The sequence below is a fragment of the Nocardioides korecus genome (assembly GCF_054778395.1).
The window spans coordinates 112054-168370 of record NZ_BAAGZO010000002.1; the positions used below are offsets into that span (position 1 = coordinate 112054).

The 56317-nt window shown below is 68.0% G+C and carries 53 protein-coding genes and 2 pseudogenes (2 of these 55 running past the window's edge); 24 read left to right on the forward strand and 31 right to left on the reverse strand.

Annotated elements, in window-relative coordinates:
- The 12 genes from ACYVDA_RS03815 to ACYVDA_RS03870 form a co-directional block, all read right to left on the reverse strand.
- Positions 1–58: the start of a LysM peptidoglycan-binding domain-containing protein gene (locus tag ACYVDA_RS03815; protein ID WP_166084017.1), read on the reverse strand. 3059 nt of this gene lie to the left of the window's left edge; 58 of the gene's 3117 nt are visible here — the first part of the coding sequence; it begins with the start codon at positions 56–58; its stop codon lies off the left edge, out of view.
- On the reverse strand, positions 55–495 hold the full coding sequence (locus ACYVDA_RS03820; protein ID WP_460815142.1) for a TadE/TadG family type IV pilus assembly protein: 441 nt from the start codon (positions 493–495) through the stop codon (positions 55–57). The genes ACYVDA_RS03815 and ACYVDA_RS03820 overlap by 4 nt, the downstream gene beginning before the upstream one ends.
- Positions 477–902, reverse strand: coding sequence for a TadE/TadG family type IV pilus assembly protein (locus tag ACYVDA_RS03825; RefSeq protein ID WP_166084018.1), 426 nt, complete (start codon positions 900–902; stop codon positions 477–479). Before ACYVDA_RS03825 ends, ACYVDA_RS03820 begins: the two co-directional genes overlap by 19 nt.
- Before the next feature lie 8 nt (positions 903–910).
- Complete coding sequence (locus tag ACYVDA_RS03830) at positions 911–1318, reverse strand: TadE/TadG family type IV pilus assembly protein (protein WP_166084019.1); 408 nt, start codon at positions 1316–1318, stop codon at positions 911–913.
- Positions 1287–1484, reverse strand: a complete 198-nt coding sequence (locus tag ACYVDA_RS03835; RefSeq protein WP_166084020.1) for a hypothetical protein — start codon at positions 1482–1484, stop codon at positions 1287–1289. The genes ACYVDA_RS03830 and ACYVDA_RS03835 overlap by 32 nt, the downstream gene beginning before the upstream one ends.
- Before the next feature lie 44 nt (positions 1485–1528).
- A complete protein-coding gene (locus tag ACYVDA_RS03840) occupies positions 1529–2434 on the reverse strand; it encodes a type II secretion system F family protein (RefSeq protein WP_166084021.1) in 906 nt (301 codons plus the stop codon).
- On the reverse strand, positions 2431–3294 hold the full coding sequence (locus ACYVDA_RS03845; RefSeq protein ID WP_166084022.1) for a type II secretion system F family protein: 864 nt from the start codon (positions 3292–3294) through the stop codon (positions 2431–2433). Before ACYVDA_RS03845 ends, ACYVDA_RS03840 begins: the two co-directional genes overlap by 4 nt.
- Entirely contained in the window at positions 3291–4778 is a 1488-nt protein-coding gene (locus ACYVDA_RS03850) for a CpaF family protein (RefSeq protein ID WP_166084023.1), read from the reverse strand. Before ACYVDA_RS03850 ends, ACYVDA_RS03845 begins: the two co-directional genes overlap by 4 nt.
- A complete protein-coding gene (locus tag ACYVDA_RS03855; RefSeq protein ID WP_166084024.1) occupies positions 4775–5542 on the reverse strand; it encodes a hypothetical protein in 768 nt (255 codons plus the stop codon). The genes ACYVDA_RS03850 and ACYVDA_RS03855 overlap by 4 nt, the downstream gene beginning before the upstream one ends.
- Complete coding sequence (locus ACYVDA_RS03860) at positions 5542–6114, reverse strand: SAF domain-containing protein (RefSeq protein ID WP_460815143.1); 573 nt, start codon at positions 6112–6114, stop codon at positions 5542–5544. Before ACYVDA_RS03860 ends, ACYVDA_RS03855 begins: the two co-directional genes overlap by 1 nt.
- Before the next feature lie 125 nt (positions 6115–6239).
- Positions 6240–7199: a hypothetical protein gene (locus ACYVDA_RS03865; protein ID WP_166084026.1), complete on the reverse strand. Its 960-nt coding sequence runs from the start codon at positions 7197–7199 to the stop codon at positions 6240–6242.
- A complete protein-coding gene (locus ACYVDA_RS03870; protein ID WP_166084027.1) occupies positions 7184–7807 on the reverse strand; it encodes a hypothetical protein in 624 nt (207 codons plus the stop codon). The genes ACYVDA_RS03865 and ACYVDA_RS03870 overlap by 16 nt, the downstream gene beginning before the upstream one ends.
- Before the next feature lie 345 nt (positions 7808–8152).
- On the opposite strand from ACYVDA_RS03870, the gene mobF reads away from it, so the two are divergent.
- A complete protein-coding gene (gene mobF / locus ACYVDA_RS03875) occupies positions 8153–11683 on the forward strand; it encodes a MobF family relaxase (RefSeq protein ID WP_206063362.1) in 3531 nt (1176 codons plus the stop codon).
- Between the two features lie 111 nt (positions 11684–11794).
- The gene (locus ACYVDA_RS03880) at positions 11795–12142 is read left to right on the forward strand and encodes a sulfate permease (protein ID WP_166084029.1); all 348 of its coding nucleotides are present in this window, start codon (positions 11795–11797) and stop codon (positions 12140–12142) included.
- Here ACYVDA_RS03880 and ACYVDA_RS03885 read toward each other — a convergent pair.
- Positions 12109–12315: a hypothetical protein gene (locus ACYVDA_RS03885; RefSeq protein WP_166084030.1), complete on the reverse strand. Its 207-nt coding sequence runs from the start codon at positions 12313–12315 to the stop codon at positions 12109–12111. The two genes, ACYVDA_RS03880 and ACYVDA_RS03885, sit on opposite strands and share 34 nt — an antisense overlap.
- Before the next feature lie 458 nt (positions 12316–12773).
- Here ACYVDA_RS03885 and ACYVDA_RS03890 point away from each other — a divergent pair, with 458 nt between their 5' ends.
- From ACYVDA_RS03890 to ACYVDA_RS03920, 7 genes are all read left to right on the forward strand, one after another.
- On the forward strand, positions 12774–13793 hold the full coding sequence (locus tag ACYVDA_RS03890) for a hypothetical protein (protein WP_166084031.1): 1020 nt from the start codon (positions 12774–12776) through the stop codon (positions 13791–13793).
- 348 nt (positions 13794–14141) lie between these two features.
- Positions 14142–14810, forward strand: coding sequence for a DUF433 domain-containing protein (locus ACYVDA_RS03895; RefSeq protein WP_166084032.1), 669 nt, complete (start codon positions 14142–14144; stop codon positions 14808–14810).
- A 2-nt stretch (positions 14811–14812) separates the two neighbouring features.
- On the forward strand, positions 14813–15316 hold the full coding sequence (locus ACYVDA_RS03900) for a hypothetical protein (RefSeq protein WP_166084033.1): 504 nt from the start codon (positions 14813–14815) through the stop codon (positions 15314–15316).
- Between the two features lie 1618 nt (positions 15317–16934).
- Positions 16935–17585, forward strand: coding sequence for a lysophospholipid acyltransferase family protein (locus tag ACYVDA_RS03905; protein WP_166084034.1), 651 nt, complete (start codon positions 16935–16937; stop codon positions 17583–17585).
- Positions 17582–18412: an SDR family oxidoreductase gene (locus ACYVDA_RS03910; protein ID WP_166084035.1), complete on the forward strand. Its 831-nt coding sequence runs from the start codon at positions 17582–17584 to the stop codon at positions 18410–18412. Before ACYVDA_RS03905 ends, ACYVDA_RS03910 begins: the two co-directional genes overlap by 4 nt.
- Positions 18409–19875, forward strand: coding sequence for a cytochrome P450 (locus ACYVDA_RS03915; RefSeq protein ID WP_166084036.1), 1467 nt, complete (start codon positions 18409–18411; stop codon positions 19873–19875). Before ACYVDA_RS03910 ends, ACYVDA_RS03915 begins: the two co-directional genes overlap by 4 nt.
- A complete protein-coding gene (locus tag ACYVDA_RS03920; RefSeq protein ID WP_240917105.1) occupies positions 19872–20609 on the forward strand; it encodes a transglutaminase-like domain-containing protein in 738 nt (245 codons plus the stop codon). Before ACYVDA_RS03915 ends, ACYVDA_RS03920 begins: the two co-directional genes overlap by 4 nt.
- Positions 20610–20765: 156 nt before the next feature.
- Here ACYVDA_RS03920 and ACYVDA_RS03925 read toward each other — a convergent pair whose 3' ends face one another.
- Positions 20766–21737 carry an AraC family transcriptional regulator gene (locus tag ACYVDA_RS03925; protein WP_240917106.1) on the reverse strand — a complete coding sequence of 324 codons (972 nt, stop codon included), beginning with the start codon at positions 21735–21737 and terminating at the stop codon, positions 20766–20768.
- A gap of 158 nt (positions 21738–21895) precedes the next feature.
- On the opposite strand from ACYVDA_RS03925, the gene ACYVDA_RS03930 reads away from it, so the two are divergent.
- The 5 genes and pseudogenes from ACYVDA_RS03930 (at position 21896) to ACYVDA_RS03950 (ending at position 27994) form a co-directional block, all read left to right on the forward strand.
- Entirely contained in the window at positions 21896–22216 is a 321-nt protein-coding gene (locus ACYVDA_RS03930; protein WP_166084037.1) for a 2Fe-2S iron-sulfur cluster-binding protein, read from the forward strand.
- A gap of 16 nt (positions 22217–22232) precedes the next feature.
- A pseudogene (locus ACYVDA_RS03935) lies at positions 22233–23606 on the forward strand (cytochrome P450); the annotation flags it as partial.
- Positions 23607–23635: 29 nt separating this feature from the next.
- A complete protein-coding gene (locus ACYVDA_RS03940) occupies positions 23636–24832 on the forward strand; it encodes an NAD(P)/FAD-dependent oxidoreductase (protein ID WP_240917107.1) in 1197 nt (398 codons plus the stop codon).
- The gene (locus tag ACYVDA_RS03945; protein ID WP_166084041.1) at positions 24829–26427 is read left to right on the forward strand and encodes a GMC family oxidoreductase; all 1599 of its coding nucleotides are present in this window, start codon (positions 24829–24831) and stop codon (positions 26425–26427) included. Before ACYVDA_RS03940 ends, ACYVDA_RS03945 begins: the two co-directional genes overlap by 4 nt.
- Position 26428: 1 nt before the next feature.
- Positions 26429–27994, forward strand: a complete 1566-nt coding sequence (locus ACYVDA_RS03950) for an aldehyde dehydrogenase family protein (protein ID WP_166084042.1) — start codon at positions 26429–26431, stop codon at positions 27992–27994.
- 416 nt (positions 27995–28410) lie between these two features.
- Here ACYVDA_RS03950 and ACYVDA_RS03955 read toward each other — a convergent pair whose 3' ends face one another.
- Positions 28411–29604 carry an acyl-CoA dehydrogenase family protein gene (locus ACYVDA_RS03955; RefSeq protein ID WP_460815144.1) on the reverse strand — a complete coding sequence of 398 codons (1194 nt, stop codon included), beginning with the start codon at positions 29602–29604 and terminating at the stop codon, positions 28411–28413.
- Between the two features lie 63 nt (positions 29605–29667).
- Here ACYVDA_RS03955 and ACYVDA_RS03960 point away from each other — a divergent pair, with 63 nt between their 5' ends.
- On the forward strand, positions 29668–30339 hold the full coding sequence (locus ACYVDA_RS03960; RefSeq protein WP_206063247.1) for a TetR/AcrR family transcriptional regulator: 672 nt from the start codon (positions 29668–29670) through the stop codon (positions 30337–30339).
- Between the two features lie 244 nt (positions 30340–30583).
- Here the strand turns inward: ACYVDA_RS03960 and ACYVDA_RS03965 are convergent, their stop codons facing one another.
- Genes ACYVDA_RS03965 through ACYVDA_RS03980 form a run of 4 tightly spaced genes read right to left on the reverse strand, consistent with a single transcriptional unit; the run spans position 30584 to position 33208 of the window.
- Positions 30584–31810: a cytochrome P450 gene (locus ACYVDA_RS03965; RefSeq protein ID WP_166084043.1), complete on the reverse strand. Its 1227-nt coding sequence runs from the start codon at positions 31808–31810 to the stop codon at positions 30584–30586.
- The gene (locus ACYVDA_RS03970) at positions 31807–31968 is read right to left on the reverse strand and encodes a hypothetical protein (RefSeq protein WP_445257323.1); all 162 of its coding nucleotides are present in this window, start codon (positions 31966–31968) and stop codon (positions 31807–31809) included. Before ACYVDA_RS03970 ends, ACYVDA_RS03965 begins: the two co-directional genes overlap by 4 nt.
- On the reverse strand, positions 31965–33026 hold the full coding sequence (locus tag ACYVDA_RS03975; protein WP_460815145.1) for a BtrH N-terminal domain-containing protein: 1062 nt from the start codon (positions 33024–33026) through the stop codon (positions 31965–31967). Before ACYVDA_RS03975 ends, ACYVDA_RS03970 begins: the two co-directional genes overlap by 4 nt.
- A gap of 35 nt (positions 33027–33061) precedes the next feature.
- A complete protein-coding gene (locus tag ACYVDA_RS03980; protein WP_166084044.1) occupies positions 33062–33208 on the reverse strand; it encodes a hypothetical protein in 147 nt (48 codons plus the stop codon).
- 122 nt (positions 33209–33330) lie between these two features.
- Between ACYVDA_RS03980 and ACYVDA_RS03985 the strand changes: the two genes are divergently transcribed.
- Positions 33331–33939 carry a TetR family transcriptional regulator gene (locus ACYVDA_RS03985; protein WP_206063248.1) on the forward strand — a complete coding sequence of 203 codons (609 nt, stop codon included), beginning with the start codon at positions 33331–33333 and terminating at the stop codon, positions 33937–33939.
- A gap of 48 nt (positions 33940–33987) precedes the next feature.
- On the opposite strand, the gene ACYVDA_RS03990 is transcribed toward ACYVDA_RS03985, so the two are convergent.
- Positions 33988–35199: a cytochrome P450 gene (locus ACYVDA_RS03990; RefSeq protein WP_166084045.1), complete on the reverse strand. Its 1212-nt coding sequence runs from the start codon at positions 35197–35199 to the stop codon at positions 33988–33990.
- A gap of 147 nt (positions 35200–35346) precedes the next feature.
- Between ACYVDA_RS03990 and ACYVDA_RS03995 the strand changes: the two genes are divergently transcribed.
- The 3 genes from ACYVDA_RS03995 (at position 35347) to ACYVDA_RS04005 (ending at position 38551) form a co-directional block, all read left to right on the forward strand.
- Positions 35347–35943: a TetR/AcrR family transcriptional regulator gene (locus ACYVDA_RS03995; protein WP_166084046.1), complete on the forward strand. Its 597-nt coding sequence runs from the start codon at positions 35347–35349 to the stop codon at positions 35941–35943.
- Between the two features lie 123 nt (positions 35944–36066).
- Positions 36067–37065, forward strand: coding sequence for an IS481 family transposase (locus tag ACYVDA_RS04000; protein ID WP_166084047.1), 999 nt, complete (start codon positions 36067–36069; stop codon positions 37063–37065).
- Between the two features lie 191 nt (positions 37066–37256).
- Positions 37257–38551 (forward strand): IS3 family transposase gene (locus tag ACYVDA_RS04005; protein ID WP_460815146.1). Its coding sequence is split into 2 segments (ribosomal slippage): positions 37257–37545 and positions 37545–38551, totalling 1296 coding nucleotides; the frame shifts between segments, so codons are not numbered across the junction.
- A 24-nt stretch (positions 38552–38575) separates the two neighbouring features.
- Here the strand turns inward: ACYVDA_RS04005 and ACYVDA_RS04010 are convergent.
- From ACYVDA_RS04010 to ACYVDA_RS04020, 3 genes and pseudogenes are all read right to left on the reverse strand, one after another.
- Positions 38576–39475: pseudogene (locus ACYVDA_RS04010) on the reverse strand (IS481 family transposase); the annotation flags it as partial.
- Between the two features lie 294 nt (positions 39476–39769).
- Positions 39770–40237 (reverse strand): PaaI family thioesterase, encoded by a 468-nt coding sequence (locus ACYVDA_RS04015; RefSeq protein WP_240917109.1) that lies wholly within the window; start codon positions 40235–40237, stop codon positions 39770–39772.
- Positions 40238–40247: 10 nt separating this feature from the next.
- A complete protein-coding gene (locus tag ACYVDA_RS04020; protein WP_445257318.1) occupies positions 40248–40874 on the reverse strand; it encodes a TetR/AcrR family transcriptional regulator in 627 nt (208 codons plus the stop codon).
- Positions 40875–41069: 195 nt separating this feature from the next.
- On the opposite strand from ACYVDA_RS04020, the gene ACYVDA_RS04025 reads away from it, so the two are divergent.
- From ACYVDA_RS04025 to ACYVDA_RS04035, 3 genes are all read left to right on the forward strand, one after another.
- Positions 41070–41408, forward strand: a complete 339-nt coding sequence (locus ACYVDA_RS04025) for a hypothetical protein (protein ID WP_166084051.1) — start codon at positions 41070–41072, stop codon at positions 41406–41408.
- 217 nt (positions 41409–41625) lie between these two features.
- Entirely contained in the window at positions 41626–42240 is a 615-nt protein-coding gene (locus ACYVDA_RS04030) for a TetR/AcrR family transcriptional regulator (protein WP_240917110.1), read from the forward strand.
- A gap of 51 nt (positions 42241–42291) precedes the next feature.
- Positions 42292–43851: an MFS transporter gene (locus ACYVDA_RS04035; protein WP_166089558.1), complete on the forward strand. Its 1560-nt coding sequence runs from the start codon at positions 42292–42294 to the stop codon at positions 43849–43851.
- 566 nt (positions 43852–44417) lie between these two features.
- Here ACYVDA_RS04035 and ACYVDA_RS04040 read toward each other — a convergent pair.
- Together ACYVDA_RS04040 and ACYVDA_RS04045 are read right to left on the reverse strand one after the other, a co-directional pair.
- Positions 44418–46778 (reverse strand): MMPL family transporter, encoded by a 2361-nt coding sequence (locus ACYVDA_RS04040; protein WP_166084053.1) that lies wholly within the window; start codon positions 46776–46778, stop codon positions 44418–44420.
- A gap of 40 nt (positions 46779–46818) precedes the next feature.
- Positions 46819–47400: a TetR/AcrR family transcriptional regulator gene (locus tag ACYVDA_RS04045; protein ID WP_460815147.1), complete on the reverse strand. Its 582-nt coding sequence runs from the start codon at positions 47398–47400 to the stop codon at positions 46819–46821.
- A 295-nt stretch (positions 47401–47695) separates the two neighbouring features.
- On the opposite strand from ACYVDA_RS04045, the gene ACYVDA_RS04050 reads away from it, so the two are divergent.
- Both ACYVDA_RS04050 and ACYVDA_RS04055 read left to right on the forward strand, forming a co-directional pair.
- Entirely contained in the window at positions 47696–48097 is a 402-nt protein-coding gene (locus ACYVDA_RS04050; RefSeq protein ID WP_166084055.1) for a MarR family winged helix-turn-helix transcriptional regulator, read from the forward strand.
- Between the two features lie 492 nt (positions 48098–48589).
- The gene (locus tag ACYVDA_RS04055) at positions 48590–49114 is read left to right on the forward strand and encodes a DUF1990 family protein (RefSeq protein ID WP_460815148.1); all 525 of its coding nucleotides are present in this window, start codon (positions 48590–48592) and stop codon (positions 49112–49114) included.
- 163 nt (positions 49115–49277) lie between these two features.
- On the opposite strand, the gene ACYVDA_RS04060 is transcribed toward ACYVDA_RS04055, so the two are convergent.
- From ACYVDA_RS04060 to ACYVDA_RS04085, 6 genes are all read right to left on the reverse strand, one after another.
- Positions 49278–50756 carry an HNH endonuclease signature motif containing protein gene (locus ACYVDA_RS04060; RefSeq protein ID WP_460815149.1) on the reverse strand — a complete coding sequence of 493 codons (1479 nt, stop codon included), beginning with the start codon at positions 50754–50756 and terminating at the stop codon, positions 49278–49280.
- 272 nt (positions 50757–51028) lie between these two features.
- Positions 51029–52669: an MFS transporter gene (locus tag ACYVDA_RS04065; protein ID WP_460815150.1), complete on the reverse strand. Its 1641-nt coding sequence runs from the start codon at positions 52667–52669 to the stop codon at positions 51029–51031.
- Positions 52670–52736: 67 nt separating this feature from the next.
- Positions 52737–53189: a MarR family winged helix-turn-helix transcriptional regulator gene (locus ACYVDA_RS04070; RefSeq protein WP_460815151.1), complete on the reverse strand. Its 453-nt coding sequence runs from the start codon at positions 53187–53189 to the stop codon at positions 52737–52739.
- Positions 53190–53227: 38 nt separating this feature from the next.
- Positions 53228–54094: an amidohydrolase family protein gene (locus tag ACYVDA_RS04075; RefSeq protein WP_460816093.1), complete on the reverse strand. Its 867-nt coding sequence runs from the start codon at positions 54092–54094 to the stop codon at positions 53228–53230.
- A gap of 23 nt (positions 54095–54117) precedes the next feature.
- Positions 54118–55641, reverse strand: coding sequence for an acyl-CoA synthetase (locus tag ACYVDA_RS04080; protein WP_460815153.1), 1524 nt, complete (start codon positions 55639–55641; stop codon positions 54118–54120).
- Positions 55638–56317 carry the 3' portion of a 3-hydroxyacyl-CoA dehydrogenase NAD-binding domain-containing protein gene (locus ACYVDA_RS04085; RefSeq protein WP_460815157.1) on the reverse strand. 268 nt of this gene lie beyond the right edge of the window, so the window shows 680 of its 948 coding nt (coding positions 269–948); its start codon lies beyond the right edge, outside the window; its stop codon occupies positions 55638–55640. The genes ACYVDA_RS04080 and ACYVDA_RS04085 overlap by 4 nt, the downstream gene beginning before the upstream one ends.

The window sequence follows — 56317 nt, forward strand, 5'->3', positions numbered from 1 at the left end:
GGATCACGAGTGTCGCCGCGAGACCTTGGAGGCGTTGTCGAAGCGTGGGCTGGGTCATTGCTCGCTACCTCCGAGGCTGCGGACCAGGCGTGCTGAGGCTTTGCCCGTGACGGCCAGGTCGCCGAGCCCGATGAAGCTCAAGAACTTGGGCGTGTAGGTGTCCGTGACGTTCACCGTGATCGTGTCTCCGTCGCTGATGGTCACGTTGCCGGTGACACCGGAGGCGGCGAGGTAGTCCTCCGCTGCGTGGCGAGCGGCCACCGCGTCGACGGCGACGTAGTCACCCTCGATTGCTGGAGCGGCCTGCACCTGCTCGCCGCCGGTTCTTGCGGCTTGGGCCGCGATGTTGTGAGCGCGTTGCTTGGCGTGGACCTGTCCGCCGAGGTCGACTGCGAGGCCGACGAGCATCATCATCACGAAGCTCGACGTGACGAGCCAAACGCTGATGGAGCCGCGTTCGTCGCGAGATCGGACCATCATCCGCGCTCCCTCCAAGTGTCGAGTGGGCTGCTGATGGTCGCCTCGATGAGGCGGCTGCCTGGGATGCCCGGCACGGACAGGTCGGCGAGATCAAGACGACACTCGACGGTTGCGGCGACCGAGCCCGGCTCGCCGACTGGCTTGCCGAAGGCTGAGAGGTCGAGGAGGACGTTCACGCTCAGGCAGTGGATGTCTTGGTTGGACAGGCTCGCCTGCGCGGCCGCCTTAGCGTCGGTTCTTGCCTCCGAGATGGTCCGTGCGATCGAGGCGGACCGGGCGGCGTCGGCGGCCGCGGACTCGACCGCCGAATGGGTCATGGCGGTCCGTCCCCCGAAGATGATGAGACCGACGAAGAGCACGAAGGCAGGCAGTCCGACAGCGGCTTCAATCGCGGCCGAGCCTCGCTCGTCTCGCACGAGCATCCGAGAACTCACGGGGCCGTCACCCTCTCCACCGGCAGTGAAGCCGACTGCACGATCTCCGGGTGCCAGCCCGGGATAACGCTGAGACTGCGTCCGGTCACAGTGACGGTGACCCTGGTCGCGGTGCGGTTGGCGGTCGCGCTCGTGCCGGTGAGTACGTCGTCTCCGCCGGCATCGGCGATGAACGAGGAGGCGGCACTGACGCCGTCAGCTGCCTGGCCGTTCTCCCCACCGGCCGCCCTGGCGCCTTCCTGAGCAGCAGCGATGGCCACGGTGCGAGCGTGGTAGAACAGCGCGGCTTGCATCCCGAGGAACATCACCGCGAACAGGGCAGGCAGCAAGATGACCAGCTCGATGGAGACCGAGCCGCGTTCGTCCCGCCGGCTACTTGATGTTGCCGGCCTGCGAGGTGACATAGGCCTTGAGGACTGCAACGACGATGCCGACGATGGCGATGACCGCCACTGCCCAGAGAACATGCTCCGTGGTCACGGAGCCGCGCTCATCTCGCTCAGACGGCGCACGCCAGCGCGTATCGACTCCGAGGTAGAGCGGCAGCAGGAGTTCGAGCAGTCGATTCATCTTGGCTTTCCCTTCCTTTGATGGGTCCCTTCGTGGGCTGGTTGTCAGGTGTTGCTGAACATCCGCAGGAGAGACGGGGCAACGAGCAGCGCCATGAAGATGACGCCCAGCAGGGAGCCGGGGATGGTCATGCGTTCGCCGACCGCGTTGGCTTCGGCGATCTCGTCGTTGAGCATCGCGGTGCGCATTGCGGTCGAGCGGGCTCGTAGGTTCGTGTAGACCGACGCACCTTCCTCGCCGGAGAGCCGCATGATGTCGGCGAAGTCGTCGAGCTCAGGCAGCCCCAGCTCGTCGGCCAGGGCGTGCAGGGCATCCCAGGGTGGCTGTCCGGACCAGCGGGATCGGGTCAGCTCCTCCGACAGGCGGGTGAAGACCCAAGAGTCGCCGACCTCGGCCGCGGACTCCATCGCCTGCCGCACCCCCGAGCCGTTGTTGCGCTCCAGGGCCACGAGGTCGATGTACGACCCGAGTGCCCGGGCGAACTCGAGCCTGGCCTTCCGGGCGTCGTCAACGGCGTTGTAGTTGGGCAGGAAGAACATCACCACCGCCAGCGCGAGCGAGGCGAATGCCGGAATCCCGACGGGGAACCCAAGGCCGATCTGCTCGAAGAAGAAGGCGAGCAGTGCCGGGATCACCAAGCCCATGACAGCCATCACGATCTTGTCGCCGTAGAACCGCGCCAGCGGGATACGCAGCAGGGCCAGCTCACGGGTCGGGGTCCTGATCCAGACTGCGGGCGGGAGGGCCTTGATCGCCCACACGCCGATCCGCTCCTTCCCCTTCGCAGTGGTCACCGGGCCGAGCGCGTTCGCTCGCCCTCGGGTGGGTGTGAGCCGACTGAGCGCCTCGGCGAGATCCGGCTCGGCCGGCATCAGACGGGCGATGAGAAGCACGACACCGAGCCCGAGGAAGGCTCCGCCGAGGAGAGCGAACTGGAGTCCGGTGGTCATCCGACACCGCCCTGCCTCGATGAGGCGGTGACGGGTGACAGGAACCGGGGCATCGCCTGTCCAATGGCCATCCGCTTCATCCAGACGAGCGTGGCGACGTACGCCGCCAGCAGCGCCACAAGGACGACTTGGCCGAGCGGGCTCTGGTACGGCTCCACGTACGAGCCCGACAGGGCAAGGATTACCAGCACGCCGACGCTGATCAGGGTGACCCAACGGGCTGTTGCTCGTGGCTTTGCCCGGTCTGCTTCGACCTGGCGTCGAGCGCGTACGTCGGCCGCCACCGACTCGGCGAGGCCTTCGAGGACGCTCGCCAGCCCTGCGCCCCTCCTGCGCGCTCCGAGGATGAGGTTGGCCGCCACGAGGTCACCGGTGGCGTCGTCCAGCTCGTCGGCGAAGGCCCGCAATGCATCCTCGGTGACCCACCGGGCGCGGAGCCGAGCGACAAGCCTGGTGACCTCGGGCGCGATGGCAGCAGGAGTCGAGCGGAGAGTGGCAACGAGTGCCTGCTCCAGACCGACGCCGACGGTCAGGACGCCCGCGAGGGAACGAGTCCATTCCTCCATCGCTTCCAAACGCTTGATCCGCGCGGTCGCCGAGGACGAGGACAACAGCGCCGGCAGCCCGACAAACGCCACCGGCACGGCGATCAGGGCGAGCATCCAGCCGGTCACGAGGAACGCGACGACTCCGGCAGCGGCGCCAGAGAGCAGGAGGATGCGGGTCTGCAGCGACAGCTCAATGGTCCGTCGGGCTCGGGAGGGGCGATCGATGACCGGGGCGGGGCGCAGCCCTACGAAGAGGGCGATCAGGCCACCGACGAGCAGTGCTCCGGCGAGGGCGGGGACGAGGACGATCACGAACGCCCCTCCTGCTGGGCCAGAAAGCCGGCGAGGTCGAAGCCGTACGTCGCGAGCGAGCGGTACTCGTCAGGCAACACCGAGGGGACGGCGGTGCCGTCGACATCGGGGGCGAAGACATGCGTGGTGGCGTACCCGGTCTCGCGTTCGCCGGGGGCGAGGGCGATGATCTCAGCCACTCGGCGTCGACGCGTCGAGCGACCGCTCTCGGTCACCGTCCGGAGATCGAGGTGGACGATCACGTCGATGGTCGAGGCCAGCTTGCTGGTCGCGAGCGCTTGCGTGACGTGCGGTCCGGCTTCCATCGCGCAGGTGACAAGCTTGCGGATCGCCGCGACCGCGTCGGAGGCGTGTGTGGTGGAGATGGACCCGGTGCCGGACTCCATCGCCTTGATCATCGCCCAGATCTCTTTGCCTCGGACCTCGCCGACGATCTGGCGTGAGAGGTTGAACCGGAATGAGTCCACCAATGCTTCGTCAAGGGTGAATTCACCGGCCGATCGCCCGTCAGGGCCGCGTTCGCCGGAGCCGGGCCGGGCCTCCCAAGGGTGGACGATCCGATGGCGGTCGCGCAGCTCATGCAGGTGCAGCTCGTATTCAGTCTCGAACGTGCCAATCGCCTCCAGCGGGTCGATCTCGGCACACAGAGCCCGGACCAGCGTCGTCTTGCCCGCCCCCTGCGATCCGGAGACGACGATGCTCCTGCGTGCTCTCACCGCCGCCCTCAGGAACGACGCAGCGACGGGAGTGAGCATCTGCCGGGCGACGAGGTCTTTGAGGGTGACCTCCATGAGCCGGTGACGCCGAATGACCACGGATGGGCGAGGTGTCACCCAGGCGGCAGCGGCGAGACGGGAGCCGCCATCGAGGCGCAGATGCAGGCGGGGTTGCGCTTCGGAGAAGCCGCGGGCATTGACCTCACTACGCGAGGCCAGAAAGACCAGGAAGTCGATCAGTTCCTCGTCCGAATCCGCCACGGGTGGGCCATCGACGAGCGACCCGTCGATGAGGTCGAGCAGCACGTTGTCGTAGCCGGTGATGATGATGTTCTCCACGCGATCGTCGTCGACGAGCGGCTGGAGCCGGCCGAGCCGGAATAGTGAGTCGAAGACCGCCCGCGCCAGGGCGTCCTGCTCGCTGACCGGCAGCGTCGTCGACCCGGCGTTCACGCGGTCGGAAACGGTCGACTCGATCAGGTCGAGCACGATCGTCCGCCCCAGTTCCTCCTGTGCGATCTTGTCGAGACGACTGCGGTCGGCGGCAACCGCCTGGCTGAGCTGCTCGGAGGCTTGAGCGCGCAGGGCAGAGACCAACGACCAGTCGACGTTCCGCCCGATGGGCGCGCTGCTCACAGTGGGCAGGTGTGCCACCGCTCCCGTCGGACGGCCGGCGCCCACCCGCTCGGTCAAGGGTGGGAGCTGCTGGGCGAACAGCGGCAGCCCGTGCAGGGATGTCTGAGCATCCTCCGAGTGTTCCGTCGTCATGACCGTGCTCCTTCGAGCAGTTGGGTGCGACGGTGGGTGATCGTAGAGTGGACCGTGGCGATCGCTGCATGAAGCGCTCGGGCCAGCGGCCCGGTCTCGAAGCGTTTGGGTGGTGGGGCACCGCGGGAGAACACCGCTGCTGCGTCGGGATCATCGGGAAGTGACGCCAGCACCGGCAGGTTGACCACCGACGCGACCTCTCGGGCGCCGTACGGTTGGCCCTCGGCGACGAGGAACACTCCGGATTGGTGCCAGTCGAGAGATGGGCGCCGGAGCGCGTCGGCCCAGGACCGTAGAGCCGACAGTGCGGGCAGTGTGGTCCGGCTGACGAGCAGTGCCAGATCGGCGGCATCCAGCAGCGGCTCGGGAGATCCGTTGAGACCGAGTCGGCCGGCGTCGACGACGACGTCCTGTCCCGTGGCTTCCAAGTCGCCGAGTGTCTCGGCCAACGGGGCCCATAGGTCTCGTAGCGCACTGGCCTGTGTATGCGAGCGAGTCCCGGCCACGAACGAGACGTGGGTCCCCTCGATGGGACGGGCGACATCGGCCAGAGCATCACTGAGGTTGCTCGCGGTCAGCGCCAGCTCGATGAGCCCCGAGTCGTACTCTCGCGTGCCGCGGAAGTAGCCGGCTAGTAGACCTGAACCGCCGGTCGGATCGGCCTCGACGAGCATGACCGGGCGCGGCCACAGTAACGCCAACCCCAGAGCCGTGGTGGTGACTCCGGGCGACCCGGAAGCGGAGACGAGCGCGACGATCGCCATCAGCGCTCCCGCGAGTCCAGGACGAGAGCGATGCGGCCGGTCGCGATGCGCGTCGCCAGCACGCCGGCATCCGCCTCGGGGACGAGCAGGTCGACCACGGTCTGCCCGGTCTCGTCGGAGACGTGGACACCGACCACGGTGGCGTCGTTGACGAGTGGTGCGCCAGCGGGCAGCTCTTCGTCCTGAGCCGGAGTCACGACGACCCGGACTGTGTCGCCGTATCGGAGGTCGAGGCCAGGTGCTTGTGCCGGGGTCAGAGCCACCCCGACCACCGAGTGTCCGTCGCCGGGAACGACCTCGTTGGTGAACGAGGCAGGCGTGAGCATCCCGCCCTCGGCGATGTCCAGCGCCGCTCGCTGCCCGACGATCTGGTCGAGCTCGGACGCGGACACAGGGTTGAGTGCAGGGTCCGTGCTGAGCCGCACACGGGCGAGATCGTCGGCCTCGATAACGGCGCCACGCTCGATGTTCTGCCGGGCGACGAGGACCTCTTGGGTATTCGTTGTCGCTGTCCAGGCCCAGGCGGCGAGGAGCGCACCGAGGCAGATCGCCCCGATCGCCGCAGCGACCAACGCGGGTCGTCGTCGCAGCTTCGGTGGCGGCACAAGCTGCCTAGCGGCGGGACCCGTCTCGCGGTCGACGGTCCTGTCGTCTCGGGTGGCTGTTCTGCTCATCCTCATCGCCTCTCCGTTGCCCGCTACTGCACGAGCACCTGCGCTTCGCCGACAGCGATCGCGACCGATCGAGTCAGGCCGTTCAGCCGGATGGTCCCGGTCTGCCCAGCCCCGTCCCAGGTGATGACCCAGTCCGAGCTCGCGGTCACCGTGTACTTCCCGCCCGACTTGGTGGAGCTGGACTTCGCATAGACGTGCCCGCAGTCGGGTGACTGCTGCTTGCCGTAGGACGCCTTGTAGGGCGTGCCGGTCGTCGTGCAGATGATCTGGGTGCCGTCTCCCATGTCCCAAGTGATCCTGTGAACCCGCGCCGTCGCCGTGACCGTGACGCCACCCGCGGACGCCGACTCGGTAATCGGTCCGACCGTGTGACTGTCGGGGTTGGCAGCCCACATCCACACCGGCATGCCGACGATCCCGATGCTGTCCTCTCCAGGCTCAGGTGCGATGCCGATGTCGATCGCACGGAGTGCCATCTGCTCGATGGCGATCTGCGCGACCTCGCGCGGCGTCGGCCCTGCCCCGGAGTTCGGTGGCGGGTCGGCGGACCAGATCCAGATGAGGAGGTCAGTCTGTGGCTGATAGCAGGTGTAGACCGCGCCGTCACCCGGCTCGTGACCCTGCCAGTTGGGGTCGCCCGCCGGCGGCTGCGGATCGAGCAGCGAGATGTAGCAGTTGTAGCCGTTGGACCAGTAGCCGTTCTCGCTGGAACAGGGGACCGGTCCGGGCGGGGGCTTGGTGATGCCCTGATCGGTCCCATCCCAAGCGCACGCCGCGCCGGTGCCGGTGTCCGTTGGCCCGTCGTCGCCAGGATCGCCCGGATTACCGGGAGTGCCCGGCACCTCGACGTAGATCAGGCAGACACCAGTCTCGGGGTCCGTGACCTGGCAGACCGGGTCTGCGTAGGACGGGCCGGGGGCAAGAGTGAGTAGACCCGCGGCTGCGAGCGAGGTGGCGACGACACGAGCTACGAGGCTTCGCATGGCGTGCGCTCGATGTCCTTGCTGGAGGCGACTCGCCATCCCGCGTCGGGATCGGTCTCCCACTCGTAGTTCGACACAAGGAACTGAATCCACCCGGTGTCGGGTCGATCGAGGCTGATGACCGACTTCTCGTCGGCGTCGACGACATCGACCTTGCTGACGTCGAAGCAGAGGTCGATCTGGACCGTGGGGACCTTCCCGGCCTTGGGGTCGGAGTTGTCGAGGTTCACCGACTGGACCTCAAGCTCGGCAACCTTCGTTGCGCCGACTTGGTGGAGCCCCTGCTTCCGTTCCTTCTTGAACAGGTTCTTCTGCGCGGCGAGCTCGGTACTGATCGCGACCTGGTCGAGGAGACTCAGCGGCCTGCTTGGGTTCTGACGAAGTTGGTTGCGGACGTCGTAGTACTTCCGCAACGTGGCAGACGCCGCCTCGGACGCCAGTTCGGTGTCAGACGGCGGCGTGGCGGTCGCTGTGGGGGTCGGGGTCGACGAACTCGGGGTGGGACTCGCGTTCGCCGCGGGATCTTGCCCGTCGTTGGCACAGGACGTCATGGCGACCAGTAGCAGCGCCGCGGCCGCGATTGCCCTTGCTCCTCGTGATGTCGTCATACCCGAGCTCCTGACTTCCCTCGCGAGGACGACTCGAGAAGGAAGAAGCCACCGTCCTGCCGCCCGTTCGGCAGTGCGCAGCCACGCCCTATTGAGTCACTCCTTGGCCCTCGAATGCAACCGTCCTGCACCTGTCGCTCCTGTCCTTGCCGCCGTGTGCGCGTCCCTGCTGCACAGGTGCTCCTGTCGCTCCGGCGCTGCCACCTCCCCGAGCGCACCCACCTCCTTCGACATACACGTCATGCAGAACGAGGAGGGCTCTGTGACCCGGGAACTGTGGACAACTCGGCCCGCCGCGGGCTGTGGAATCCGTTGTGCACCTTCACGCCAAGGAGGTGCGTGGCGATGACGGTTTCGATGCGCCGCATCAATGCTGGCCGGGGCTACGACTACCTGCTCAAGAGCGTGATCCGAGGGGACCGCAACATTTCCGACCCAAACCCGGTCACGAGGTACTACACAGAGGAGGGGACCCCTCCGGGGCGCTGGATGGGATCTGCGCTCCACGCATTCGGCGACGGTGAGATCGAGCGCGGCGACACCGTGACCGCCCAGCAGCTCTCGCTGCTGATCGGGATGGGGCGTGACCCGGTCACCGGCGATCAGCTGGGGCGGGCGTTCCCGCACTTCCCCAACCTCGCTGCGCGGGTGGCTGCCCGCGTCGCGGTGCTGAGCCCGGACCTGACCGGAGAGCAGCGAACGGAAGCTGTTGCTCAGATCGAGGTAGAGGAGTCGGCGAACGGCAGACAGGGTGTAGCCGGGTTCGACTACACCTTCAGCGTTCCCAAGTCCGTCTCCGCTGTGTGGGGCGTGTCCGATGCCGGCACACAAGCCCTGCTCGTGGAGGCCCACCACCACGCCGTCGCCGACGTGCTCGACTTCATGGAGCGGGAGGTTTGCGTCACGAGGAGGGGCGTTGCTGCTGGTGACGGCGCGGTGATGCAGGCGGACATCGTCGGTGTTGCCGCGACGGCATACGACCACTGGGACTCGCGGCTCGGTGACCCGCAGTTGCACACACACGTCGTCCTCTCCAACAAGGTCAAGACCGTGGCGGACGGACGCTGGCGCAGCCTGGACGGGCTACCGATGTTCGAGGCCAACGTGGCGATCTCGGAGCACTACAACGCCGTGCTCGCCGACCGGATCACCCGGCTGTTCGGCATCGAGTGGGAGCGACGCGACCGAGGTCAGGAGCGCAACGCCGCGTGGGAGCTTGCCCTCGTCCCTGAGGCCCTGATCCGTGAATTCTCTGGCCGGTCCAGCCACATCGACAAGGAGAAGGACCGGCTGATTGAGGAGTACGTCGGCCGCACGGGGCACCGTCCCTCCCCGACGAAGGTCATCCAGTTGCGGGCCAAGGCGACGCTCGCGACCCGCCCCGAGAAGAAGATCCGGTCGCTTTTCGATCTGACCGAGGAGTGGCGGGGGAGGGCGCAGAGGATTCTCGGGAGGGGTGCTGTGGAATGGGCGCGCACGGTCACCGCCCCTCCGATCGCCCCTCCAGCGCTCCGAGCCGACGACATCCAGCTCGGCGTGGTCGGCGCGGTCGGCGTCTCCGTCGTCGGAGCCGTCAGCCAGAAGCGCTCGACCTGGCGGCACTGGAACCTGTGGGCCGAGGCGTCCCGGCAGACGATGGGGTGGCGTTTCGCCACGGCTGAGGACCGTGAAGCCGTGGTCGGCATGGTTGTCGACGCCGCCAAGCAGGAGTCGCTCGCGGTGACGCCTCCCGAGCTGGCGACCAGCCCCGAGATCTTCCGCCGTGAGGATGGCACCACCGTCTTTCGGCCCCGTCACTCGGTTGTCTTCACCTCCGAGGCGCTGCTCGCCGCAGAGGACCGGCTGTTGGTGCGCTCGGCAGACCTCACCGCCCCGGGGGTCCGCCTCGATGTCGTCGAGCGGGTGACCGGCAAGGAACATCTGTTGAGCAGTGAGCAAGCCGAGACACTGGCTCGCATCGCCGTGTCCGGGAGGCAGGTCGACCTACTTGTCGGCCCGGCTGGTGCGGGCAAGACCACCGCGATGCACGCCCTGAAGACCGCCTGGACGAAGGCACACGGAAAGGGCAGCGTCGTCGGCCTCGCCCCGAGCGCGGTCGCCGCGCAGGTGCTGGCCGAGGACCTGGGGATCGGGTGTGAGAACACCGCCAAGTGGCTCCACGAGTTCGACCGTGGACGAGCGCGTTTCCGGAAGGGGCAGCTCATCATCATCGACGAGGCCACCCTGGCCGGCACGCTCACCCTTGACCGGCTCACGGGGCTGGCGGCCGACGCCGGTGCGAAGGTGCTGCTGGTCGGCGACTGGGCGCAGCTCCAGTCGGTCGACGCAGGAGGGGCATTCACGCTCCTCGCCTCCATTCGTCCCGACACCCCCGAGCTGACCGAGGTGCGACGGTTCACCTACGAGTGGGAGAAGACCGCGTCGCTCGCCCTCCGCTTCGGACACCCCGAGGTCATCGGCACCTACCTCCACCACGACCGGGTCCGCGAGGGCACGACCGAGGAGATGATGGATGCCGCCTTTCTGGCCTGGGCGGCCGACGTCCGTGCCGGGCGGTCGGCGATCCTCGTCGCCGAGGCGGCGGAAACCGTGAAGGTCCTCAACCGGCGTGCCAGGGCCGATCGCATCGTCGGAGGCGGCCCGGCGGGCAGCATCGAGGTGAACCTCGCGGACGGCACGCAGGTGTCCGAGGGCGACCTTGTCATCACGCGCAAGAACGACCGTAGACTCCGAACCCTGCGCGGCGGCTGGGTGCGCAACGGCGACCGCTGGCGAGCCGCCCATGTCGCGAAGGACGGCTCGATGCAGGTCCAGCGCGTCGGCGTCGCACTCGGGGGGTCGGTGACCCTGCCCGCGGCGTACGTCGCCGAGCACGTCGACCTCGGCTATGCGGTCACGGCTCACCGTGCCCAAGGCATCACGGTCGACACATCCCACGTCGTGGTGTCCGGCACCACCACGCGGGAGAACCTCTACGTGTCGATGACGCGCGGCCGGGAGTCGAACACCGCGTATGTCGCGCTCGACAAGCCCGACGAGAGGCACTCTCCACCGGAGCCTGACGAGGTAAGCGCCCGCACCGTGCTCTACGGCGTGCTCCAGCACTCTGGCGCGGAGTGCTCGGCGCACCAGATGATCGTCGACGAGCAGGAGCGCTGGTCGTCCATCGCCCAGTTCGCTGCCGAGTACGAGACCATCGCGGCAGCCGCCCAGCGCGACCGGTGGATCAGGTTGTTGGAGCGCAGCGGGCTCACTGACGCCCAGGTCGAGGCGGTGCTGACCTCCGCGTCGTTCGGCCCACTGACCGCCGAGCTGCGGCGTGCCGAATCGAACCATCACGACGTCGACCGGCTGCTGCCGGCCCTCGTGCGTCGTCGGTCGTTCGACGACGCCGAGGACATCGGCGCGGTGCTGATCAGCCGACTCCAGGAGGCAGCGCGGCCGAGGCAGGGCAGGCGCCGTCCTGACCCCAAGCTGGTCGTCGGGTTGATTCCTGTCGCCGACGGACCGATGAGCCTCGACATGGAGAAGGCCCTCACCGAGCGGCACGACCTGATGGAGTCCCGGGCGCTCACGCTGGCCGACCAGGCGGTCGAGTCGAAAGCGCGGTGGCTCAAGCGGCTCGGCACGCCACCCAGATCCGATGCCGCCCGCCGGCGCTGGCTTCACGAGGTCCGGACCGTGGCCGCCTACCGCGACCGCTACGGGGCTGAGGAGCGCAGCGCCCTCGGCGAGCCCCGCAGCGAGGCCCAGAAGCTCGACGCCGCCCGCGCCGAGCAGGCGATCACGCGTGCACGAGCAATCCGCGAGGAGGCTGCTGCCGCGGAGGAGGGGCGTAGCCGGGCGGTCGAGCAGGGTGGGCGGGCGATCGGTTAGGGCTCCACAGGGTGAAGCGCTGGCCACTTCCCCACAGGAGGGCGCGGCTGCGCCCCTCCTGTCGGCGGTCGGACGTATGGGTGGGAGTGAGCCGACCCGAAGGAGCCCATCATGCTCAGCGCGTGCTTCCGCCTCGCCGCCGCGATCCACGGCCACCTGGCCTTCCACATGCCCAGCAACCGAGCAGTCGACTGGCTGCGTACCCCGTGCGGCCTCAAATGGGCTGTCCCCGTCGCGCTCGTTGCCACGCCGACTTACCTGTTCGCGATGAGTGTCTGCACAGTCGTCATCCAGCGCGGCGGCCCGGGCTATCTCAACGTGCTGGTGATGCTGTTCGCCTGGAATGCACTTAAGTTCGTTGTGATCGGCATGCTGAGCCCGGCCATGCAGTTGCGAAGCTTCGTTCAGGGGCGGGCCGACTCCGATCACCAGGGAATGATGCGATCCACGGTCAGGTAGATCTCGCGCAGCAGCTCGCAATCGTCCGCGAGGCCCGCAACAGCTGTGCGCTGGATGTTCAGGACCTGGTCCGCGTTGACCGATTCGGACGGCGTCAGGTGCAGTTCCGACGTCACCCTGTCTGCCCAATAGGCCTTCCAGTCGCCGTTGTGGGCGCCGCTGCCCGGATCCACCGCCTTGGCAATGGCTTCCTCGGGCGTCTTGCCTGGCAGGTAGCCGAGATGTTGGTGTGCCCAGTTGATGCAGGCATGCAGGTTCTCCGGGTCTCGGCCGCCGCCCGAATCGGAATGGAGGTGTGGCGGGGTCTTGTGGAATTCCTCCGACCAGAGCTCGACGCGTTGCCGTAGCGCCCGTTCGTGATGGGCAAGTCGTCCGACCGGCGCCCCTGGCGGCGTCTGGGTCTATTCCTGATGAATCCGGGATTCACGAACCGTGATTCAACGCGACGACCGCGTGCGCACGCGAACCCACCTCTCCCTCGGCTTCGTAACTCATCGCAGTTTGTCGCAGGGTAGTCGCACTATGGCCTTGCAGGGTTATGTACGAAACCAGAACCCACGACGTGCTACGAGGCGAGGCCACCATCCTGTGGCGACGCACTCACCCCGGGGTCCGGCGTACCGTGTTAGCCATGAGTACGAAGTCGAGCCGGACGCGCAAGTCGTCCTCCGTCGCCGTTGCGGGCGCCGCAGTGACGACCGTGTCCCGGCACAGCGTCGACCCCACGAAGGTCGCGACGCCCGACTCGGCGCGAGAAGACATGGTGCGCTTCACCGGCGCCGAGTACACCGTCGTCCGCCACGTCTTCGTCCAGAAGCACAGCGGCAGCGACCGCTCGTCGACCCTCGCAGCGATCTGCAAGAACAAGAAGAAGCGGGCACTCATCCTCTACCTGATGCTGCTCACGCTGTGGAAGCCCGACCGTGATCCGCTCCGATCCGAGGTCTGGCTCCGTCTCGTGACCGTGACCGGCGGTTCCCTGACGTGGTCGCATTCCAGCCTCTCGGAGGCGTGGAGCAACCTCGTCGACATGGGCCTCGTCGACCGCACGAGGGTCCGGCGCATGGCACACGTCGTACCGCGGCGCGAGGACACCAAGTCGGACTACAAACGTCCGAACGGCCAGAAGAGGATCGATCGCTACTTCCAACTGCCCGGAGCGTTCTGGACCGAGAAGTGGTTTGACGCCCTGTCTCTCCCGGGGCTGTGCATGCTGCTGCTGCTCCTGAAGGAGACCAACGACAACGACGCCAAGTTCCACGTCACCCACAAGCAGGTCGAGGAGTGGTACGGAATCTCCGCCTCGTCGGCGGCCAAAGGCTTCACCGAACTGGAGGACCTCGGACTCGTCTCCGTCCGCCGCGATCAGATCAAGGCCGGATTGGCTCTCAAGGGCTACACCTATCACCTCTACTACAGCCTCAACGGTGACTTCAGCACGGCTTCCCGTTCGGCGGCGCGAACCGCCGCGAAGAAGGGGGCCCAGGACCGCGCCGCGGTGACGCCGAAGTCGAAGTCGAAGTCGACCAGCTCGGGCGCGAAGAAGGGGCCGGGCAACCGCTCCGCCACCAAGCCAGCCAAGAAGGGGTCGACGGGGAAGCGGTCCTCGACCCGCGCACCCAAAAGCGGCTTGAAGAAGCCGAAGGGGTGACGTGATGTTGCAGATCGTCAGGGCGAGTCCCGCCTGCTGGAAAACGATCCGGGTCGCCATCGAGGGCGGATGGGGCACGACCCTGCGCTTGATCGCCATCTTCACAGTCTTTGCCGCCTGCGTAATCGCAGTCCTGTATGCCGCACCGCTGTAACCGTCGCGAAGGCCCACGGGGTGCGGTGAGACGACAGCGAAGCGCAAGTGGACCCGCTGAACGCCGGCCCACTGCTTGGCCGGCGCGGGTGGGTCATACCGCCGCCTCTCGAGGCCCGGACCTGCTTGTCGGTGCGTAGCGGGCTCTGGGCGATCCTCGTAGACCGGCCAGCGCGTGGCATGGATGATGGCTATGTGACTCCGACCAGCGTGTTCAACGGGTGCTACGACGCGAACCGCGCCGCCGCGCTCTCTGGCGTACCCAAGTCGACCATCTACTGGTGGGCCCGCCAAGGAATCGTGGTCCCGAGTGTTTCGCCGGTCCAGGAGAAGCTGTGGTCCTTCGGCGACCTGATGACCCTGCGTATCGTCCACTGGCTGCGTCACGAGAAGGCCGGGGCCGACATCAAAGCCAGCCCGATGCCGATGGTTCGCCAAGCTCTAGCCTTGCTCGACGAGTACGACCTCGACCTTTGGGACGCCGCTGAAGGCCGCAGCCCCATCCTGGTCGACCCCCGCGGCCGAATCTTCGTCCGCCTCCACGAGGACGTGGTCGACCTTCATGGCGCCCACGCACTTCCCAAACTCCAGACTTGGGGTCTGACGGAGGCGTTCACCATCGACGGCGAAGTCAAGGGCCCGGACCTGCTCGCGCCACGCGCGAACCTGCGCATCATCCCGGGAAAGGTTTCCGGCGAGCCGCATGTGGTCGACACCCGCATTACCTCGCTCGCTTTGGCCTCACTGTCGCGGGACGGGTTCTCGACGGGGCAGATCGCCGCCATGTACGACTTGTCCGAGCACGTCGTCGATGACGCTGTCAGCCTCGAGAAACAGCTAGGCACCCTTGAGTTCGCCGCCTGACCATGCGGCTCGCCCTCGACCAGAACTTCCCGCTGCCACTGGTCCACGCCTTCCAGCAGTTCGTTCCGCCGGGCCTCACCCTGGAACACCTCACCAAGATTGACCCAGCCCTCTCACGGATGGCTGACAGCGAACTCGTCCGCGAACTCAGCCGCCGCAACTATGACGGCCTGGTGACTACCGACTACCACATGCTCGACGACCCCCCGACGGTCGCAGCGATGGTCGACACCAAGCTCACAGTGCTGGTCATCGAGGCAGCCGGCCACGATCCGTTGAAGGCGACGGCCGCCTTGCTCCAGGAGTTGCCGGGTCTCGAACACCGGCTGCTGCCAAACCAGGCCAACGTCATCCGTCACCGCCCGAGAGCGACGACGCCAAGGCCGGCGTGGGAGTACCTGAAGAAGATCGCCGACAAGCAGGGCGCTGACGTTGACGACCTGTGGAAGCGACACAAGGCGCCAGTGTCTGAAGAACCACGCTCACCCTCTTCGCCGGACGAGTAGCCGGACCGACCCGAGTGCGCATGGGCGGCTACCGCTGCGCCTCGTGACCGCGAACCAACGTCTAGCCGGATTCGATCGGGTCCATTTTGTGTCCAGATTGGGTCAGTCCGACTCGGTACTAGACGGGTAGCCTGAGACTGGAAGCGAGGGCGAATCCCTCACCACACCGAGCGAATCGGTAGTTTCCGGCCCGAGATCGTAGTAGCCGCGATGCCCCTGATGGCGTCCAGAGGCCTTCGGTTCAAATCCCGAGTGGTGGCGCCTGCTCCAGGTTAGGTCGAAGGCCTTGAGCCCCGCGAACCAACGGTGGGTGGCCCGGTCTAGTTTCCGGAGCTCGAAAACTCTTGGGGGCGGCAGGCACCAGTGGAGTCTGGGAGGAGCTCGGCCACTCCGGCATCGCGGTGAGACTCCACGCCCGCAGCAAACCCAGCCTCGCGGGTCGACGCTCGCTGGCATGCACTGCAGGCAGCCGCTCGACCTAGACGGTGAGACGGACTTAGACTGCTAGTACAAACAGCAGTTCTACAAGTCCTCGTGAGGGATGAGGTGAGTTGTGCCTGCTCGGAGCGCGGCAACGGCCGTTCTGGCCCTCGTAGTTCTCGCCAGCGGCTGCGTGGAATCTGTGGACGAAACTGAACCGCGGACGGGTCGAGTTGATGTGTCTCGCGTGATCAGGGGGGTGGATCCGGGAGTCCATCGACCCGTCGACAACCGCCCAACGGGTGTCGTGCTACCGCCATCCCTGGGTGGGTACCCAGCGATGTCAACGGCCGGGACGAGGCTGAGCGAGGCTGGTTTGCGGGCCGCGCAACGCGATCCAACTTGTGCGGCTCGCGGCCAAGGTCCGGCGCCCTCCAATGGGTTTGGTGGAACGAGGACTGAAGGCGGGGTGTATGCGGCGGGCATGCGTCCTGTGTTGTGGGTGGCGGTGCTTCGCGGCGTGCGGGACGAGAGTACCTCCGGGAGCGACGGCCGCGGGATCCGAGGGGGCCGTTGCCGCGACGTCGAGTACGTGGTCCGTGCAGGGGGTCTGGAGATCGCGGCGAGCTGGCTATGGATCCGGGATGTAGGTGGAGCACGGCTTCTGCGCACCCGCGTTCCGGGTGACCTCACCCTGGTCATCGCCTGTACATCCCCCATCCAGGATTCAACCTGCGGCGCGGCGATGGCGGAGCTGGTCCACTTTCTCGGTGTGTGACGCCGCCCGCGGCGTGGTCGTCTGCCGCTGCCAACGACGCGGGACTCGTGCTCGTGCGGCTTGCCCTGGACCTCCCCATCAAAGTCGGCGTTCGCAGGACTGGGGCGTTTACACATCGAGCAATCTAGTAAGTTTCGTTATCACTTGCTAGATTTCTGTAAACGGAAGGATGGAGAGTTCGATGAGCGTTCCCGCTCTGCGGCGTCCTCGCCGCGATCGCCTCGTCCTCGGTCCTCGCTCCAGCACTACACCGCTGACGGGGACGCCGTTGTGATGGTGCCAGCGCTCGCCTGGGGGGAGATGAGGGCCGCGCTCCGCACGCCGCTCGCTCTGGGAGGCGGAGGCCTGGCAACGATGGTCATTGCGACCGGACTCCTGGCATGTCCCGCACGGTGGCGGTCTCGCGGTTTCTCGAACCGGATGCTCTATCTGTGGAGTCGCTGCTGGCTGCTGTGCGTTGGTGCCCGGCTCAGGGTCCATGGTCGAGAGCACCTGGGCAATGGCGGCGCCTGCGTCGTGGTGTCCAACCACCAGTCGAACCTTGACCCCATTGTCTATCTGGCGCTGTCCCGCGGCTCGCTCCGCATCATGACCAAGCGGGAGCTGTTCGACGTGCCGCTTCTCGGGGCAGCTCTCCGGGCGCTGGGAATGGTGAAGGTCGACCGGCTCACCCCGGACCGGACGACGATCCAGGACGAATCGGCCCGAAACCTGGCGGAAGGCGTGCCACTGCTCGTCTTCCCGGAGGGAACGACCTCCCGTCGCGGGGAGCTCCTCCCGTTCCGTGCCGGCGCGTTCGAGGTCGCAGTGGCAAGCCAAGTGTCGATCGTTCCGGCGTGCGTACTGGACACCAGAGACGTCTGGCCCGCCAAGCGACTGCTCATCCGCCCCGGGACCGTCCACGTGATCATCAGCGAACCCCTGACCACCACGGGGCTCTCCCGCGACGACGTTCCAGCGCTCCGTGCGCGGGTGGTCGACCGGATCAGAACCACCTGCTGCCCACGTCAGGACACCAACCGGCCAGCCCACGCGGGTTGGGCCGACACACGAAAGGTCAACGGCACATGACTGCTCCAGCACTGGAAGGCAAGGTCGCGGTCATCACTGGCGGCGCCCGCGGGATCGGCTACGCGACCGCCAGGACGCTGAAGAGCCTGGGAATGAAGGTGGCCGTCGGCGATGTCGACGAAACCCGTCTGCTCGAGACTGACAGAGAACTTGATCTCGACGCGGTGGGCCGACTCGACGTGACCGACCCGGAGTCGTTCCAGGCGTTCTACCACATGGTCACCGACCGACTCGGAGTTCCTCACGCGTTGGTCAACAACGCCGGTGTGATGCCCGTCGGGCCCACGGTGGACGAGGGGCAGGAGGTTGCTCGTCGCATGGTCGACATCAACGTCCATGGAGTGATCACCGGCACCAAGCTGGCCCTGGACTCGATGCTGCCGCGCCGCAGTGGCCACATCATCAACATCGCCTCGATGGCGGGGGAGGCGTACGTCCCTGGCCTTGCGACCTACTGCGGGACGAAGGCGGCCGTGATCGCGTTCACCGATGCCGTCAGGCTTGAGCACCGCACCAGCGGAGTGGACGTCTCGCTCGTGCTGCCAACGTTCACCAACACCGAGCTCGTCGCCGGCACGCAGGGCCCCAAGGGCTTCCGGAACGCCGAGCCCGAGCAGATCGCCGAGGCCATCGCTGACCTGCTGGCCCACCCGCGGCCACGGGTCTATGTCACCCGACCCATGGGCGCGCTGCTCAAGGCACAACGGCTCATGCCTGCGGCATGGTCCGAAGGCCTCGCGCGACGACTCGGTAGCGACCGCATGTTCCTGGGTGGTGTCGACCAACAGGCGCGAAGCGCCTATGAGGAAAGGGCCCGGAAGTCATGATCACTCTGCTGTCACCGGGCAGGAGACTCCGCGATCGGTACTCCTCCCTCCTTCTGTTTCCGACGCCACGACCAGTCGACGACGCGCTCTTCGATCTCACACGGCGCTGGCCGAACCGGGTCCTGGCCGACCCCCCGGCCGGTAGCGGGCTGAAGGCGGTCATGGGAGACAGCGGGTTGCCGTTCCTCGGTCACACTGTCGACTACATCCGGTTCGGCTCCAGGCTCGGTCGCGAGAGGTGGCAGCGCTTGGGCCCCGTGTCCTGGATGGGGGCGTTCGGCAAGAAGGTGGTCGTCATCGCGGGTCCCTCCGCGACGCAGACCGCCTTGGCCAACACCGACAAGGCGTTCTCCCAGGACGGGTGGACCTTCCTCATCGACAAGTTCTTCCACCGCGGCCTGATGCTGATGAGCTTCGATGAGCACCTGATGCACCGGCGCATCATGCAAGAGGCATTCACCCGTGAGCGGCTCGCCGGGTACGTGGGCCAGGTGCTCCCCCAGGCACGCCAGGGCGTGGAGGCGTGGACGACAGGCGAGACGATCACGCTCTACCCGCTGTTGAAGGAGCTGACCCTGGACATCGCCACCGAGGTGTTCATGGGGGGTCGGGGCGGGGAGGACACTCGCGCCATCAACAAAGCCTTCGTGGACACCGTGCGCGCCTCCAGCTCGATCGTGCGGTTACCGCTTCCCGGCACCCGCTACCGCGCCGGAATCAAAGGTCGCAGGGTGTTGGAGGACTACTTCTACCGCCACCTGCCGGAGACGCGGGCCAGCGGGGGCAACGACCTGTTCGCCGGTCTCTGCCACGCCGGTACGACCGACGGCGAGAGCTTCTCGGACGAGGATGTCGTCAACCACATGATCTTCCTCATGATGGCCGCTCACGACACCTCGACGATCGCCACCGCCGCCGCCACCTACTTCCTGGCCAAGCATCCCCAGTGGCAGGAGCGGGCGCGACGCGAGTCGGTCGCATTGGCCGAGTCGGGTGGCGACATCGACATCGAGGCCCTGGAGGGCCTCACCGCGCTCGACCTGATCGTCAAGGAGTCACTGCGACTGGTAGCGCCGGTCCCCTTGGTGATGCGCAGAGCGGTCAAGGACACCGCGGTCGAGGGGCACTTCATCCCCACGGGTTCGCTCGTCGCGGTGGCGCCGGCGGTGAACCACTTCGACCCGGCATGCTGGTCGAACCCCGACGACTTCGACCCCGACCGATTCGGGCCGGCCCGTCGAGAGGACAGGTCCCACCGCAACGCCTGGATCCCCTTCGGTGGGGGCGTGCACAAGTGCATCGGTCTGCACTTCGGGACGTTGGAGGTGAAGGCGATATTGCACCAGATGCTGCTCACCCACTCCTGGACGGTGCCACATGACTACGAGGTGAGGTGGGACAACACCTCGCTTCCCATTCCTGTGGACGGACTTCCGGTGCGGTTCACGAGAGTCGACCGGTGATCAGCAGGGACGCATCGGACGACGAGACGCCAGCGGGGGAATCCGTAGCATCTGCGTCTAGCACGTTCCTCGAGTCCACCTTCTTCCTCGACTGGGAGAGCGAATCAGTTCAGCTGTTCACCGCATCCGCGGTCGGGGACGCCACCGAGCCGCTCGATGTCGCCGCGCGCATCTTCGCGGCGGTGCGCGACCGTGTCTGGTACGACCCGTACTCGGTCTCCGACGACCCCGTCCACTACCGCGCCTCGTACGTCGCGACTGCGAGGGCGGCGTACTGCGTACCGAAGGCGGTGCTGCTGACGGCGGTGGCCCGGGCCGCGGGCATTCCCTCCCGGCTCGGGTTCTGCGATGTCCGCAACCACCTGCAGACATACGCGCTGCGTCAGCGGATGGGCGGTACCGATCTGTTCGTCTACCACGGCTACAGCGAGCTCCTGCTCGACGGTCGCTGGGTCAAGGCGACCCCGGCGTTCAACCGAGAGCTCTGCGCACGCTTCGGCGTCGAACCGATCGACTTCGACGGCCGCAGCGACGCGCTGCTCCACCAGCACAGTGCGGACGGCGCCCAGCACATGGATTACGTCCGCGACCGTGGCTGGTTCGCCGACCTCCCGCTCCCCGAGATCCTCGCTGCCCTCCGCAGTCACTACGGCGACCTTGTCGGAGCCAAAGCCCCGACGGACGAGTTCCAGGCCCCGGGATCCCCGCAGCCGAGCGGGAGCCGGCGGCCCTGACCGCGGGGAAGCCAGGGCAGCCGGCGTCCCAGGTCACAGGTGGTTGCCTCGTCCCTCCTGATTGGGCGACACGTGAGCCTGAGCGTCGACGATCTCCCGCGACTCGGTACAACTAGGTCCTGTCGGCGCCGCATGAACCCGCATGAACCCGTGTGCTCACGGCTGCTGGTGCACCCGTCGGAAGTGACTCGGTGAGCTGCCGGTCCATCTCTTGAAGGCGTGCGAGAAGTTCGTGAGATCGCTGTAGCCGAGCTCGGTGGCGACCTCGCTGACTGACCTGGCGGGGTCGAGGAGCCGCATCGAGGCGCGGCCGAGCAGTGACTCCTGGAGCAGCTCGCGGAAACTGGTCCCCTCAGCGGCGAGGCGGCGCTTCAGGGTGCTCGCGGACATCGAGAACTCGTCCGCGACCGACTGGATCGTCCTGGCCCCGCACCCTTCGTCCAACAGGGCCTGCACCTTGCGGGTGAACTCCGGCGTGCCGGCTCGGCGTGCGAGCGCCTCCTGGAGCTGGGTGACGGCAAGTCCGTAGGTGATCGGGTCGGGGAAGCGGCAGGCGGCGGCAAGCGTCGTCGCAGGCATGTGCAGGTAGGACAACGGGGCGTCGAAGACGAGCCGGGACGCGCCCTTGGCCTCTCGGGGTAGCAAGCTCGGCTCAGGCCAGCGGCTGTGCATGGTCGCCTCCGACGCCTCGCCGACCAGCAGGTCGATCAACCGCATGAGCGCCAGTCCGCAGTAGGTGACGACCAGACAGTCGAGATCGGCGTCTCCTGCGTTCCCCGACAACCGGATCGTCAGGTCGTCCTTCTGTGGATGGAACTCCGTGGTGACCGCTTTGGTGATCAAGGGCAGATAGGTGAGCAGCTGCACGACCTCGGCGACGGTGCACGCGCTGACCAACGGGACGCTCAACGGTCCGAATGACGTGAGCTGGGCCTGTTCTGCGCAAGCGATCCCGAGCCGGGTGGCCTGCTCGGTGTCGAGGTCGGGATAGACCTCGCGGAACCACCGCAGCGGCGCCTCGTCCTGGGTCTGGATGAGAGCCAGCTCACCGGTTCCCTCGCGCGCCATGATGACGCGGAAACGCTCCACGGCGTCCTCGTCGATCGCCGGACTGCTCAGCAGCTGCACGAAGGCCAGCGACGGGACACCTGGCTCCTCAGTCCACACAGCAACCCCCAAGCGTGATCCGAATTCACAACATCCTGACACGGTACGACATGGCCCTAAGGGTGGTCGACGACCACCATCAGGGGAGACGTCAATTGCGGCGATAAGGAGAGTTGCAGATGGCAGTGGTCACCTTCATGTCATACGACGGGGAACAGCACGAGGCACCTCTCGAGGAGGGCAGCTCGCTGATGCAGGTGGCGACGAACAACGCCATTCCAGGCATCGATGCTGACTGCGGGGGAGAGGCCGCCTGCGGCACCTGCCACGTCGTCGTCGATCCCTCCTGGGCCGACAAGGTCGGCACGTCCGGCCCTGAGGAGGAAGAGATGCTGTCGATGAACCCCGACCGACAGCCGACCTCCCGACTGTCGTGCCAAGTCAAGGTCTCCCAGTCGTGGGACGGCTTGACCGTGCAATTGCCCGAGTCCCAGTGGTAGCAGGAGGTTCGACGAGATGAAGATCCCCGAAACAGTGAAGACGAAGGTCGAGGCGGCCATCCCGCTGGATCGACAGGTCCAGGGCGCGCACCTGTACGACAAGGGTCGACGGTGGCTCACCGGCACGAACGGGAAGAAGATGTTCGTCGAACGCCCGATCCCGCCCGTCGAGGACGTCGCGCTGGCTGATATCGACCTCAGCAACCCCTTCCTCTACCGGCAGGGGCGCTGGGCCTCCTACTTCGAGCGGCTGCGCAACGAAGCCCCGGTGCATTACCAGCCCAACAGTCCCTTCGGGCCGTTCTGGTCGGTGACGCGGCACGCCGACATCATCGCGGTGGACAAGAACCACGAGGTCTTCTCGGCAGAACCATTCATCATCATCGGGGAACCGCCGCGATTCATGGACATCGCGATGTTCATCGCCATGGACCCGCCCAAGCACGACGTCCGGAGGCGCGCCGTTCAAGGTGTCGTCGCTCCGAAGAACCTCCGCGAGATGGAGGGGCTCATCCGCGAGCGCGTCAGGGACGTCCTCGACAGCCTGCCGGTCAACGAACCTTTCGACTGGGTGAGCACGGTGTCGATCGAGCTGACCGCGCGCATGCTGGCCACGCTGCTCGACTTCCCCTTCGAAGAGCGCCACAAGCTCGTCGAGTGGTCGGACCTGGCGACCTCGATGGAGCAAGCCAACGGCGGGCCATCCGACAACGACGAGCTGTTCCGCGGCATGGTGGGCATGGCGCGGGGCCTCAGTGCGCTGTGGCACGACAAGGCCGCCCGGCTCGCCGCCGGCGAAGAGCCCGGGTTCGACCTGATCACGATGCTGCAAAGCGACGAGAGCACCAAGGACCTGATCAAGCGTCCCATGGAGTTCGCAGGCAACCTGATCCTGCTCATCGTCGGGGGCAACGACACCACACGCAACTCGATGAGTGGGGGCGTTCTCGCGCTGAACCAGTTCCCCGACCAGTTCGAGAAGCTCAAGGCCAACCCCGAGCTGATCCCAACGATGGTCTCGGAGATCATCCGCTGGCAGACGCCGCTCGCCTACATGCGGCGGGTCGCGAAGACCGACACAGTGCTGAACGGCCAGTTCATCCGCAAGGGTGACAAGGTAGTCATGTGGTACGCCTCCGGCAACCGTGACGAGACCGTGTTCGAGCGACCGGACGAGTTGATCATCGACCGCCGCAACGCCCGCAACCACATCGCTTTCGGGTTCGGCGTGCACCGGTGCATGGGCAACCGATTGGCCGAGCTGCAGCTGCGGATCCTCTGGGAAGAGCTGCTCCCGCGTTTCGAACGGATCGACGTCGTCGGAGAGCCGGAATACGTGCAGTCCAACTTCGTCCGCGGCATCAGCAAGCTGATGGTCGAGCTCACCCCCAAGCGCGCCGAATGAGCTCAGGGCGGGCGGTGGTCGTCGGGGCCAGCCACGCCGGCGCGCAGCTGGTCACCAGCCTTCGCCAGGGAGGCTGGTCAGGCGAGATCCTGCTCGTCGGCGACGAACCGGTGCTCCCGTACCAGCGACCTCCGTTGTCCAAGGCGTACCTCGCCGGCAAGCTCGGCCTGACGGAGTTGGCCATCCGCTCGGAGGACTTCTACCTCAAGCAGGACATCAAGCGCGTGGCCGCCACCGTGGAGGAGATCGACAGGTCGGCGGGCGAACTCGTGCTCGGCACCGGTGAGCGGTTGGCGTACGACGCTCTTGCTCTGTGCACAGGAGCGCGCCCCCGACGTCTCGCCGCGAAGGGCGCCGATCTCGACGGCGTGCACTACCTGCGTCGGTCATCAGACGTTGAGGGGATTCGCGAGGACGCGATACCGGGGCGGAACGCCGTCATCGTCGGGGGTGGGTACATCGGTCTGGAGACCGCGGCGTCGCTGCGCGCGTTGGGCCTCCACGTCACGGTCCTCGAGGCCGCAGACCGAGTCCTCGAGCGGGTCACCGCTCCGGAGGTTTCGGCGTTCTTCACGCGGGTTCACCAAAGTGAGGGTGTCGACGTGAGGACGAACGCCTTGGTCGAGGCCCTGGTCGGCGACAGCCGTGTGCGGGAGGTCGTGCTCGCCAGTGGGGATTCCGTCGTGGCCGACCTCGTGATCGTCGGGATCGGGATCGAGCCGACCACCGAGCTGGCCGAGAAAGCCGGCCTGGTCGTGGACGACGGAATCCTGATCGACGCCCACGCCCGCACCAGCGATCCCACCATCGTGGCGGCAGGGGACTGCACCTCGCAGGACATGCCCCGCTACGGCCGCCGGATCCGTCTGGAGTCGGTTCCAAGTGCGGTGGAGCAGGCCAAGGTGGCGGCGGCAACCATCTGTGGCAAGGACAAGGAGATCGCGGCACTCCCGTGGTTCTGGTCCGATCAGTACGACCTCAAGCTCAAGATCGCGGGACTCAACACCGGCTACGACGACATCGTCTTGAACGGCGACCCGACCCGTGACCGCGACTTCACCTGCTACTACCTGCGCGGCGGTGAGTTGCTAGCCGCTGATTGCGTCAACCGCCCACGGGATTTCGTGACCAGCAAGCGCATGCTCGCGCAGGGAGACCGGGTCGACCCCGGTGCGCTCGAGCAGGCGGTCGAGTCAAGGGGGACGTCGTGACGGACCGAGAAGTCTTCACCCACGTGGTGGTCGGGGCTGGCAGTGCCGGCGCGGTGGTCGCGGCCCGATTGACTGAGGACCCGTCGGTCTCGGTCCTGCTGCTCGAGGCCGGAGGCCCCGCCGACGCCGACGAGGTGAGCATCCCCGCGGCATTCGCCAACCTCTTCAAGACCCGGTGGGACTGGAACTACCAGACAGCCGAGCAGAAGCAGCTGCAGAGCCGCCGCGCCTACTGGCCGCGGATGAAGGGGCTCGGCGGCTGTTCGTCGATGAACGCGATGATCTACATCCGCGGCAACCGTGCGGACTACGACACCTGGCGCGACGCCTACGGTGCCACGGGGTGGGGGTTCGAGGACGTGTTGCCTGCGTTCGTCCGGTCCGAGGGCAATACCCGGTTAGGCGGGCCGTTTCACGGCCAGGACGGGCCGCTGCACGTCGAGGACCGTCGCTACACCCATCCGCTCACGACCGCCTGGGTCGAGTCGGCCGTGACCGCCGGGTTCAAGCCGACCGACGACTTCAACGGCGCCGAGCAGGAGGGTGCCGGGCTGTACCAGGTGACCTGCCGCAAGGGGCGGCGCTGGTCGACCGCGAAGGCCTACCTCGAGCCGGCGGACGGGCGACCGAACCTCACGGTCCGGACCGGCGCGCTCGTCGAGCGGGTCGTCGTCGAGGGCGGCCGGGCCGTGGGCGTCGCCTACCAGCACGGGCGCGGGACCCGCACGGCGTACGTCGACGGGGAGGTGGTGCTCGCGGGAGGCGCGATCAACTCTCCGCAGCTGCTGATGCTCTCCGGCATCGGGCCCGGTGCGCACCTGCGCGAGGTGGGCGTCGAGGTGGTCGTCGACCTGCCGGGCGTCGGGCAGAACCTCCACGACCACCCGGCCGTGCCGCTGGTGTTCCGCACCCGCGGGACGACCGACCTGATGGATCACAACAACCTGGTGCAGTTCGCCCGGGCCAAGGCGACCGGCACAGGCCCGTTGGTCTCGAACGTCGCCGAGGGCGGCGGCTTTTGGCGCAGCCGGGACGACCTCCCGGCGCCCGACCTGCAGGTGCACGTGGCTCCGACTGGCTTCTGGGACAACGGTTTGCACGAGGCCACCGCACGGAAGGTGACCGTCGCGCCGACCCTCGTATCGGTGGCCAGCCGCGGAACGCTGCGGCTGCGCTCCACCGACCCGCGCTGGCACCCCGAAATCGATCCCGGCTACTACGACGACCCGGCTGACCTCGACGCGATGACCGCCGGCGTGCGCCGGATGCTCGAGACGGCCTCGACGGGTCCGCTTGCCGGGCACGTCGCCGGGCCGGGGTTGCCGACGATGGAGGCCTGGGGCGAGGACCCGACCGATGCGCAGATCGTCGATCACATCCGCGCTTACACCCAGACGCTCTACCACCCCGTCGGCACCTGCGCGATGGGTGGCGACGAGCGCGCGGTGGTCGATCCGCAGTTGCGGGTCCGCGGCGTCGAGGGCCTTCGGGTCGCGGACGCCAGCGTGATGCCGATGGTGACCCGCGGCAACACCAACGCACCCACGATCATGATCGGCGAGCGTGCCGCCGACCTTCTGCGCGGAAAGGCCTGACATGACGACGACCACCTCCACCACGCCCAAGGACAGCGCATCGGGGCGGGCCACGCTCGAGTCGGTCAACCCCGCGACCGGTGACGTCGTGGGTGTCCACCCCGTCCACGGTGAGGCCGACGTGCGGGCGGCCGTCGCCCGGGCGCGTGCCTCTGCGGACTGGTGGGCCGGGCTCGGCTTCGACGGCCGCAAGCAGGTGCTGACCCAGTGGCGCGGCGTCATCACCCGCCGGCTCGCGCAGCTGTGCGAGCTCGTCCACCAGGAGACCGGCAAGCCGCACGGCGACGCCCAGCTCGAGTGCGCCCTGGCGATCGACCACCTCGCCTGGGCCGGCTCACACGCCGAGAAGGTGCTCGGCCGCCGGCGAGTTTCGTCAGGCCTGCTACTGGCCAACCAGGCCGCATCAGTGGAGTACCTCCCGATGGGCGTCGTCGGTGTCATCGGCCCCTGGAACTATCCGGTCTTCACGCCGATTGGCTCGATCGCCTACGCCCTGGCCGCCGGGAACACCGTCGTCTACAAGCCGAGCGAGCTGACGCCCGGTGTCGGCACCTGGCTCGCCGACAGCTTGCGCGAGGTCGTGCCCGATCACGCACTGCTGCAGGTCGTGACCGGTTACGGCGAGACCGGTGCGGCGCTGTGCCGGGCCGGCGTGGACAAGATCGCCTTCACCGGCTCGACCGCCACCGGCAAACGGGTGATGGCCGCCTGCGCCGAGACACTGACCCCGGTTGTCATCGAAGCCGGCGGCAAGGACGCGCTTCTCGTCGACGAGGACGCCGACCTCGAGGCCGCGGCAGACGCGGCCGCGTGGGGGGCGTTCAGCAACGCCGGCCAGACGTGCGCCGGTGTCGAGCGGGTCTACGTCCACGAGCAGGTCCACGACCGGTTCGTCGAACTGCTCGCCGAGCGCGCACGCGCCGTGCACGCCGGCACCGACGTCGACGCGAAGATCGGCCCGATGACCATGCCCGGCCAGCTCGACGTCGTACGCCGTCATGTTGCCGACGCGCTCGCGCACGGCGGACGGGCAGTCGTGGGCGGCGCCGAAGCGGTGGGGGACCGGTTCGTGCAGCCGACCGTGCTCGTCGACGTGCCCGAGGACAGTGAGGCGGTTGCGGAGGAGACGTTCGGGCCGACGGTGACCGTCCGCAAGGTGCGCGACATGGACGAGGCAGTCGAGCTGACCAACGGCGGCAAGTACGGCCTGGGGTCGGCGATCTACACCGCCAAGCGCGGTGACGATCTCGCGCGCCGGCTGCGCACCGGAATGACCTCGATCAACTCGGTGATCTCGTTCGCGGGGGTCCCGTCGCTTCCCTTCGGCGGGGTGGGTGACTCGGGCTTCGGGCGGATCCATGGGCCCGAGGGGCTGCGGGAGTTCGCCTACGCAAAGGCCGTCACCCGGACCCGGTTCAGAGCGCCGCTGAACCTCACCACCTTCGACCGCACCCCGGCCCAGGACTCGACATTGGCCACCATCCTCCTCGCTCTGCACGGGCGCGCCTCCCAGCTGCCGAAGCTCCCGCGAAGGCCGCTCGAGACGATCCGCGGACGCGCAGACTGATCACTCGAGGGCTCGTGGTGGCAAGCGCACGTAGCCGACTGGGATCTCTCGGGCACGTGTGCGTTCCCACATTGCTTTGACCCGGGGAACTGCCGCGGTTCATGGACATCGCTGGCTGCCACGTGACGGCCGGGTCGGCGGTGAGCACACATCTGGTCGTCACCACCTCTCCAGTGAGTCGGTGACGACGGCAGGGGCCAGCGAGTGGGCCGTCTCTGCCGCCGGTCTCGGGGCGGGCGGCGGAGCCTTCTCTGCGCACTTTGGCTACTGCACCCGTGAGCCGGAACGGGCGGTCTGTGGGCACCCGCCCGTTCTCAACGTCCCCACCTCCTTGATGCACGAGTGGCGGGCAGTGGTCCTGCCCGCGTCGCGATTCTCTCAGCCACGTACCGCTGCTCCTCGCGAGCGCTGCCAGATCAACTCGGCTTCGGCAGTGACCGCGCGATGATCTCCTTCATGATCTCAGTGGTGCCGGCGTAGATCTGACTGATCCGTAGGTCGGTCCAAGCTCGCGCGATGGGATATTCCTCCATGTATCCGTAGCCGCCGTGGAGCTGCAGACAGGTGTCGGCGACCTGCTGGGCGCGTTCCGACGACCAGTACTTCGCCATCGCGGCGGTCGGGATGTCGAGCTCACCCTTGACGTGGAGTTCGATGCACTCGTCGACGAAGGCGCGGGTCACGCGGGCCTCGGTGGCGACCTCGGCAAGCTTGAACTTGGTGTTCTGGAATCCGAAGATCGGCTTGCCGAACGCCTCACGAGACAGCGTGTACTCGTGGGTGATGTCAAGCATCAGGTCCATCGACGCGGCACAGCTGATAGCGACGATGAGTCGCTCCTGAGGGAGTTGCATCATCAGCTGGATGAAGCCTTGACCTTCTTCGGTGCCGAGCAGGTTGCCGGCAGGGACGCGCACGTCGTCGAAGAAGAGTTCGCAGGTGTCCTGCCCCTTGAGGCCGATCTTGTCCAGGACCCGGCCACGCCGGAAGCCCTCTGAGCTGGTCGGGACCAGGATGAGCGAGACGCCGGCCGCGGCTTCCTCGGGGTTGGTCTTGCAGGCCACCAGCACCATGTCGGCGTGGTAGCCGTTGGTGATGAAGGTCTTCGCGCCGTTGATGACGTAGTCGTCACCTTCTCGGATCGCCTTGGTCTTGATGCCCTGCAGGTCCGATCCGGTTCCGGGCTCGGTCATCGCAATGGCGGTGACGGCCTCTCCGGACGCCATCTTGGGGAGCCACTCCTGCTTCTGCTCCTCGGTGCCGTAGTGCAACAAGTAGTGGGCCACGATGCCGCTGTGCAGCGAGGCGCCCCAGCTGCCGTCGCCGACTCGGGCCTGCTCTTCGATGAGAACCGCCTCATGGAAGAAGTCGCCGCCACCTCCGCCGTACTCCTCGGGGATCGAGGCGCAGAGCAGACCCACCTCGCCGGCGCGGGTCCAGAGCTCGCGGTCGACTCGCTTGTTCTCGATGAAACGCTCGATGTTGGGCTTGATCTCCTTCTCGCAGAAGGTGCGGGCGAGATCGCGGAAGTCGTCGAGGTCCTGGTTCATCCAGGGCGAACGGCGGCCAGGCATAAATCCTCCATAGGGCTGGTCGTGCTCCGGGTACAAGCTGTACCAAGCGTACGGGTGCAACGTGGACCGGCGCCAGACCCATGAGCTAGATTGCCCGCCGTGGATCTCGCGAAGTGGGTGGACACGGCAGTCGTCCGCCGGTCGACCGCGCACGAGTCTCACCGAGCGCCACGACGCGAGCAGATCGTTGTCGCTGCGGCTGCCGCGATCGAGGAGTACGGCGCAGGGGTTGGCACGGCTCAGATCGCTGAGCGGGCCGGCGTTGCGCGACCCCACGTCTACCGGCACTTCGACAGCAAAGACGACCTCGAGGGCGAGGTGCTGCGATTCGCCGCCACCCAGCTCATCGAGGCAGTGCGTCCCGCGATGCGGCGGAGCGGGACCGCGCCGGTGATTATCGAGGGTGTGATCGCGGCCGCCGTAGGTTGGGCTGAGGAGCACCCGAACCTCTACCGCTTCATGGCGGCCCGTCAGCAGACCAAGGCAACCCATCGAGCCCGGTTGGGGCGCACGCGATTCCTGGGGGAGGTCGTAGCCGCCGCATCGGCCTATCTGCGCACCCCCGACGTGGAGGTCGACCTCCCTGATGGCGTCATGGCGGGCCTGATGGGCATGGTCGACGCCGGCATCATCTGGTGGCTTGACCACCACGACGAGTCCCAACCTGAGGTCGTGACCCGGGTCGCCCACCAAGTCTGGTTGGTTCTGCGTGACGTTGCCCAAAACGTGGGGCTGGCGATCGACGACGAAAGCCTGCTCACCGTCCCATGACTCGGTGTCGTGGAGCGTCGTCGACTGTGACACACCTCGACACGGCGAAGGGCGACGGCGACCTCCGCGCTGGCACTCGTTACTGCGCCGCCCAAGAGCTTCCTCGCCTTGTCGGAGCCGGTAGCAGATGGTGTTCGGACTCAACGAGCCCACGGGGCGCTCCGAGCCAGGTCACGACCGAGCCCCTCCAGTTGACGGGGGGTTGGTGGAACCGGTGCCCTATGACTCGGTCCGGGTTTCGGCGTCATCGCAGGCGAACTGGCAGCGAGGTGAGCCCTCGAAAGGTGAGTCCTGACCGCCACTGCGGCTGGCCGGCAAGCTCGATGCGTGGGAACCGGGTCAGCAGCCGGGGGAAGACCTCGACGCCCTCGGCCCGTGCGAGGGCCGCACCCAGGCAGAAGTGAATGCCGGCGCCGAATGACAGGGGGGAGGGGGAGGGCCGGGTCACGTCCAGCGTCTCTGGGTCCGCGAAGCGGGCAGGGTCGCGATTGGCCGCCCCCAGGAGCGTCAGGACGATCTCGCCTTCGGCAATGTCAACCCCAGCGATGCTGGTCGGGGCCAGGGCTGTACGGCCGTCGGTCTGCACCGGGGTGTCGTAGCGCAGCAGCTCCTCGACGGCATTGGGGGCGAGGTCAGGGTCGGTGCGTAGCCGATGAAGCTGAGCGGGATGGGTCAACAGCGCCGTCAGCCCGTTGCCGATGAGGTTGCTTGTCGTCTCGAACCCGGCGGCGAAGAGCAGGATGGCGGTGCCGACGGCTTCCTCGTCGTCGAGCGTGTCGTCACCCTGGGCTTGAGAGATCCGGCTGAGCAGGTCGTCCTGAGGGTCGCTGCGCTTGGATGCGAGCAGATGGCTGAAGTACTCGGCCAGCTGGTTCTCGGCGTCAGCTGCGCGCCGCACGGCCTCGGCGTCCGCGGTTGGTTCGAGGGGCGCCACCAGAGCCCGTACCAGGGGGGCTGCCTGTTCCCGGTCCGCCACGGGCACCCCCACGAGGTCGCTGATGACGTGGACGGGGAGCGGCAGCGCCAGCGAGGCGATGGCATCGATCTCACCTTGTGAGGAGGCGGCATCGAGGAGGGTGTCGGTCCACCGGATGACGGAGTCACGCAGCCCCTCGACGTGGCGGTGGGTGAACACGTCGGTGACCAGCCGCCGCAGCCGAGCATGGTCGGGCGGGTTACGAAACAGCATGGTGCGTCGGAACCGCTTCATGGCGCTGCGGGAAAGTTCCTCGGGAACGTCGGTCAGTCGAAACCCCAGCGACTCGTCGACCTTGCCGAGGCAACGGTCCCGCAAGGCGGCGTCGCAGTCGGCATATCGGCTGAGCACCAGGACTCCCGACCTGCTGCGCAAGACCGGTGCGCTCTCCCTCAGTCGGCGGTAGGCATCGTACGGGCCAGCGGTGCCGTGGTCTCCGAGGAGAATCTCGACCAGCAGCGACTCGGGCTCGGTGACGCCGAGGGACCGGCTCATCGGAGCACGCCCACCCGGTGGGACTGATCCATGTCCACCACGATGAAGAGTGCATCGGGGCGGACCGTGAGTCGATCGGCTGCGTCGACCAGTGCTGCGGAGCAGTGGAGACTGCGTCCCTCGCGCCGGACCACCTGGGCGCTGGTCTCATCGTTCATGGCTTCCCCTGGAGTTCGAGAGCCGCCGCAGCGACTTCCATGGTGGACACAGCGGACTCCTCCTGGGCGGGAAGGGTTGCGGCTACCTCGGCCACAGATCTCCAGCGGTCGATGGTGGTGCCTTGGCTGCGGCCGGCTGCAGCCAGCGCGGACCACCCATCGGCGCTCCGCAAGACTGCGGTGCCGGCGTGCGTCAGTTCGGCGACGTCGGTGTGACGCGCCACGTCGAAGCAGAACTGGGACTGCAGCCGTCGGAACAGGCCGCCGCCGGTACCGGCCTTCTCGACGAAGGCGGTGAGCGAACGGAGTGCGACGTCGAGTTCGGCCTCGGGCAGGAGGTCGGGCCACCGCTCGACGTCCTCCGCGAACACGCTCACCCCGGTGAGCCCGGCTGCGGTGACCGCGCCGGCTGGCAGTACAGCTGCGCCGGGGATGATCGAGGCATCGCCGCCCTGCAGCTGCTGGACGGATGACCTGAGGGCTGAGGCTGCGGCGCTGTGCAATTCAGGCAGGGTTCGTGGCCAGCGGACGAAGTAGGTGGTGTGCCGGGTCGGGACCGGGAATGCCCGTGACGACCGGGCTCGCGCCAGCGCAGCGTAAGGGACCTCCTGGACCTCGGTGCGGTCGTTGTCGACGACGTGGGCCACCTCGGCGTCGTCGTCGTAGCCGATTACTACGATGTCGTGGCGGCTCATGCGGAGTCGTACGTTGAGGTAGGGGAGTTCGCCGATGTCGGCCCAAACCATGACGGGTCGGCCTTGCTGGAGCTCTTGCCGGACCCATTCCCAGCCGAGCACCGGGTCATCCGTGTCGCGCAGGTCGACCTCGGCGCCCAGCCGGGTGAGCAGGTCGAGCTCGAGCTCGCTGCTGCGGCCGACCAGGTAGATCGGTGGACTGAGATCGGCCAGCCTGAGATAGGTGAAGCCGAGACCGCCACCCAGTCCGAACACCAGACCCTCGCTGGGAGGCTCACTCCAGCCGAGTCCTGCCCACTCCAGAAGGTCTCGCAGGGCTCCCGAGCCGCAGTGACCCGCCATCCGGTGGGGGTAGTCGAGCACTACCCGAGCGGGCTCGTCGGAGATGCCGGGACTTGTCACATCAGCTCCTGGAGCTTGGCGAGCTTCGCTTCGTAGGCCACCTCGTGCACGAAGTCGATCTCGCCCTTGTGAGCGATGTCATCGACGTTCGTGCTTCTGCAGAAGTGGTCATGGACCTCGCCTGATTGACAGTGAGCGGTCATCTGACCATACGGTGACAGAACTAGCAACTATGTAAACGGCCGATTAGAGATGATCGGCCGATATAGATGTAGTGCGCGGCTGTCAGCGTTCAGACAGAATCGCCAATATGTAAGGTGTGCGCGTGTCCACGCCATCCCTGCGCGCGCAGTTCCGCCATCAGGTGCGCGAACGCGCCCTGCAGGTCGCTCAATCGCTGACCGTTGAACGAGGGTGGGCTCAGGTGCGAGTGAACGAGGTCGCGGAGCTCACCGGGGTCTCGCGGCCCACGCTGTACGCGGAGTTCGGAGACAAGCACGGGCTGGGAGAGGCGTTGGTCCTCCGCGAGACAGATGCCTTCCTCTCCGGCATCGCCGAGGTGCTCCGTCATCACCACGACGACGCTCAGGGCGCGGTCACCGAGGCCGTGCGCTACGCCCTGGAGCAGGCCGAGGCCAGCCCCCTCCTGAGGGCGATCCTGACCTCGACCCGGGGTGTCGATCAGGACTTGCTGCCCTTGCTCACCACGGATGCCGCCCCGATCTTCCGGGCAGCCTCCGAGACCCTCGTCGCGTGGTTCTCCCTACATTTCCCGCAGTTCCCGGACGGGGACGTCGAGGCCGCCGTCGATGCCCTGGTACGCCTCACGGTCAGTCACATCGTGATGCCTGCTCAGGAGTCACCCGACCAGACCGCCGCGCGTCTGGCGAGCCTCGCGTTGCGCTTCATCGAACCGCGCGGGGTGGAGGCCTGAGTTCGCGCCGCCGGGGCTGAGACGGGGCACCAAGGTGCCCCGTTGACGTCACCGGCCAGGTGACGTGATCAGTGGCAGCGAGGTGAACCCGCGGATGGGACCGGACCTCAGTCGCGTCGCCGAGTCGTGGTCCACGTCCCAGTGGGGATGCCGAGCCAGGAGTGCGGCGAGCGCGAGTCGGGCCTCCATGCGCGCAAGCGCAGCGCCGAGGCAGAAATGGATGCCACGGCCGAAGGCGACCTGGCGCTCGGGCTTGCGGTCGATGTCGAACTGGTCCGCGCCCGGGAACGCGAGATCGTCACGGTTGGCTGAACCGAACAGCAGGAGAACCGTGTCGCCGGCACCCATGTGGACGTCATGGAGAGTCTCGTTGCGGGTCAGAGTGCGCGAGAGCCCCTGGACGGGTGAGTCGAATCGAAGCAACTCCTCCACCGCCGCGGGGATGAGCTCGCCGTTGTTGGCGAGGCGCTCTCTCGCGCCGGGGTGGTCCGCGAGGACCACGGCACTGTTGGAGAGCAGGTTTGTGGTCGTTTCATGTCCGGCGACGAGGAGGAGAAGGCAGAAGCCGAGCAGTTCGTCGTCGCTGAGTCGCTGACCCTCCACCTCGGCGTGGACCAGAGCAGACATCAGGTCCGGCTGGGGGCGGACGCGACGCTCCTCGAGAAAGCCAGTGAAGTAGTCGTAGAGGGCAGCCGCGGCCTCCAGGCCCTCGCCGAACTCCCCCCGAACGGGATTGGACTGGATCAGAGTTGTGGACCAGCTGCGGAACTGCGGGCGATCTGCGCGAGGAACGCCGAGCAGATCGGCGATCACGATGGCAGGCAAGGGGCCGGCGAAGTTGTCGACGAAGTCCCATGGCGTGCCCGACCCTGGAGTCTGGTCCAACAGCTCCTCGATGAGACCGCCGATTGTGTCCTCCAGAGCAGCGATCCGGCGTGCCGTGAAGGCTCTGCTGACCAGGTGACGAAGCTGGGTGTGGCGCGGCGGATCAGTCATGATCATCATCGGCAGGAACAGCTGGGTCATGTCCACACCCGGGGGTGTGGGGAAGACGCCCGAGGCCGAGGAATAGGTGTCGGGGTCGATCAGCGCAGCGCTGACATCGTCGTACCTGCTGAGCACCCAGCACCCGGCCGCCTTCGACCAGTAAACCGGCGCGTGCTCGCGCAGCTCCCGATAGATCGGGTAGGGGTCTGTGACGACCTGAGGGTCGAACGGGCTATAGGTCACAGGACTGTAAGTCGCAGTGTTGTCCGTCATGATGCCTTCCCCATGGCCGACAGAGAGTTTGTACTACGAGTACAACATAGGATGAGGTCAGGCGCCAGGGGTGAAGCGGAGAACGCCGGGGTGCTCCCCGCCCTGGGACAGTGGTAGTGCCCTGGGATTTGGGAAGGAGGCGGATCAATGCGTCAGGTCCCGGCCAAGCTGGCCAGCAAGCTCTATGGCGCGGCGGATCTGATCGCCGACCGCGGTCTGGCCGACGCCAAGATCGATGAGATCGCCGATGCGGCTGGGATCCCCAAGGCGACCCTTTACTACTACTTCACTGGCAAAGAGGAGATTCTGGCGTTCCTCCTCGGGGACGTTCTTGAACTGATCGCTGGAGAGGTCGGGGCCGCAGTCGCCGCGCCCGGCACCGCCGAGCAGCGACTCCGGGCGGCGGTGTTGGCCCAACTCACGGTGATGCTTGAGCAACCGGCCGTGTGCAGAGCCCTCGTCGGCGACCTGGGCCGAGCCACCAGGCTGCCCGAGCTCGCCCTAGCGCTGAGAAGCGCCTTTCACCAGCCCATCGAGCAGCTTCTCCACGACGGTGTGGCTGACGGATCGCTACGTCAGGTCAAGGACCCGCCGAACGTTGCCCTCAGCATCTTCGGTGCAGTCACCGTGGCAGGCCTCAGCCTCATGGTCGAAGATCCGTCCCGGGACGCCGGCAGTCATGCGGGACGCGCTTCAGAGGCGATCTGCGATCTCTTGCTCTACGGCATCCAGGCGCGCGCCTAGTTGTGATGTCCAGGCAGGTTGGTCGAGCAGGTGCGACGACACGATCTGATGTCGTAAATGGGTGAAGGCCTCCCGATGTGGAGTGGAGCTGTCTAGGAACCGCTTCACACCCAGGAGGCCTTCGTGTCCCACGCTAACGCTGCACTGACCCCGCGCCACCGACTGCGGCTCGCGCGGCTGATCGTCGACGACGGTTGGCCGACCTCGCGGGCGGCGAAGTTCTTCAACGTCTCCTGGCGGACCGCGGACCGATGGGCGCAGCGCTACCGAACGGAGGGGCCGGTCGGTATGAACGACCGCTCCTCAGCCCGGCAGACCCAGCACGCCAAGACGCCCCAGCCTCTGGTGCGCAAGATCGTGCACCTGCGGTGGAAGCAGCGGCTCGGGCCGGTCCAGATCGGCGGCCGGCTCGGGATGCCTGCTTCGACCGTCCACGCCGTGCTTCGCCGATGCCGGCTCAACCGGCTCTCCCATATCGACCGGGTCACCGGCGAACCGGCCCGCCGCTACGAACGGGCCCAGCCCGGCGAGCTGATCCACGTCGATGTCACCAAGTTCGGCAACATCCCCGACGGAGGCGGCTGGCGGTTCGTGGGCATCGAACAGGGCTGGGCCAACCGACAGACCACCCGCGACAGGACCGGCCAGCGCAGCAAGCGCCACCAACCAAGGCTCGGGAACTGCTTCGTGCACACCGTCATCGACGACTACTCCCGCGTGGCCTACGCCGAGATCCACGACGACGAGAAGGCGGTTACCGCGACCGCAGTCCTCTACCGCGCAGTGGCGTGGTTCGCCGAACGCGGCGTGACCGTCGAACGTGTGCTCTCCGACAACGGGTCGGCCTACATCTCGCACCTATGGCGCGACAGCTGCGCCGACCTCGGCATCGAGCACAAGCGGACACGCCCCCGACGACCCCAGACCAACGGGAAGATCGAGAGACTCCACCGGACCTTGGCTGACGGCTGGGCCTACAAGAAGCTCTACACCTCCGAGGACACCCGACGGGCCGCCCTGCCAGGATGGCTCCACTCCTACAACCACCACCGGCCCCACTCAGCGCTCGGCGGCCTCCCGCCCATCACCCGGTTGACCAACCTGGATGGACATCACACCTAGTCAGCGAAGGGCTGACAGGGCCAGTCTGAATCGTTAATCCCTAGCTGTAGTTCCCCGTGAGGTTGTGAACGCGGGCTGCGGGGACTTGGCCGCCGATGCCGGTGTGGGGTCGGTGGTGATTGTAGGAGTGGAGCCAGTTTGAACCGCCCCGGCTCTGGTGGAGGCGCTGATCCCGCGAAAGGGTGGCGCCCATGCCGGCACCGAAGAAGTATCCGGAGGAGATGAGGGACCGGGCGTTGCGTCTGGTCCAGGATTTGCTCGCTGACCCGGAGGTCGAGATCTCGATCACCGGCGCGTGCAGCAAGGTCGGGCAGCAGCTGGGCATCAACCGCGACACGTTGCGCGGCTGGGTCAAGCAGGCTCAGATCGATTCCGGGGCCCGTCCCGGGGTCTCGACCGATCAGGCGCGGCGGCTCAAGGAGCTCGAGGCGGAGAACCGTGAGCTGCGGCGGGCGAACGCGATCTTGAAGACGGCCTCGGCTTTCTTCGCGGCGGAGCTCGACCGCCCATCACCACGATCGTGAGGTTCATCGAGGAACATCGCCACGACCGGTTCACCACCGCAGGTGGGGCCGACGGCGGGGAGTTCGGGGTCGAGCCGATCTGCAGGGTGCTTTCGGAGCACGGCTGCCCGATCGCCCCGCAGACCTACTACGCCGCGTTGAAGCGACCAGCCAGTGCCCGGGCGGTTCGCGACGCGGAGCTGAGCGTCGAGATCCATCGGATCCATGGTGAGAACTACGGCGTCTATGGGGCCAGGAAGGTGTGGAGGCAACTGCACCGTGAAGGGACCCCTGCGGCCAGGTGCACCGTGGAGCGGCTGATGCGCGTTGACGGGCTGGCCGGCGCGGTCCGCGGCGCCCGGACCCGCACTACTCGTCCGGACCCGAAGGCGGCCCGGCCGGAGGACCTGGTCGAGCGGCGGTTCTCCGCTGAGCGTCCCAACCAGCTGTGGGTCGTGGACTTCACCTACGTGCCGACCTGGGTCGGGTTCGTCTACGTCGCGTTCTGCATCGACGTCTACTCCCGAATGATCACCGGTTGGCGCTCGAGCACCTCGATGAGCACTGACCTGGTCCTCGATGCCCTGGAGATGGGGCTCTGGCAACGCAGGCGTCAGGGCCACTCGGTCCAGGGCCTGGTGCACCACTCCGACGCCGGGTCGCAGTACACCTCGATCCGGTACTCCGAGCGGCTCGCCGAGGCCGGGGCGCGGCCCTCGATCGGGTCGGTCGGCGACTCCTACGACAACGCCATGGCCGAGTCGGTCATCGGGCTGTTCAAGACCGAGCTGATCCGCCGGCACGGCCCATGGCGGGGCCCGGACGCCGTTGAGATCGCGACCTTGGAATGGGTCGACTGGTTCAACAACCGACGCCTCTACGAGGCCCTCGGCAACGTCCCACCGGCCGAAGCCGAAGCGACCTACTACCGCACCAACGAGCCCTCTGCGACCCTGCAGATGGCAGAACCCAGCCTCCACTGAACCCGGGGCGGTTCAGTTGTCGGCGTAGGTGGCTGCGCGAGCTTCGTCTGAGGAGTAGGCCTGGGCGTAGGCCCACTCGCTGTTCAGGGTCCGGTTGAAGCGTTCGACCTTGCCGTTGGTCTGTGGTCGATAGGGCCGGGTCCGGCGGTGCTTGATGGTCTCGCCGAGCGCTGCGTTGAAGGCGTTGGAGCGGTAGCAGGCGCCGTTGTCGGTCATCACTGCGGTGACCGTGATGCCGGCCGCGGCGAAGAAGGCGTTGGCCCGCAGCCAGAACCCGGCGGCGGTCTCCTTGCGCTCGTCGGTGTGCTGCTCGGAGTAGGCCAGGCGGCTGTGGTCGTCGACGGCGTGGTGGAGGTAGACGTAGCCGCGTGAGGGTGTCGCGCCACGACGGGCTGCTGCGTCGCGGGCAGCTCCGGCGCGACGGTCCTGGGCCGAGCCGCGACCGTGAACGCGCCAGCCTCCGCCGTCGGGGATGCGGCCGAGCTTCTTGATGTCGACGTGGACCAGCTCGCCGGGACGGGCGACCTCGTAACGCAGAGGGCGGGGCCTGCGGACCGGGAGTCCGGTGGCCTGGTCGAGGTGGGCCAGCAACGGCATCCGATAACGCTGCAGCACTCGTCCGACGGTCGAGCGTGGGACGCCGAGGTGGTAGCTGATCCGGTGCGGGCCCCATCGGCGGCAGTACCGCAGCTTCACGATGCGCCGCTCGAGCCGCGTGGGTGTCCTGGTCGGCGTCGTGTGCGGCCGCGACGGCAGGTCGGTCATCGGCAGACCAGCGCGATACCGAGCCGCCCACTTCGAGGCCGTGGCCGGTGAGCACTGGAACCGCTCAGCCGCACGGCGCACCGGCCAGTGCTGCACCACGATCAATTCGGCCAGACGTCGGCGACCAAGTGGGGTCAGCGGGGCGTTAGCGTGAGTCAACGAAGACCTCCGGGCGAGGGTTGGTGTGGTAACCCCCTCCGTACCGGAGGTCTTCGTCTATCCGCTCACGCCACGCTGTTCACAACCTGCCGGGGAACTACACCTAGCTCTCGAACGGAACGCAGCGGGCACACGTGTCGTGGTGGGTGACAGCTCGTACCTGGGTCTAGGTCGTCATGGAGCCAGAGCGGCACGGCAATGCGGAAGTGTTCCTGGAGGTCTGGCGCCGGAAGCCGGCAGGTCTTTCCCGTCGGGCAGATGTGTGTCGCCTTGTTCTCTCTCGTCCGATGACGGCTACTGAGTACCTCGGGAGAAGTGCTCGACGCCGACCGTGACGAACACCGCCTTCGACGTCCCCACCAGGGACCCCTCGGGATCGGTCAGGCTGGCGGTGAGGAACAGCTTGCGCCCCTCGTAGCTGCTCACGTGTGCCTCCATCCGGTAGGGGACGCCAATCAGTACCGGTGCTCGGTAGTCGACCGTCAGCTGGCGTGTGACCGCGGGTGTGCCGACGAGGTAGAGCAGGAAGCCGTAGAGGTCGTCGATAACGGTGGCGACTGCGCCGCCGTGCGCGATGCCGGGAGCGCCGACGTGCCGGTTGTCGAAGGTGTGATCGGCCACGACGCCGTCTCCGTCGCGGCGAACCTGGAGGTGATGGCCGTGCGGGTTGTCGGGCCCGCAGCCAAGGCACTGCTCGTGGTGGGGCGGGAGGTCGACTCCGTCCGGGTGTGGGCGAAACTTGTCCACCCAGGTGGCGAGCACGGAAGGCAGGTCAGTCATGGGGTGCACGGCCTCTCAAGAGTTGGGCCCAGGCGGCGAGGACCTGTTCTTGGCGATGGACTGGGTGGGGGGCGAGCAGGCCGCTGACACCCCTGCCGAGGAGTAGGTCGAGGGTGAGCCGGATCGAGACCGGGTCGTCGGTGACGTAGCGGCGGCAGATCTGCGCAAGCTCGTCGTTGACCCGCTCCTCGGCTGGGATCAACTGGGCGCGCAGGTCGGGGTGTGAACGCGCCGCCACCCACAGCTCCAGGGTGGCGGCGTACAGCGGACCCGACAGCGCGTCCGCCAGCAGCCCGAGCGCAGCCTCCTGCAGCTCGAGCGGATGTGGTGTCCGCCTCTCTCCTCCGGTCGTGGCCGACGACAGCGCGGCCAATGCCTCGTGTACCAGCGTCAGGCGCTTGTGCGCCAGATGCTCGACTGCCGCGACCACCAATTGGTCCCGCGTCCCGAAGTGGTGCAGCTGTGCGCCTCGCGAGAGCCCGGCCTTCTCGGCCACGGCCGCACTCGTGGTCCCGATGTAGCCCACCTCGACCAGGCACGCGACGGTGGCCTCCAGCAGCAGGCGGCGGGTGGCAGCGGAGCGCTCCTCCTGCCGCCTCGCTTGAATGTGCACGGTCACAACTTACATGCATGCACGAATGTATGTTGCACGGCGCTGCAGACGCCTTGCGATGTGCGGTCACGGGCAGCTGGTGGTACAGCGAGAGAGAGGCCCCAACACTACCCTTTCCCTCCTATCTAGTTCGGCGTAGCGTGGGTGGCGACCGATGCGTCGGGGTGATGGTGCTGCCCGGTTCGGCCGCAGGGGTTGGAGGTGAGCGACGTGAGCTACCCGGGTCCGAACGTGCCGGCATGGCAACAGCTCGGGAGCGCGCTCTGGGAGGTGCTGGCCGTCGTGGGGTGGACGCTCATCGCTGGCCTCATCGCGACTGGTGGATGCTGGTACCTGGGACAGTTCCTGTATACGGACTGGGTCCGCGAGCATCCTCCGCCACGACTCCGCTTCCTGGCAGAACGCAGGTTGCGCCGGGACTTCGCCCATGGGTTCAGCGATCTCGAGAAGTACCTCCGCGAGGGCGATCCGGCGCGCGCCAGCGACAGGGCGGCTCGACCGGGCCGGTCGTGGACCTGGAGGCACCAGGGCGGGCTCTGATCGAGAGGCTATGCCGGATAGCCGTGATGCCTCGACTGTCTGGGGGTGCCGCAGCCAGGTCTCGGGTGCCCGGCGACCCGCCGGGGTGTCTCTCAGGCGCGGACCTCGATGTTTTGCCTATCGGCAGCCTCTCCTTCGGAGGAATTTCCCCGGCCTGCCTACAGTTTTGATTGAAACGAAACCGTTCCGTTTCGATCGAGCATCAGGAGCACCACACGTGACACCACAGGAGGCGGCCCTCCGGCCCCGCATCGAAGGTGAGCGCGAGCAGGAGATCCTGGTCGCGACGCTCGACGTGCTAGCCGACGTCGGCTACGACCGCCTCACCATGGACGCCGTCGCGTGTCGCGCGAGGGCCTCTAAGGCCACCCTCTACCGCCGGTGGCATTCGAAGGCCGCTCTGGTGATCGAGGCCGTCATGCTCCACAAGGGTCCGGCCGCCTCGCCCGATACCGGCAGCTTCCGTCAGGACCTCATCGCGATGAGCTGCGGGGCTGGCGGCCTCACCGACGCGAAACCGCTCGGGATGCTGGCCAGCATCATCACCGCGCTCAACCTCGACGACGAGTTCGCCGAGCGATTTCGGCGAGACTTCATCGGCCCCAAGGTGGCCATCGGTCGGCTCGTCTACGAGCGAGCACAGGCCCGCGGCGAGATCCGCGCCGACCTGGACATCGACCTAGTGACGCCGGCGCTGACCGGGATGGTCCTGCATCGAATCTTCCTGATGGGCGAGCACGCCACCCCCGACCTGATCACCGCCCTGATCGACCAGATCATCATCCCGGCCTGCCGCCCGCAGGCCCAGGCACCTCGCGAAGACAAGGAATAGCTCGTGACTGAAATCGACCGCGTCACCACCCCACCCGCCGACGCGGCCCGCATGGCCGCCCCACAGCGCGAGCTCCACCTGGGCTGGGCTCTGGTCCTCATCTCGATTGCCCAACTGATGGTTGTGCTCGACGCCACCATCGCGAACATCGCGCTGCCCTTCATCCAGGTCGACCTGGAGATCAGCAACGCTAACTTGGCGTGGATCGTCACCGGCTACGCTCTGGCGTTCGGCAGCCTGCTGCTGCTTGGCGGCCGGCTTGGTGACCTCTACGGCCGCCGCAAGGTGTTCATGGCCGGCCTCGGCATCTTCGCGGTCGCTTCCCTGCTCGGTGGGCTCGCGACCAACGAGCCGTTGCTGCTCGGTGCCCGCGGACTGCAGGGCCTCGGTGCTGCACTGGCCTCCCCGGCCGCCCTAGCGCTGATCACCACCACGTTCCCCGCAGGCCCAGCCCGCAACCGGGCCTTCGCGGTTTATGCGGCGATGTCCGGCGCGGGTGCGGCCGTCGGTTTGATCCTCGGTGGCTGGCTGACCGGTACATCGCCGGAGTTCTTCGGCATGGTCGTTGACGGCTGGCGCCTCACCTTCTTGATCAACGTGCCGATCGGCCTTGGTGCCGCCGCTCTGGCGCCGCGCTTCCTCAACGAGTCTGAGTCCCACCCGGGCGAGCTCGATTTGCCCGGCGCCGTCTTCGGCACCCTGGCGCTGGTCGGCATCGTCTACGGCCTGTCGCGAGCCGGCACTGAGGGGTGGAGCGACGCGCTCACCATCGCCAGCCTGATCGTGGGCAGCTTGCTACTTGCCGTCTTCGGGCTGGTCGAGAGCCGAGTGGAGCACCCGCTGCTCCCGTTCCGGATCTTCACCAACCGAACCCGGGCGGCCAGCTTCGTAGCGATGTTCCTCGCGCCCGCGGCGATGTTCGCGATGTTCTACTTCCTGAGCCAGTACCTGCAGAACGTCATGGGATACAGCCCGCTCAAGACCGGTGTAGCGTTCCTGCCGTTCACGGTGGGCATCGTGTTCGGGGCAGGTCTGGCCTCCAACCTGGTGAACCGGATCGCCCCCCGCTACATCTCGGGAGTCGGCACGCTGCTCGCAGCGGGCGCCCTATTCGGCTTCTCCCGGATCCCGTTCGACACCGAGTTCCCGGTCAGCGACGTGACGGGGACGTATCTCGCCAACATCCTGCCGTACACGGTCTTGATGGCGATCGGCATGGGCCTGACGTTCGTGCCGGTCACCCTGACGGCGGTCCACCACCTCCGCTCGGAGGAGTCCGGCGTCGGGTCCGGGGTGCTCAACACGATGCAGCAGGTCGGCGGCGCGCTCGGCCTCGCAGTGCTCGCCACCGTCGCGACACAGACGTTCACCGACCGGGGCGCCGAGCTGGCCCAGGCCAGCGCCGCTGCGGGCGGCGAGGCCCCGTCGGCGGAGGTCATGCAGCGGATGCAGGCCATCGTCGAGCAGCAGATCTTCACCGAGGGCTCGACCCAGGCTTTCCTAGTCGGCTCGATTCTGATGCTCGCGGCATCCGCGGTGATCTGGATCTTCCTCGACGTGAAGCACCAGGAGCTAGCCACCGACGGTCCCGAGGGCGTCCACGTCGGCTGAGGCAGCCCACTCACTCCGTGGCCCGGTCGTCAGCCGCAGAGGTTGGCGGGCACCGGGACAGTGGCGGCGTGGCCGGGCCGCGGAGATGAACTCCGGCGTGAGCCGTATGACTCATCGCGAACGGTGACGTGATCGGCGTCCACGCCACGCAGCAGCGAGCAGCCCTTTACGTCACGGTAGGACAGCCATACCGCTGGTGCCATCGCACCGCGACCGACATCGCCTCACGGGAAACCGGAACCCTGCGAACGCCGACGCCAATGCGGAAGAAGTGACTAAGAACAGTCTCCCGTGTTGCGACGTGATCGTGCCGCCTGGATCCTGGTTGTCAAGCAGTGGGAGCCCGCGATGGAGATCACCCGGTCGAGTTCGGTGCTGAGGACAGTGGTGACCGCCGATCGGCCGATCAGTCAACGTTCATCGCGTTCCTGCGAGCGAGACGGAGCGGATGCGGGAGCGCTGGGCAGAGTACCGTCGGGATCTTCGGTGACCGAGCCTCCGAGGTTCATGCTGGATCGCTTTCGGTCGGCCGTCAGACCGTGGGGGGTCTGGCGTGCAGCACCACATCATGCCCGGCCATTAGGCCCTGGTGGCGTCAATTCCGGAGCTCGACGACCGGTGGCCTCGGTCTCTTGGTTGAGCATGGTGAGCAGCTTGTCGCCCTCGATGTCGAGGTCGGGCAGCAGGCGGTCAAGCCATCGAGGCAGCCACCAGGCTCTGTCGTCGAAGACAGCCATGAGCGCCGGGACGAGGGTCAACCGGACGATGAATGCGTCGATCAGGATACCGGCGGCGAGTGCGAAGCCGACCTGCTTGATCATGATGTCGTGGCTGAAGATGAAGCCGGAGAACACCGCGACCATGATGACGGCGGCTGCGACGACGACGCGGCTGGCTTGGTCGAAGCCATGGATGACGCTTGGTCGCGCTGCCTGGCCGTGGATGTGTGCCTCGCGCATCGAGGAGACCAGGAAGACCTCGTAGTCCATGGCGAGCCCGTAGAGGATGCCGGTCACGATGATCGGCATGAAGCTCATGAGCGGACCACCGGTGTCGAAGCCGAAGAGTTCGCTGACCCAGCCCCATTGAAAGACGGCGGTGGTGGCGCCGAAAGTGGCCAGGATGCTGAGCAGGAAGCCGGCTGTGGCCTTGATCGGCACGACCACCGAGCGGAAGACGACCATCAGAATCAGGACGGACAGCACGATGATGATGCCGAGGTAGAGCGGAAGGACGCTGGCGATCTTGTCGGACATGTCGATTCCGATGGCGGTGAACCCGGTCACGCCCAGCTGCACCTGGTTGGCCTCGGCGATCGCGTTGTCGGGCCCGCGCAGCGACTTCACGAGGTCGCTGGTGGCCTCGTCGCTGGGGCCTGAGGTGGGGATGATGCTGAAGACGGCGAGGTCACCGGCCTCGTTGACGCCGACGGGGGCGGCCAGCACGATGTCGTCTCGGTCCTGGAACCCAGTGATCAGTTTCGCGGTCAGGTCGGGAGTGACGCGGCCTGCGGTGCCGGTGGGCTCGGCGGTGACCAGCAGGGGGCCATTGAATCCCTCACCGAAGCCTTGGGAGACGGCCTCGTAGCTTTGCCGGGCGGCGGTGTCCTGGTTCGCGGTCGCGCCGGAGGGGATGCCAAGGTTCATGCTGGCTGCGGGGAGCGCCATCACGCCCAGGATCGCGACCACGCCGGCGATGACGGGCCACCTGAACCTGATCACACTCCTCACCCAGTGGTCAGCGACGCCGTGCGACTCCGCGTCCTCCTTGGCGCGGCGCCGGGATCGGGCCTTGTCGGAGCAGATGCGCTCCCCGACCAGTCCTAGCAGCGCGGGAAGCAGGCTGAGGGCGATGAGCACAGCGAGGGCCACCGTGGACGCTGCGACCAGGGCCATCGTCGACAACGACGCGATGCCGATGACAGTCAGCGCGGTCAGCGCGATGAGGACGGTGAGGCCGGCGAAGAACACGGCGCTGCCCGCAGTGCCGACCGCTCTGCCGGCTGCCTCTCGTGCGGTGAGTCCCCGGTCGAGGATCAGCCGTCGCTGCCGGTTGACGACGAACAGCGCGTAATCGATGCCGACGGCGAGGCCGACCATGAGTCCCAGGACGGGGGTGGCGGAGTTCATCTCGATGACCGTGGAGAGCGCGTACGCGCCACCCACGCCGATTCCGACGCCGACCAGCGCCGTGACCAGGGGCAGCCCGGCCGCGATGACCGAGCCCAGGGTGAGCACCAGCACGAGGGCAGCGACGGCGAGACCGATCACCTCGCCGATACCGACGGGGACCTCGAGGGCCTTGAGCGAGTCGCTCGGGAGAACGGTGATCCCCGTTCCCTGCTCGGCGCGCTCCACCACCTCGACCACTGAGGTGACGTCGTCATCGGTCAACGAGGTCGAGGCGACCGTGAACTGGAACTGGAACAGCGCGACCTGTCCGTCCGAGGACACCAGCACGCCGGGCACCGGGGCCCCATCCACCACGAGCGGCTGGTACGGGGGCGCCTGTTGCTGGTCCGACCCCGCTTGGGGTTCGACCGGTGCATCCTCTCGCGGAGAGCCCGCTGGCCCCTCCTCAGCGCCACCCAGCGCGGCGTCGAGCGGGTTGACGACCTTCTCGAGCTCATAGACGTCGCTGACGGTGCGGCTGATCACCGCAAGTCGCTCCGGTGTGTCGAGCCGCCCGCCGTCCGGCGCGGTGAAGACCACACTGGCCTGACCCCCCGAGGCCTCAGGGAGCTCGTCGGCCACGCGGTCAAGCACCGTCTGGGCCTGGGTGCCCTCGATCTTCATCTCGGAACTGACGCTCACGCCGTTGATGGCCACGGCACCGACGACCGCGGCGAGGACCGCGACCCAGCCCGCAATGAACAGCCACGGCCTGCCGAACGCGGTCTGTCCGAGCCGGTACAAGAAGGTGGACATGGATCTAGTGCTCCTTTGGGGGCGGGAGGCGCGGCGGTGCCTAGAGGCCGTGGCGCAGGTAGTCGAAGGTGATGTCGAGGAACGCGGCGTAGTCCATCGAAGCGGGGGTGGCGTCGCTCTCGCCGTCCAGGTGCACGTCGAGAGTTCCTTCCAGGGCAGCCATCACGGCGCCGTACACGGCGCCGAACAGCAGCGGTACGTAGACGGCGGGGTACCGGTCCCCGGCTACCGAGCCCAAAAGTTCCTGCGCGGTGTGGCGCATGCGTTGCTGAACGCCCAGGACGTACGGCTCCAGGGTCGGGTACTGCCGCGCCATCGCCATCAGCTCCCGCATCCTGATCAACGTGTCCGCGGTGAGCTGATCCCTCATCACGGCCAACAGGGCATCGAGCAGGGGCAGGTCTGCGGGGAGGCCAGCCAGGATCGCGCTGGCGTCGTCGACGCCACCGAACGCGACCGAGGCGACTGCCTCCTCCTTGCAGGAGAAGTGGTTGGCGAAAGTGCGTCGGGAGTACCCCGCCCGCTCCACCACGTCCGCGGTGACAAACCCGAACAGCCCCCGCTCACGGGTCAGCTCGAACGCCGCGTGCGCCAGCGCTTGGCCCGTCGCCTCGCGCTTCAAGTCCCGCAACCCACGATCCATTCCCTCAGTATGACCAGCCCTGCCCAATGGGCAACAATGCCCAGTGAGCAGACAGACTCCTCGCACTGCCCCTGCTTCAAAGCAGCAGCTGGCCAAGGGCAGGCCAGTAGCGTGACGACGACATGGAACTGGCGCTCCACCATCGGCGCCGGTCTCGTCCAAGAGTGGCCATCGACCTACGGGAGTGCGTATGGGTGCTGATGGCGGAGGGGCCGGGAGTGACGATGGCCCGAACCGGACGGCGACCGGCGACGGAGCGCAGTTCGCTGATGCAGTGCTGGCACTGCTCGCGGTCGCACGGCGGACCCGGGGCCGACTGCAGCCGCTTTTCGACGACATCACGGTGCCGCAGCTGGTGCTGCTCGATGCTGTGCAGGCGTGCGGCCGCGAGGGCATCGGTGCCATCTCGGCGTACACGCTGCTGAGCCAACCGACGGTGACCCAGCAGGCGGCCGCACTGGAAGTCGCCGGGCTGCTGCGTCGCATCCCGGCCGAGGACGATCGGCGGCGGCGAGTGCTCACACTCACCGAACGCGGCGAGCAGCTCCTGGCCGCAAAGCGCGACGTAGTCGCAGGTCGACTTTCGACCGCATGGCGATCCCTCAGCGCCGAGGAGCGGGGCATCGCGGTCCCACTGCTTCGCCACATCACGGATCTCATCAGGGAACTCGCCTGACTGCCACGACCACCCGTTGCCGGCCTGGGGATTCGGCCTCCTGCTCCGGCGCAGTCCCTCTCCCCACGTTCGCGAGGCCCGGACCGCCGACGAGGCTTCTGAGCTGTCGGCAGCGGCATGGAGGGGACAACGCCGACTGTGCGTACTGCGGCGACTCAGCGGAAAGTCAGCACAAAGACCGCGCGAAGTCGTCCGAGCCTCTCCGAGACCATCGGGTAGCGTGTGACCTCGGTAACGGATTGATCCGTGGCAGAGCGTCAGATAAAGCGGGTTCGGTCGAGACTGATCGAGATCGGAGGACGGCCGTGAAGGCCCCGTCCATCTGAGAAGGTCAGGGGTTCGAATCCCCTCAGCTCCACCGGTCACGATCCGTCCCTCCCGCGATCCGCGGGAGGGACGTCGTCGTTCTCGGGGGTGTCCCGTGCGGTCGGTACGGCGCTCGAGCCCGCGGTCCGACGTGCTCGGCGGGCGCGGGTCGGGTGATGATGGAGCGTGCGCGGAGACGGGTCGCTGCAGCGGTGGCGCGAGGTCGCGTTCAACTACCCCGACGTGGGGGCCACGCGGGGGACACCTCCGGCCGGCTACCACCACCTGAGCGAACGCGTCCGGCTCGGGGCGGGGCCGCAGGTGTTCGACGACGCCGCCACCGGGCTCCTCGGGTGGGAGATGCACCGTCGTGCCGGCGTACGGGTCGACCCGGCCGAGGCCACCATCACGCGCGGCACGGTCGCCCTCCTCCGGCTCGGCCTCGGACGGGTCGCGATCAAGGCGCCCGTGCGGGTCGTGAACGAGGTCGACGAGCTCGATCGGCGCGGGTTCGCGTACGGGACCCTCGTCGGCCACCCGGAGGCCGGCGAGGAGCTGTTCGTGGTCGAGCGTGACCGCGACGGCACCGTCTTCCTCCAGATCACGGCCTTCTCCCGGCCCGCCACCCGCCTCGCACGCTGTGCCGGACCGCTGGGTCGCCTCGTGCAGCGACTGATCACCGAGCGCTACCTCCGGGCGCTCGTCCCCTGACGCAGGCCTCGTGGCACGACCAGGTGTCACCAGGGGTCGGTCGACGGTCGAGCAGGGCGTTCTGCGCCCGTCGTCGAGGCCCGGTGACCCGAGGGACTGCGTCCGGGCATGCCGGTGGCCTGTCCAGGTGGTGCCGTCTGGACAGGTCGCCGGGGCGGTGAGGCTAGGAGGGCGCGGTTCGCTGGCGCGGCAGGTGGATCGGCCCGGGTGGGACCCGTGGTCGGTCGGTGGTGACGTCTCTGGTGCCGCCGGGGTCGCGCAGGAACTGGTAGCCGTGCGGACTCGACCACAGGTACGCCCCGGGACTGACCGTGGTGTAGGTCCACAGTGCGTGGGTCTTGAGCCGGTGGTGTCGTCGGCACAGGGGCGCGAGGTTGCACGAGCAGGTGGGTCCGCCGTCGGCGTGGGCGATCACGTGGTCGCAGTCGCACCTGCGGGCTGGGGCGCTGCACCAGGGGAAGACGCAGGTGTGGTCGCGGAGCTGGGCCTGGTGCTGCAACCGGTCGGGGACCTCGTAGGCCTCGACGTGGATCAGGTCTGCGGTGTCGATGACGGGCCGGACGGTGATCTGGGTGTCGGGGTCGGCGCACCAGCCGCGGACCTGGTCGGTGGTGACGATGCGTCGGCCTTCCTCGACCCGGGCCAGGCAGAGGCAGTCGGGATCGGTACCGTTGATGGCGGCGTGGGAGAGGTGGACGTGCAGGACCACCTGGCGTGCCTTGGGCCGGTCGCCGGGCAAAGGCGCGACCGGGGCGACCGGCCCGGCCGGGGCGAGTGGATCGATGAGCCCGTTGGCAGCCTCAGTGAGCAGGTCGAGGGTGAGCTGGTCGCGGGTGTGGCGGCGTCCGAGCTCCCCGGCGGCCATGGCACGACGGACGTCCAACGACTTGTCGCAGCCGGCCGCCTTGAGGACGGCTGCTTCGTGGTAGAGCGCGTGGTCGAGGTCGCGGGCGTCGGCGGTGTCGAGCTGGGCGTGCAGGTAGGTCATCCCGCCGATCGCCGAGTCCGGGGTAGGGCGGTCGTGCTGGAAGGTGACGTGACGGCCATCGGCGGCCTTCTCCGCGTCCTCCCGCGCCCGGTCGGGCATGAACCTCGCGATCGCCTCGGCCACGAGCCGTTCGACCGCGGCGTAGCCGACCTTGTGGGCGTACGCCGCGACCTGGTTGTCGACGTGGGTGGCGGCTTCGGGGGTGAGGGTGATGGTCTGGTCGGCGATGTTCTTGGCCCGCCACACCGGGACTTCACCGGCAACGACGCGTGCCCAGAGGCGGGGGAGGCGGTGCTTGACCTCGAGGGCTCGGCCGATGAGGTTGCGGCCGGAGTCGGTGGAGAGGCCGAGGGCGGCGGCGAGCTCGGGGATCGCGAACTCCGCGACCAACGGTGCACCGTGGCCGGCGACGGCCAGGGGTCGTTCGAGGTAGGTGGGTGCCATCCAGGCGGCGTCGTGGATGGACTCGGCCGGGTGCTGCTCACCCCAGATGGCGGCCGCCATGAACAGTTGGGCGTCGGCGTGGTCGCGGGCGTCCCGGCGGTCGCGGGCGTAGGCGAGGACGTCGGTGGCGTCGTCGAGGTCGGGCACCTCGACCCGCACCGGCACGGCCGCGGGGCGACGCGATCGGTGGGTGCGGGAGGAGGTGGCCATGACCAAACTCAACCAGCGACCACCGACAAGACGAGCCGGGGAACCGGGGTGAATCGGACAGGGTGGGAAACTTCTTCGAGAAGTTCCTGCGACCGCGGTGGGTCGGGTTTCGACGACGGGCCTGGCGGCCCTGCTCGACCGACGGACCCTGAGCGGCGCTGATCGGCCCACGAACGTCGCCGTGACTCGGCAGGCCGGGGAGGAGCTCGGCCGTGGACGGCGACAGGCCCTGCTCGGGGTGCGAGCAGGGCCTGGCCGGGGGCGTACGCCGATCAGCGCGCCGCGGGCTCGTCGGTGACGTAGGAGCCGGTGTGGGCGCGGCCGCCGAGGAGGACCGCCGCGATGACCGCCGCGGCGAGGGCGGCGATGCCGCAGACCAGGTAGCCGATCGAGTACGCGTGGGAGAGCGAGGCGAAGGCCACCTCCTTGAGCGGGTTCGGCGGGTTGGGGATGGCGTTGGCGCCCAGCGGCCCGGAGTTCACCGCGCCCTTGAGCGGCGGCGGGATCTTGTCCGAGGAGTTGAACGCGTCTACGGCCGTCTTGAGCGACGGCGTGGAGGCGATCTTGGCGCTGATCGCGCTGGCGGCGTTGGTCAGCGCGATCGCCCCGACGATCGCCGGGCCGAGGGTGAGGCCGAAGTCGCGCAGCATGCTGGTCGCGCCGCTGGCCATGCCGGCCTTGTCGGTCGGCACGCTGTTGACGGCCACCACGGTGATCGCGGTGACGGCGGTCTTGAAGCCGGCGCCGATGACGAGCAGCGGCAGCGCGATCAGCGCGATCGACATGTGGGTGGCGGGGATGGCGGCCAGGGCGATGTCGCCGACACCGATCATGGCCATGCCCGCGGCGAGCACCCAGCCCGGGTTGTAGCGCTGGAGCACCCGGGAGCTCACCGGGAACAGCACGACGCCCATGATGTTGAGCAGCACGAAGCCGATGGCGGTCTTGAGCGGCGTGTACTCCTGGATGGCCGAGAGCCGGATGCTGGTGGCGTACGCCGTCCCGAGGTAGGCGAACATGCCGAGCACGGTCACCACGGCGGAGACCGTGAACATCCGGTTGCTGAACAGCGAGAGCTGGATCAGCGGCTTGTCCGTACGCCGCTCGACGGCGACGAAGACGACCAGGAACACCACGGCGAGGACGAACCCGCCGATCACCGAGAGGCTGCCCCAGCCGTCCTCGGCGCCCTGGATCACGGCGTACAGCAGCGCGAAGAGGGCCACGGCCACGGTGATCTGCCCGGGCCAGTCCAGCGACCGACCCTGCGGGGCGGAGGAGTTCTGCGCCATCGCCAGGGTGGCGACGACCGACACGGCGGCGAGCACGGCCATGGCCAGGAACGCGTAGCGCCAGCTGGAGAACTCGCCCCCGGAGTGCTTCACCTCGGCCAGCGCGCCACCGAGCAGCGGGGACATGAAGCCGCCCGCGGTGAGGCCGGCGGCCCAGATCGAGATGGCGTGCGCCCGGTCGCGCACGGTGTGGGTGCCGGCGGCGATCATCGCCACCGAGGTGGGCAGGATCGCGGCGGCGCCGAGACCGGAGACGACCTGGCCGGTGAGCAGCAGGCCCACCCCGCCGGCGGGGACCAGGAAGCCGAGCAGCCCGCCGACGACCATCAGGGCGGCCCCGATGGCCAGCAGGCGCTTGCGGCCGAACAGGTCGCCCAGGACGCCGAAGGTCAGCTCGAACAGGGTGACCGGCACCAGGAAGGCGTCCGACACCCAGGTCAGCTGGGTCGAGGTGGTGTGCAGGTCCAGGTTGATGTAGCCGTTGATGACGGCCGGGATGCTGATGCCCACCTGGGCCACGAAGCAGGCCGTGACCGCGGCCACGAGGGTCCCGGTGGTCAGCGTGGCGAGGGGGGCGGGGCTCTGCCCGGGCGTCGCAGGCGCGGAGACGGTGTCACTCATAGCTGTGAAGAGAACCACAACGGAAACCTGATGTACAGGTTTCCTTACTACTTTTCCGCTGGGTGGATCAGGCGCCCGCGGGCTGCTCCTCGCGGTCGTGCAGTGCGCGGCGGCACAGCTCCATCGAGGACCGCAGCTGGTCGGCCTCGTCCTGGCTCAGCGGCGCGAGCATGCGCGCCTCCAGCGCCGCGACGCGGGGGCGGAGGTCGTCCAGGAGCCGGGCGCCCTCGGGCCGCAGGGCCAGCACCAGGCGGCGGCGGTCGACGGTGTCGCGGTGGCGCTCCACCAGACCGGCCCCCATCAGGGCGGTGACCATGTCGCTCATCGACTGCGCCGTCACGAAGGAGAGCCGCGCCAGGTGGGCCGCGGTCAGGTCGGGGTGGCGCTCGAGCACCGTGAGGGCCGTGTACTGCAGCGCGGTCAGCCCGACCGGCCGGGTGAGGTCGTCGAGCTCGGCGCGCACGGCCAGCTCGACCTGCTTCATCAGGTAGAGCAGCGTCGGGGGAGCGGAGTCCGGCATGCCGCCATCCTCCCAGGTGGTCGCGACCGGCACGGTGCTCAGGTCAGGCCGAGCACGCGGACGGCGTTGTCCTTCATGATCCCGGGCAGGACGGCCGGGTCCAGGCCGAGGGCCTCGAAGTCCTCGCGCCAGCGCTCGGGGGTGATCAACGGGTAGTCGCTGCCGAAGAGCACCTTGCGCTTGAGCATCCCGCCGGCGGCCCGCACGAGCTCGGGCGGGAAGTACTTCGGGCGCCAGCCGGAGAGGTCGATGAAGACGTTGGCCTTGTGGGTGGCCATCGAGATCGCCTCGCCCTGCCAGGGCACCGAGGGGTGCGCCAGGATCACGGTCAGGTCCGGGAAGTCGGCCGCGACGTCGTCGAGCAGGATCGGGTTGCTGTAGCGCAGCTTGATGCCCCGCCCGCCGGGCAGCCCCGCACCGATGCCGTTCTGGCCGGTGTGGAAGAGCGCGGGCACGCCGAGCTCCTCGATCACCGCCCACAGCGGCGAGAACTGCGGGTCGTCGGGGGAGAAGGCCTGGAGGCTGGGGTGGAACTTGAAGCCGCGCACGCCGTGCTGCTCCACCAGGGTCCGCGCCCGGCGTACGGCGGCCTCGCCCTGATGGGGGTCGACCGAGCCGAAGGGGATCAGCACGTCGGCGTGCTCGGCGGCCTCCGTCGCGATCTGCTCGCTGGACAGCGCCGGGTGGCCGGTCGCGGTGGTGGCGTCGACGGTGAACACCACCGCCGCCATCCCCGCCACCCGGTAGCGCGCGGCCAGGTCGGCGACGGTCGGGGTGCGGCTCTCCGCGCCCTTGAAGTACGCCGCGGAGGCGTCCATCAGCTCGTCGTCGAGCGAGTGGTGACCGTGGTCGTCGGCCTCGACGTGCACGTGCACGTCGATGGCGGAGACCGCGTCGAGGTCGATGCGGGGCTCGTAGCGGGTGTCGCTCACTCAGGTGCCTCTCGGAGTCGGGACTTCAGCAGCTTGCCGGACGCGTTGTGGGGCAGGTCGGGGACCAGGACGACGGAGCGCGGCAGCTTGTAGCGCGCCAGTCGGCCGTCGAGGTGGGCGAGCAGGTCGTCCTGGGTCGCGCTCGAGCCGGCGCGCAGCACCACGAAGGCGCGCCCCACCTCGCCCCAGCGCTCGTCAGGGACCCCGACCACGGCGCACTCCGCGACGTCGGCGTGGGCGTGCAGGGCGGCCTCGACCTCGGCGGGGTAGACGTTCTCCCCGCCCGAGATGTACATGTCCTTGAGGCGGTCCACGATCCGCAGGAAGCCCTCGTCGTCGCGCACCGCCACGTCACCGGTGTGCAGCCACCCGTCGCGGTGGGCGGTCGCGGTCGCGGCCTCGTCGCGCCAGTAGCCCGGCGAGACGTTCGGGCCGGTGACCAGCACCTCGCCGGCCTCGCCGTCCCCGGTCTCGGCCCCGGTCGCGTCGACGACCCGCACGTCGCTGAAGAAGCAGGCGGTGCCGGCCGACCCCAGCTTGCGTACCCCGTCCGCGGCACGCAGCATCGTGGCCCCGGGGGAGGACTCGGTCAGCCCGTAGCCCTGGACGATCATCAGCCCCCGGTCCAGCCAGGTGTGCAGCAGCGACTCCGGGATCGGCGCCCCGCCGCTCAGCGCGATCCGCAGCGACGTCAGGTCGGCCTCGCCGAACCGCGGGGCCGCGGCCAGCGCGAGGTACATCGAGGTGACCCCGAACAGCAGCGTCACCCGCTCGGACTCGATCAGGTCGATCGCGCGCACCGGGTCGAACCGCGCCTCGACCAGCGAGGTGCCGCCCTTGAGGACGGTCGGCAGCAGCACCTGGTTCAGCGCCGCGGTGTGGAACAGCGGCGCGGTGACCAGGGCGACCTCGGAGCTGGTGAGGTCGACGTCGACCATCAGGTTGTGCACGTTCCAGGTCACGTTGCCGTGGGTCAGCACCACGCCCTTGGGGCGCCCCGTGGTGCCGGAGGTGTACTGGATCATGAACACGTCGTCGAGGGAGACCGGCTCGTCGACCGCCTCCGCCTCCGGCGGCACGCCCGCGAGCAGGGCGTACAGGCCCGCCCCGGCCGCGCGGGTGAAGACGTGGGTGTCCAGGGTGCCCGGGCCCAGGCCGGCGACGGCCGGGTCCTCGAGGGCGCCGGCGAGGGCGTCCTCGGCAATCAGCAGGCGGCTCCCGCTGTGCTCGAGCACGTAGGCCAGCTCCGGGGGCGCCAACCGGGTGTTCAGCGGCACGAAGACCGCCCCGAGCCGGGCGGTGGCGAACAGCGCGACCACCAGCTCGACCGAGTTGAGCCCCAGGAAGGCGACCCGGTCGCCGTGGACGATCCCCCTGCTCCGCAGGGCGTGCGCCAGCCGGGTGCAGGCGCGGTCGAGTTCGGCGTACGACGTGGGGACGCCGTCCTGCACCAGGGCCGTCACCCCGGGGGTCATCCGGGCGCGGCGACGGGCCCACGAGCCGATGCCCTGGTCCCTCACGACCCGCTCCTCTCGCCGGACGCGCCGAGGCCGAGCCGGTCCTTGAGCGCCACGAGCTCGCCCAGGCCGGCGTCGCGCCGGGCCAGCACGTCGGTCTCGCGCCCGCCGAGCTCCTCGCGGACGCCGTCGACCAGCGCGGTCGAGAGGTCCGCGGTGAGCTCGGGCGTCCCCAGGTCGGCCCACCAGTCCAGCATCGGGGGGCCGAGGTGCTCCAGGACGTGCTCGAGGCCACCGGGTCCGCCGGACAGGTGCTGGGTGGCGATCGGGCCGAGCAGCGCCCAGCGCAGGCCCGGGCCGGAGGCCACCGCGCGGTCGAGGTCGGCCACCGAGACCACGCCCCGGCCGACCAGGTCGTAGGCCTCGCGCCACAGGGCGGCCTGCAGCCGGTTGACCACGTGGCCCGGCAGCTCGGCGCGCACGTGCACCGGCTCCCGGCCCCAGGCGTGCATCACCGTCATCGTCGCCGCGACCGCCTCGGGCGACGTGCGCCGTCCGCCGACGACCTCGACCAGGGGGACCAGGTGGGGCGGGTTGAAGGGGTGGGCGACCAGGACCCGCTCGGGGTGCCGGCAGGCGTCCTGGAACGAGCTCGGCCCCAGGCCCGAGGAGCTGCTCGCCAGCACGACGTCGGCCGGAGCGGCCTCGTCGAGAGCCGCGAACAGCTCGCGCTTGACCT

What these genes read in the sequence shown, in the direction of transcription:
- ACYVDA_RS03825 (WP_166084018.1), bottom strand. Translation starts at nt 902, where the DNA reads ATGCTCGTGCGAGACGAGCGAGGCTCGGCCGCGATTGAAGCCGCTGTC.
- ACYVDA_RS03830 (WP_166084019.1), bottom strand. Translation starts at nt 1,318, where the DNA reads ATGTCACCTCGCAGGCCGGCAACATCAAGTAGCCGGCGGGACGAACGC.
- ACYVDA_RS03835 (WP_166084020.1), bottom strand. Translation starts at nt 1,484, where the DNA reads ATGAATCGACTGCTCGAACTCCTGCTGCCGCTCTACCTCGGAGTCGAT.
- ACYVDA_RS03840 (WP_166084021.1), bottom strand. Translation starts at nt 2,434, where the DNA reads ATGACCACCGGACTCCAGTTCGCTCTCCTCGGCGGAGCCTTCCTCGGG.
- ACYVDA_RS03850 (WP_166084023.1), bottom strand. Translation starts at nt 4,778, where the DNA reads ATGACGACGGAACACTCGGAGGATGCTCAGACATCCCTGCACGGGCTG.
- ACYVDA_RS03855 (WP_166084024.1), bottom strand. Translation starts at nt 5,542, where the DNA reads ATGGCGATCGTCGCGCTCGTCTCCGCTTCCGGGTCGCCCGGAGTCACC.
- ACYVDA_RS03865 (WP_166084026.1), bottom strand. Translation starts at nt 7,199, where the DNA reads ATGCGAAGCCTCGTAGCTCGTGTCGTCGCCACCTCGCTCGCAGCCGCG.
- ACYVDA_RS03870 (WP_166084027.1), bottom strand. Translation starts at nt 7,807, where the DNA reads ATGACGACATCACGAGGAGCAAGGGCAATCGCGGCCGCGGCGCTGCTA.
- mobF (WP_206063362.1), top strand. Translation starts at nt 8,153, where the DNA reads ATGACGGTTTCGATGCGCCGCATCAATGCTGGCCGGGGCTACGACTAC.
- ACYVDA_RS03880 (WP_166084029.1), top strand. Translation starts at nt 11,795, where the DNA reads ATGCTCAGCGCGTGCTTCCGCCTCGCCGCCGCGATCCACGGCCACCTG.
- ACYVDA_RS03890 (WP_166084031.1), top strand. Translation starts at nt 12,774, where the DNA reads ATGAGTACGAAGTCGAGCCGGACGCGCAAGTCGTCCTCCGTCGCCGTT.
- ACYVDA_RS03900 (WP_166084033.1), top strand. Translation starts at nt 14,813, where the DNA reads ATGCGGCTCGCCCTCGACCAGAACTTCCCGCTGCCACTGGTCCACGCC.
- ACYVDA_RS03905 (WP_166084034.1), top strand. Translation starts at nt 16,935, where the DNA reads ATGCTCTATCTGTGGAGTCGCTGCTGGCTGCTGTGCGTTGGTGCCCGG.
- ACYVDA_RS03910 (WP_166084035.1), top strand. Translation starts at nt 17,582, where the DNA reads ATGACTGCTCCAGCACTGGAAGGCAAGGTCGCGGTCATCACTGGCGGC.
- ACYVDA_RS03915 (WP_166084036.1), top strand. Translation starts at nt 18,409, where the DNA reads ATGATCACTCTGCTGTCACCGGGCAGGAGACTCCGCGATCGGTACTCC.
- ACYVDA_RS03930 (WP_166084037.1), top strand. Translation starts at nt 21,896, where the DNA reads ATGGCAGTGGTCACCTTCATGTCATACGACGGGGAACAGCACGAGGCA.
- ACYVDA_RS03950 (WP_166084042.1), top strand. Translation starts at nt 26,429, where the DNA reads ATGACGACGACCACCTCCACCACGCCCAAGGACAGCGCATCGGGGCGG.
- ACYVDA_RS03965 (WP_166084043.1), bottom strand. Translation starts at nt 31,810, where the DNA reads ATGAGCCGGTCCCTCGGCGTCACCGAGCCCGAGTCGCTGCTGGTCGAG.
- ACYVDA_RS03970 (WP_445257323.1), bottom strand. Translation starts at nt 31,968, where the DNA reads ATGAACGATGAGACCAGCGCCCAGGTGGTCCGGCGCGAGGGACGCAGT.
- ACYVDA_RS03980 (WP_166084044.1), bottom strand. Translation starts at nt 33,208, where the DNA reads ATGACCGCTCACTGTCAATCAGGCGAGGTCCATGACCACTTCTGCAGA.
- ACYVDA_RS03990 (WP_166084045.1), bottom strand. Translation starts at nt 35,199, where the DNA reads ATGACGGACAACACTGCGACTTACAGTCCTGTGACCTATAGCCCGTTC.
- ACYVDA_RS03995 (WP_166084046.1), top strand. Translation starts at nt 35,347, where the DNA reads ATGCGTCAGGTCCCGGCCAAGCTGGCCAGCAAGCTCTATGGCGCGGCG.
- ACYVDA_RS04035 (WP_166089558.1), top strand. Translation starts at nt 42,292, where the DNA reads ATGGCCGCCCCACAGCGCGAGCTCCACCTGGGCTGGGCTCTGGTCCTC.
- ACYVDA_RS04040 (WP_166084053.1), bottom strand. Translation starts at nt 46,778, where the DNA reads ATGTCCACCTTCTTGTACCGGCTCGGACAGACCGCGTTCGGCAGGCCG.
- ACYVDA_RS04060 (WP_460815149.1), bottom strand. Translation starts at nt 50,756, where the DNA reads ATGGCCACCTCCTCCCGCACCCACCGATCGCGTCGCCCCGCGGCCGTG.
- ACYVDA_RS04065 (WP_460815150.1), bottom strand. Translation starts at nt 52,669, where the DNA reads ATGAGTGACACCGTCTCCGCGCCTGCGACGCCCGGGCAGAGCCCCGCC.
- ACYVDA_RS04070 (WP_460815151.1), bottom strand. Translation starts at nt 53,189, where the DNA reads ATGCCGGACTCCGCTCCCCCGACGCTGCTCTACCTGATGAAGCAGGTC.